Source organism: Paraburkholderia sp. 22099 (genome assembly GCF_052045835.1).
Classification (GTDB): domain Bacteria; phylum Pseudomonadota; class Gammaproteobacteria; order Burkholderiales; family Burkholderiaceae; genus Paraburkholderia; species Paraburkholderia terricola.
The window spans coordinates 225,421-280,216 of the sequence record NZ_JBQEPU010000002.1 but is presented as its reverse complement, the minus strand read 5'-3'; the positions used below and the strand labels follow the sequence as shown (position 1 = coordinate 280,216).

Here is a 54,796-nt window from a genome sequence, read left to right as displayed (position 1 = left end):
GCGCGAAAGCGCTCCACGCCAGCGACGAATTCTTCGCGCCGAAAGAACGCATGCTCGACCCGCAGCCCGCAGTGTTCATTCCCGGCAAATACGACGACCACGGCAAGTGGATGGACGGCTGGGAAACTCGTCGCAAGCGCACGACCGGTCACGACTATTGCGTGATCCGGCTCGCGCGGGCGGGCGTCGTGCACGGCGTCGATCTGGATACGAGCCACTTCACCGGCAATTTTCCGCCGGCGGCGTCGATCGACGCCTGCCATGTGGACAGCGACGTGCCGCCGGGCAACGCCGACTGGCAAACGCTCGTGCCGCCGACCACGCTGCAGGGCAACCAACACCACTACGTCGAAGTGAACGACGCGCGCGCCTTCACGCATCTGCGCGTGAATCTGTATCCGGACGGCGGCCTCGCGCGCCTGCGCGTGTACGGCCAGCCGAAGCGCGACTGGGCGCGCGTGGAGCGCGGCGCGCTGCTGGACCTCGCGGCGATCGAGAACGGCGCGTATCTGGTCGCGGCGAATAACCAGCATTTCGGTCCAGCCTCGCAGATGCTGATGCCGGGCCGCGGCGTCAACATGGGCGACGGCTGGGAGACGCGGCGGCGCCGCGAGCCGGGCACCGACTGGGCGATCGTCGCGCTGGCGCGGCCGGGCGTGATCCGCAAGATCGAGGTGGACACCGCGCACTTCAAGGGCAATTTTCCCGACCGCTGTTCGCTGCAAGCCGCTCGCGTGACGGGCGGCACGGACGAATCGCTCGTCACGCAAGCGATGTTCTGGCCCGAACTGCTCGCCGAGCAGAAGCTGCAAATGGACCACGTGCACACGTTCGCGGACGGCATCGCATCGCTCGGACCTGTCACGCACGTGCGTTTCAATATCTTTCCGGACGGTGGCGTGTCGCGCCTGTGCCTGTGGGGCGACCTCGCATAACGGAGCCGCGTCGATGAAGACATTGCAGATGGAGCGCCTGACGCGAGCCGCCTTCGCGCCATTCGGCGACGTGATCGAGCTGGACGGCGCGCGCCATTTCGCGATCAACGGCGGCACGACCGAGCGCTATCACGACCTCGCCGACGTCGATGTGACGGAGCAGGGCGGCCGGCCGCTGATCAACCTGTTTCGCGCGCAACCGCGTCCGTTGCCGGTCGACATCACGATGATGGAGCGGCACCCGCTCGGCAGCCAGGCGTTCATTCCCTTGACGGCGCGCCGCTATCTGGTGGTGGTCGCGCCGGCGGGCGAGTTCGATCCGGCGCGGATGCGCGCATTCTGGAGCGACGGCTGGCAGGGCGTGAACTACACGAAAGGCGTTTGGCACCATCCGCTGCTGGCGCTCGACGAGATGAGCGATTTCGTGGTGGTCGATCGCGGCGGCGAGCAGCCCAACTGCGACGAACTGACGTTGGAAGAGCCGTGGCGGCTGATGTTCGAAGCAGGCGCCGAACTGTCGGTATAGAGCTGCTCACCGAAGCCGGCCGCCGCGCCCCAAACGCAAAAAGACCCGCCCGATTCACACCGGGCGGGTCTTTTTTCCACCGGACCGCGCACCCCGACGCGGCCCGGATCGCATCAATGCTTGCGATGCGGGCAATTCTCCTTGGTGCACGCGCCGTACAACGCCAACGCGTGCTCCTGCAGCTTGAAGCCGCGTTCCTTCGCGATGGATTGCTGACGGTTCTCGATTTCGGAGTCGAAAAATTCCTCGACGAGCCCGCAATCGAGGCACACGAGATGGTCGTGGTGCGATCCTTCGTTCAATTCGAACACCGCCTTGCCCGATTCGAAATTGCTGCGCGACAGCAAGCCCGCCTGTTCGAATTGCGTGAGGACCCGATAGACGGTGGCAAGGCCGATATCGAGTTCCTCGTGCAACAGGTTGCGGTAGACGTCTTCGGCGGTCAGGTGGCGCACCGGGCTGTGCTGGAAAATCTCAAGGATTTTGAGGCGCGGAAGGGTCGCCTTGAGCCCGATATTCTTGAGATCGGTTGGATTGGTCATGGCAAGGGATCCCTAGAGTACAATGCTGGGCTCTCATAGTAATGTGTTTTTGCCGTTCTGGTCATCTTCGATGGAATGAAACTCGCGCGGCTCGTCAGCGGGCCCGCACGGTGAGTGAAATGATTTCAAAATCTCAATTGATCTACCGGGGGAGCCGCATGCGGGGTACCTTGATCGCTGTTGCGACTGTCGCGGTTCTTGCCGGATGTTCCACTTACGACAGTCTGACGCAGCGCATTGCGCAAAGCATTACCCCGTATCGCATCACGGTGGTGCAAGGCAATTTTGTCTCGAAAGAAGCCGCTTCGCAGATGCAGGTCGGCATGTCCCGCGCGCAGGTGCGGCAGATTCTCGGCACGCCCCTCCTGGCCGACATGTTCCACGCGGATCGTTGGGACTACGTGTTCTATTTCAAGCGCGGTTCGACGAACGTCGTGCAGCAGCGCGACTTCGTGGTCATGTTCGCGGGCGACCGCGTCGCCAGTTGGTCGGGCGGCGAGGACCTGCCGTCCAACCTCGAATTGCTGGCTGAGATCGACGGCGACAGGCGCGGCAAAAAGGCCGCTGCGCCGAACGTAGCCAGCAGTGCCGGCGGCGCGAGCGCGCCGGTGGCGGCCGCAGCGGCGCCGATCGCGGTGGACACGGTGCGTTCGCCGTCTGTCGAGGGTGCTGCGGCGGTAACCGCACCGTCCACGGACGCCAATGCGGAAGCCGCGCAAGCGGCCAATCGTGCGACCAATGCGGTGCAATCGCCGTCCGGCAATACGCGGTCTTCCGTGCGCTCCACCGCGCCGACCCCGAACGCCGGCGGCGTACCGCCACAGGGCCCGACGGCCCCGGGTCAGCCGCAGTTCCAGTTCCACCGTCCGCCGCCTCCGCAGGCGCAGGGCGCGCAGAGCAATCCGGTGGGACCGACTGGCTCGCAAACGGGCAACAGCGCGCCGCTGACTACTCCGTCGACTTCGGGAACGAGCGAGTAACCAGGCGGTCGGTGTTTTAAGATGACTACGGCGCGGGCGTGGCGAACGCGTGCCGCGTCACGGCAAGGGCGCCCTGCGTGGCGCCCGCCAGATTTTCCGCTTTCCCATGATGCGCGGCGCCGGTGCGTGCTGCCCGGCGCCGCTTTCTCCCGCACTTGCCGGGTTTTGCCTTTTCGAACCCTCGTAGCCATGAAAATTGCCATTGCTGGCGCATCGGGCCGTATGGGCCGCATGCTCATCGAAACCGTCCTTAACGATCCTGAAGTCACGCTCTCGGGCGCGCTCGACCGTGCGGGCTCCCCGCAACTCGGTCAGGACGCCGGCGCGTTGGTCGGCAAACAGACGGGCGTCGCGCTCAGCGACGACATCGAAAGCGTATTCGCCAAATCCGACTACCTGATCGACTTCACGCGTCCCGAAGGCACGCTGGTCCATCTCGAAGCGGCGCAGCGCCACAACGTGAAAATGGTGATCGGCACGACCGGGTTCGACAACGAGCAGAAAGCGCAATTGCGCGCCGCGGCGGACAAGATCGCCATCATGTTCGCGTCGAACATGAGCGTCGGCGTGAACGTCACGCTGAAGTTGCTCGAATACGCCGCCAGGCATTTCGCGACCGGCTACGACATCGAAATCATCGAGGCGCATCACCGTCACAAGGTCGACGCGCCGTCGGGCACGGCGCTGACCATGGGCGAAGTGATCGCCAACGCGCTCGGCCGCAATCTCGACGACTGCGCGGTGTACGGCCGCGAAGGCGTGACCGGCGAACGCGATCCGTCCACCATCGGCTTCTCGGCGATTCGCGGCGGCGACATTGTCGGCGACCATACGGTGTTGTTCGCGGGCATCGGCGAGCGCATCGAAATCACGCACAAATCGGCGAGCCGTTTGTCGTATGCACAAGGCGCGCTTCGTGCCGTGCGTTTTCTCGAAGGCCACAAAACCGGTTTCTTCGACATGCAGGACGTGCTCGGCCTGCGTTGAGCGTCTGTCCGGGCGCGCCGGACCGCGGCGCCCGTTCGCGTCCCTCGAATCACTTTCCACGGCGAGGTCAGATGGCAGGCAGCAGCGGCATCATTCATTACCTGCAAACCAGTGACGCGATCACGCATGGCGTCGCTTATGTGCTGCTGGCCATGTCGATTGCGAGCTGGTGTTTTCTGATCGTCAAGAGCTGGATTCTCACCCGCGCGAAACGGCAGGCGGCGCGCGCCATCGCGCAATTCTGGCAGGCGCCCACGCTCTCCGAGGGTGTCGCGGCGTTGAAGCGCGTGGACCGTGAGCGTGTCTTCACGCCGCTCGCCGAGGCGGCCCTGCATGCGTCCGAAGTGGACATTCCGGGTGCGCTGCTCGCCCGCGTCGAGCGCGGCGAACGGGTGCTGCGGGCGTTGCGCCAGGCGCTCAATGCGTCGCAGCGGCGGCTCGAATTCGGTCAGGTGCTATTGGCCTCGGTGGGCAGCACGGCGCCCTTCGTCGGCCTCCTTGGCACCGTCTGGGGTATCTATCACGCGCTCGGCAGCATTGCGGCGAGCGGCCAGGCGCAAATCGAGAACGTCGCCGGTCCGGTGGGCGAGGCGCTCATCATGACCGCGTTCGGCCTCGTGGTCGCGATTCCCGCCGTGCTTGCGTATAACGTGCTCGGGCGTCTCGTGCGGCAATTGTCGGAGGAACTCGACGGCTTCGCGCACGATCTGCACGCATACGTGTGCGCGCCCGCCGAGCAGGCCCACACCGCGCCGCGGGCCCGGCAGGCTCCGACTCACTAAGCGCGTTGCTCACACGAAAGAGGCGACATGGCATTCGGCGGACTCGAGAAAAAGCAGACGGCCGCGCCGATGGCCGAGATCAACATGACGCCGCTGATCGACGTGATGCTGGTGTTGCTGGTGATTTTTATCATTACCGCGCCTTTATTCACGCACGCAATCCGCCTCGATTTGCCGAAAGTGGCGGCGGCGCCCGCGCGGCAAACGCCGCAAACCATTTCCCTTTCCATCGACGCCGCCGGCAAGCTCTATTGGGACGGCAACGTCATCACGCTCGAGCAGATGCGCGCGCGGTTCGCGCAAGCGGGCAAACAGCCGGAGCAGCCGGAGATTCAACTGCGCGCCGAGCGCTCCACGCGTTACGAGGTGATCGCGCAGGTCATGGGCGCGGCGCAGCAGGCCGGGGTCGAGCGGATCGGCTTCGTGACGGACCCGCCGCCGCCTGGCGCGAGCCGCTAGCCAGCTAGCCATACCGCGCGGCGCACCCGTCCGCGAACGGTATAATCAGCCCTTTCCCCCGCCGAAGGGGAAACGACGCCATTTCATCCAGCAGAGCACCAAGCGGCCGGTGCGAAAGCACCGAACCCAGCGACACCATCACACCATGCACGAAAAATACGTTCCCTCCGACGTCGAATCCGCCGCGCAAGGGCAATGGCGCGCGATCGACGCGTACAAGACGACGGAAACCACCAGCAAGCCCAAGTTCTATTGCGTCTCGATGCTGCCGTACCCGTCGGGCAAGCTGCACATGGGGCACGTGCGCAACTACACGATCAACGACGTGATGTACCGCTATTTGCGGATGAACGGCTACAACGTGCTGATGCCGATGGGTTGGGACGCGTTCGGCATGCCGGCGGAAAACGCCGCGATGGCCAACAACGTGCCGCCCGCCAAGTGGACCTACGACAACATCGCTTACATGAAGAAGCAGATGCAGTCGATGGGCCTCGCAATCGACTGGTCGCGTGAAGTCGCCACGTGCAGCCCCGATTACTACAAGTGGAATCAGTGGCTGTTCCTGAAGATGCTCGAAAAGGGCATCGCGTACAAGAAAACCGGCACCGTCAACTGGGACCCGGTCGATCAGACCGTGCTCGCCAACGAGCAGGTGATCGACGGACGCGGCTGGCGTTCGGGCGCGCTGGTCGAAAAGCGCGAAATCCCGATGTACTACCTGCGCATCACCGATTACGCGGATGAACTGCTGAACGACCTCGAAGGCCTCGGCTGGCCCGAGCGCGTGAAGATCATGCAGCAGAACTGGATCGGCAAGAGCTTCGGCGTGAACTTCGGCTTCCCGTATGAAATCGACGGCGAACAGAAGCTGCTGCGTGTGTTCACCACGCGCGCCGACACGATCATGGGCGTGACTTTCGCCGCGATCGCCGCCGAGCATCCGCTCGCCACGCGTCTCGCGCAAGACAAGCCGGAACTGCAAGCCTTCATCGAGGAGTGCAAGCGTGGCGGCGTGGCTGAAGCCGACGTCGCGACGATGGAAAAGAAGGGCATGGCCACCGGCTTTTACGTCACGCATCCGCTGACGCACGAACAGGTCGAAGTGTGGATCGGCAACTACGTGCTGATGAGCTACGGCGAAGGCGCTGTGATGGGCGTGCCGGCGCACGACGAGCGCGACTTCGCGTTCGTGAAGAAATACGGTCTGCCGGTCAAGCAGGTGGTGGCTGTCGAAGGCAAGGCATTCTCGACGGACGCCTGGCAAGAATGGTACGGCGATAAAACCGGCACGCTGGTCAACAGCGGCAAGTACGACGGCCTCGACTACGAGCAGGCGGTCGATGCGATCGCCGCCGATCTGAAGCAGCTCGGCCTCGGCGACAAGCAGATCACGTGGCGCCTGCGCGATTGGGGCGTGTCGCGCCAGCGTTACTGGGGCACGCCGATTCCGATCATCCACTGCCCGACTTGCGGCGACGTGCCGGTGCCGGAACAAGACTTGCCGGTGGTGTTGCCGGAAGACCTCGTGCCGGACGGCACGGGCAACCCGCTCGCCAAGTCGGAGGCATTCGTGAATTGCACGTGCCCGACCTGCGGCGGCGCGGCGCGGCGCGAAACCGACACGATGGACACGTTCGTCGATTCGGCCTGGTACTTCTACCGTTATGCGGCGCCGGACGCGAGGACCATGGTCGACGAGCGCACCGATTACTGGGCGCCGATGGACCAGTACATCGGCGGGATCGAGCACGCGATTCTGCACCTTTTGTACTCGCGCTTCTGGGCGAAGGTGATGCGCGACATGGGCCTGGTCAAGTTCGGCGAGCCGGCCAAAAATCTGCTCACGCAGGGCATGGTGCTCAACGAAACCTACTACCGCGAAAACGAAGCGGGCAAGAAAACCTGGTACAACCCGGCCGAGGTCACCGTTTCGTTCGACGACAAGGGCCGCCCGGTCGGCGCCGTGCTGAACGCGGACGGTCAGCCGGTGGTGCTCGGCGGCGTCGAGAAGATGTCGAAGTCGAAGAACAACGGCGTCGATCCGCAATTGCTGATCGATCAGCACGGCGCGGACACCGCGCGTCTGTTCGTGATGTTCGCGGCACCGCCCGAGCAGCAGCTGGAATGGTCCGGTTCGGGCGTGGAAGGCGCGAGCCGTTTCCTGCGCCGCGTGTGGAGTTTCGGCCACGCGAACGAGGCAGCGTTGCGCGCGGGCGGCAAGTTCGACGCCGCGCAACTCGGCGAGACCGACAAGGCGCTGCGCCGCGAGATTTATAGCGTGCTGAAGCAGGCCGACTTCGACTACCAGCGCTTGCAGTACAACACGGTCGTATCGGCGGCGATGAAGATGCTCAACGCGCTCGACGGTGCGAAGAGCGCCCTGCCGGGCGTGCTGCGCGAAACCTACGGCGTGATGCTGCGCGTGCTGTATCCGGTCGTGCCGCACCTCACGTTCCAGTTGTGGCGCGAACTCGGTTACGCCGACGAATTCGGCTCGCTGCTCGACGCGCCGTGGCCGAAGGTCGACGAGAAGGCGCTGGAGCAGGCCGAGATCGAACTCGTGCTGCAGGTGAACGGCAAGGTGCGCGGCGCGCTGACGGTGGCGAAAGACGCCTCGCGTGAAGCGGTCGAACAACTCGCGGTCGCTCACGAGATGGTCGCGAAGTTCAGCGAAGGCAAGGCGCCGAAGAAAATCGTCGTGGTGCCGGGCCGCCTCGTGAACGTCGTCGTTTGAGCGCCTCCAGGGAAACTTCGCGCGGAGCGGAAAACCTTGGGGCGGCCCGGCGTTTTCTCGTGAAGATCCATCAAGACACGACAGCAGGCAGGACGCCGCCACATGCGGCGGCGCTTGTCCTCGCTGCGGAATCTACTGCGAACCAGGAGCCAATGTGACTCGCAGATCGTTATTGACGCTGGCTTGCAGCGTGTTGATGTTGTCCGCCTGCGGCTTCCAACTGCGCGGCCAGCAGGACTACGCGTTCAAACGTCTCTATATCTCCGGCGGTTCGGCCGCGGCGGGCGCGCGGCTTACGCGCATGGTGCAAGGCGGCAGCGACACGGTGGTGGTCAAGTCGTCCGCGAATGCCGACGCAACGCTGCTGATCTCGGAGAACCGCGGCATCAGCACGCTGACGCTCAACTCGCTGGGTGTCGTCGCGGAGTATCAATTGAATCTCTCGATGAATTACACGCTGACCGGCAAGGACGGCACGATCCTGATTCCGCCGAGCGTGATCGCGCTGAACCGGGCGATGACCTATAGCGACCAGTATTCGCAGGCGAAGGCGGCTGAGTCCGACATTCTTTTCGCCGACATGGAGAACGACGCGATCGACCAGCTCACGCGGCGTCTCGAGATCGTGAAGTCGCTGCATCCCGCGCCGGGTCAGGAAGCGCCGGCGGTTGCGCCGCGCGCGCCGTTGCCGCCGCCGCCGCTGTGAGCGTCGTATTCCGATTCACGTGCCGCACCTGTTCAACCTCGCCGATCGGTAGCCATGCAACTCCGACTTGACGCGCTCGAAGCGCATCTCGCCAAGGGACTCGCCGGCCTCTACGTCGTGTACGGCGACGAGCACCTGCTCGCGCAGGAAGCGTGCGACCGGATTCGCGCCACCGCGCGCGCGGCCGGCTTCACGGACCGCTCGGTGTTCACCGTCGAGCGGGGTTTCGACTGGAGTTCGCTGCTCGGCGCGAGCCAGTCGATGTCGTTGTTCGGCGACCGTCAACTGGTCGAGTTGCGCATTCCGTCGGGCAAGCCCGGCAAGGAAGGCGCCGACGCGCTGAAGGCGCTTGCCGCCGCCGTCAACGACGACGTCCTGACGATGATCACACTGCCGCGGCTCGACGCGGCCACGCAGAAATCGGCGTGGTTCACGGCGTTGGCCGAAGCCGGCGTCGCGTTGAAGATCGATCCCGTCGAGCGCGCGCAGTTGCCGAATTGGGTGGGGCAGCGGCTCGCCGCTCAAGGGCAGCGAGTGGCCGCGGGCGAGGAAGGGCGGCGCGCGCTCGCGTTCATCGCCGAGCGCGTGGAAGGCAATCTGCTTGCCGCGCATCAGGAAATCCAGAAGCTGGGCTTGCTGTATCCGGCCGGGTCGCTGAGTTTCGAGCAGGTTCAGGACGCCGTGCTGAACGTCGCGCGTTACGACGTTTTCAAATTGAACGAAGCGATGCTCGCGGGCGACGTCGGCCGCTTGACGCGCATGCTCGACGGTCTGCGCGGCGAAGGCGAGGCCGCGGTGCTGGTGTTGTGGGCGGTCGTGGAAGAAGTGCGCACGCTGCTGCGAATCAAGCGCGGTGTCGCGGCCGGCAAGCCGCTCGCGATGCTGGTGCGCGAGAACCGCGTGTGGGGCCCGCGTGAGCGGCTGATCGGGCCGGCGTTGTCGCGCGTCACCGAGAGCGCGCTGGAGAAGGCGCTCGCGTTGGCGGCGCGCCTCGACCGGCAGGTGAAGGGTTTGTCGGGCGGCACGCCGGGCAATCATCGCAACGACCCGCCGCCCGATCCGTGGAACGGACTGTTCGAACTGGCCATGACGGTGGCGTCGCCGGCAAAAGCGGTGCCTGTGCCGCCGCCGCGACCTCGCACCGCGGCTGTTGCGCCGGGGCGAAGGCCCGGCTGATTGGGCCTGGCTCGCGCGCTGACCCGGCGAGCGGTGAAGGTGAGCGGATTCCGCTGCCGATGCCGGGCACTGATCGCTTGCATCGCTCCCACGCCCAGGCGGCGCAATATGAAGTCCCCCGCATTCCCGTTCGGTGGCGCAAGCAAAGCACCGCCGCCCGACTTACAATCGTTTGATCTTTCGCTAATTCTGCCCGTCCGCCGCACGTGAACGTGCGCGGCACCACGAGAATCACCATGGATATCGACCAGTACATGACCGACCTCGGCCGCCGCGCCCGCCACGCTTCGCGGGCGATGGCGCGGGCGTCGACGGCGGCCAGGAACGCCGCGCTTGCCGCCGTCGCCGAGGCAATCGAACGTGACACCGCGTTGCTGAAGGAAGCCAATGCGCGCGACGTCGCCCGTGCAAGCGAAAAGGGTCTCGACGCCGCTTTCATCGATCGCCTCACGCTGTCGGACAAGGCGTTGAAGACGATGGTCGAAGGCTTGCGGCAAGTCGCCGCGCTCGCCGATCCGATCGGCGAAATCAGCAATCTGAAGTACCGGCCGAGCGGCATCCAGGTCGGCCAGATGCGCGTGCCGCTGGGGGTGATCGGCATCATCTACGAATCGCGTCCCAACGTGACGATCGACGCCGCCGCGCTCTGCCTGAAGTCGGGCAACGCAACGATCCTGCGTGGCGGTTCCGAGGCACTCGAATGCAACACCGCGCTGGCGAAGCTGATCGGCGAAGGCTTGGCGGCGGCCGGTTTGCCGCCGGACGCCGTGCAGGTGGTGGCCACCTCCGACCGCGCCGCGGTGGGCAAGCTCATCACGATGACCGAATACGTCGACGTGATCGTGCCGCGCGGCGGCAAGAGCCTGATCGAGCGCCTGATGAACGAAGCGCGCGTGCCGATGATCAAGCACCTCGACGGCATCTGCCACGTGTATGTCGACGATCGCGCCGATCTGGCCAAGGCGCTGACCGTCTGCGATAACGCCAAGACGCACCGCTACGGCACCTGCAACACGATGGAAACGCTGCTGGTGGCGCGCGGTATCGCGGCCGAAGTGCTGCCGCCGCTTGGCAAGCTGTACCGCGGCAAGGAAGTCGAACTGCGGGTGGATGCCGCGGCGCGCGCGGTGCTGGCGGAAGCCGGCGTCGGCCCGCTGGTCGATGCCACCGAGGAAGACTGGCGCACCGAATATCTCGCGCCGGTGCTGGCGATCAAGGTGGTCGATGGTGTCGACGCGGCGATCGAACATATCAACGAGTACAGCTCGCAGCACACCGACGCGATCGTCACGGAAGACCACGACCGCGCAATGCGCTTCCTGCGCGAAGTGGATTCGGCGAGCGTGATGGTGAACGCGTCAACGCGTTTCGCGGACGGCTTCGAATTCGGGTTGGGCGCGGAAATCGGCATTTCGAACGACAAGCTGCACGCGCGCGGACCGGTGGGGCTCGAAGGGCTGACGTCGCTCAAATACATCGTGCTGGGGCACGGCGAAGGGCGGCAATAAAAGCCGCGCCGCCGCCCCGGTTTCTCCGCACAAGCACAACCACAAGCGCGCCACCGAGCGCGCTTCTTTTCGCGCCAACGCGTTATACAAACTACAAGGACCGCCGATGCTTTGGGTAAAAACGTTTCACATCGTCCTGATTGCTTCCTGGTTTGCCGGCCTGTTCTATCTGCCGCGCATCTTCGTCAATCTGGCGATGGAAACGGAGCCCGCCGCGACGGCGCGACTGTTGACGATGGCGCGCAAGCTGTTTCGCTTCATGACGTTTATCGCGGTGCCGGCGCTCGCGTGCGGGCTGTGGTTGTGGCTCGCGGTGGGAATCGGGCGCGGGCAGGGCTGGATTCACGCGAAGGTGGGCGTGGTGCTGCTGCTCATCGTTTACCACGCCTATTGCGGCGTGCTGCTGCGCAGGTTCGAGCGCGGCGAGAATCGGCGGACGGACAAGTGGTATCGGATGTTCAATGAGCTGCCGGTACTGGGGATGCTGGCAGCGGTCGCGTTGGTGGTGATCAAGCCGTTCTGAGAACCTTCGTACCCGGTCGCTCAAACCTCCCCATCGATCCTCAATCGGGCGATCACCCCTTTCGCCTGCCCCACACGCTCCACCAGATCGGGTCCACGCTTGAGCGCGACGCCGACCGCCAGAATGTCGCCGATCGCCAGATGCGACATGCGCGAAGTCATCGGCGAGAACACGTCGGTTTCCTCCACGACATTCGAGAACAGGCAGATCGTCGCGACCCGCGCCAGCGGCGAATTGCCATGCGTGATCGCGATCACCTTCGCGCCGCGAGCGAGCGCCGAGCGCGCGGCTTCGATGATGTCGCGGGTCCGGCCGGTGTTGGAAACCGCCACCACCACGTCGCCGGGACCGAGCAGCGCCGCCGACATCGAATAAGTGTGCGGGTCGGAGTAAGCGACGCTCGGCATGCCGAGCCGGAAGAACTTGTGCTGAATGTCCTGCGCGGCAATGCCCGAGCCTCCCGCCCCGTAGAACTCGATGCGCGCCGCGTTCGCCAGCAATTCGACGGCCGCTTCGACGCTATCCGGCGACAGGCTGTTGCGCACCTGGATCAGCGTGCCGATGGTTCGGTCGAAGACCTTCGCGATGAGCCCCGGCGCGCCTTCGTCCGGCCGCACGTCCCGATAGACGGTCGGCACGCCTGACGCAATGCCCTGCGCGAGCCGGATCTTGAACTCGCGAAACCCCGAGAAGCCGAGCGCGTGACAGAAACGCGCGATGGTCGGCTGGCTCACGCCGGCACGCGCGGCGACTTCCGTCATCGACAGATCGAGCACCTCGCGGGGCGACTCGATCACGTAGTCGGCCAGCTTGCGCTCGGATGGGCGCAACTGATCGCGCATCTCTTCCACTTGGGACAGCATCATCGTAAAACTCGCACTATGCTGAAGAATGCGTGGACTATATCTGATTGCCAAACAAGGTACAAAAACTACATATTCGGGTCTAGGTGTAATCCCTAGGTTCGCAGGCGCAGCGCCCAACCCAAGCCAGTAGGCCCAGACGGGCGGTTCGGCGATGCCGCAGCGCAGCACGACTCGCGATTGCGACCGTGTAGTTTTTCTACTAACATTGGCGGCGTCGACTGATCCGACATCCCCCGCGATACCTGCCTGGCATAGTGCGCGCAACGCCCGCAAGTCGTCCGCAAGTCGTCTTTAGCCAGCGAAGAAGGAGCTCCGATGGTTTCCCCGCATTCGCAATTGTTGAAGGTCACCCAACGCGTGATCGAGCGCAGCAAGCCCACTCGCGAGGCTTATCTGTCGCGCATCGACCAGGCACAGGGCCGGTTCCCGGCGCGCGGCGCGCTCTCGTGCGCGAATCTGGCTCACGGCTTTGCCGGGCTGGAGGGCCGCGACAAACTCGCCATCAAGGCGATCCGCGAGCCGAACATCGGCATCGTGTCGTCGTATAACGAAATGCTGTCGGCGCACGCGCCGTACAAAAACTACCCGGACATCATCAAGGAAGCCGCGCGTGAAAACGGCGGCGTCGCGCAATTCGCGGGCGGCGTGCCCGCCATGTGCGACGGCGTCACGCAAGGCAACGCGGGCATGGAGCTGTCGCTGTTCTCGCGCGAGGTGATCGCGATGAGCACCGCGGTCGCGCTCACGCACAACATGTTCGACGCGGCGCTGTGCCTCGGCATCTGCGACAAGATCGTGCCCGGTCTTTTGATCGGCGCGCTGCAATTCGGCCATCTGCCGACGATTTTCGTGCCGGCCGGCCCGATGGGCAGCGGCCTCTCGAACGACGAGAAAGCCAAGACGCGTCAGCTTTTCGCCACCGGCCAGTGCGGCCGCGACGCACTGCTCGAAGCGGAAGCCGCCGCGTATCACAGCCACGGCACCTGCACGTTCTACGGCACCGCGAACAGCAACCAGATGCTGATGGAAGTGATGGGCCTGCATCTGCCGGGCTCGGCGTTCGTGCATCCGCACACGCCGCTGCGCGACGCGCTGACCGCGCAAGCCGCGCGTCGCGTGCTCGATCTGACGGTGGAGCGCGGCAACTACATGCCGATCGGGCACGTGATCGACGAGAAGGCGATCGTCAACGGCATCGTCGCGTTGCTGGCCACGGGCGGTTCGACCAATCACACGCTGCACCTGGTCGCGATTGCGCGCGCGGCGGGCATCGTGATCGACTGGGACGACTTCGACACGCTGTCGCAAGCGGTGCCGCTGCTCGCCAAGATTTATCCGAACGGCAAGGCCGACGTGAACCATTTCCACGCGGCGGGCGGCGTTGCGTTCCTCGTTCGCAATCTGCTGGAAGGCGGCTTGCTGCACGAAGACGTGAACACGGTCGCGGGCAAGGGCCTGAAGCACTACACCGAGGAGCCGAAGCTGCTCGACGGCAAGCTGCAATGGGTGCCGGGCACGGCCGAAAGCGCGGACACCGCGGTGCTGCGCAGCATCAAGGAGCCGTTCCAGCCGGACGGCGGCTTGCGTCTGATGCAGGGCAAGCTCGGTCGCGGCGTGATCAAGATTTCGGCTGTGGCCGCGCAGCATCGCAAGGTGAAGGCGCCGGCCATCGTGTTCGATTCGCAGGAAGCCGTGCAGGAAGCATTCGACAACGGCGAGCTGAAGCGCGACTTCATCGCCGTCGTGCGTTTTCAGGGCGCGCGGGCAAACGGCATGCCCGAACTGCATCGTTTGACGCCGCTGCTCGGCGTGTTGCAGGATCAAGGCTTCCATGTCGCCCTGGTCACCGACGGCCGCATGTCGGGCGCCTCGGGCAAGGTGCCCGCGGTGATTCACCTGTCGCCGGAAGCATTGCTGCAAGGCCCGATCGGCAAGGTCCGCACCGGCGACATGCTGGTGATCGACGCGGAAGCCGGCGTGCTCGACATCGAAATCGACGCGGCCGAATGGGCCGCGCGGCCGGGCGCCGTGCCGCGGCATCAGGCGGAAAACGAAGTCGGCTTCGGCCGCGAACTGTTCGGCGTGTTCCGGGCGGCGGCGGCGCCCGCGGAGCAGGGCGCGTCGGTGTTCGGCCCGATGGTGGGCGAGCGCGGCGCGCACCAGCACGGCCATGCACACACCAGCACCACTCAAGCCAGCCAAGCGCTGCAGAAACAAGGAGTCTGACCATGACCTCGAAAACAGTAAGCGATATCGTGCGCCTCGGCCCGGTGATTCCGGTGCTCGCGTTCGACTCCGTCGAACAGGGCGAGCATGTGTCGCGCGCGCTGCACGCAGGTGGCGTGAAGGTGCTCGAAATCACGCTGCGCACCGCGGCGGGCCTCGAAGCGATCGAACGCGCTAGCCAGTTGGCCGAGGACATCGTGGTCGGCGTCGGCACGATCACGAAGCCCGAGCATTGCGCGCAGGCGAAGAAAGCCGGCGCGAAGTTCGGCGTCTCGCCGGGGCTGACCAAAGACATGCACAAGGCCGCGCAGGACGCCGGCTTGCCGCTGCTGCCGGGTGTCATGACGCCGACCGACATCATCACCGCGCTCGAACTCGGCTACGAGATCGTGAAGTTTTTCCCGGCCCAACAGGCGGGCGGGGTGCCGATGCTGCAAGCGTTCCACGGCCCGTTCCCGACGCTGAAGTTCTGCCCGACCGGCGGCATCACAGCCGAAACGGCCCCGAATTTCCTGGCGCTGCCGAACGTGGTGTGCGTGGGCGGCTCATGGCTCACACCGAAGGCCGCGCTCGCCTCGCAGCACTGGGACGAAGTCACGCGTCTCGCGCGTGCGGCCAGCCAACTGGCGGCGCCTGCGCATTGAGTTCTCACTGAACCGAAGCGGCGCGCGATTCCGTGTCATCCCCGTCTTGCCTGCAAGGAGCCTCGTCGATATAGCCACCACGGCTGTCGCGGCGAGGCTTCTTTCGATATGCGTGCTGGATTCGCGCGCCTTCAGGCAGAACAGCAAGTAAAATTCAGCGTCCGCGCGGCGAGCCGGCTTTTCCGGCATCGCCGCTGGCCACCACGAGACGAGGTGCCAGCCGTGCGCACCCACAACCAATAACGAAGGAGGAGCTTCATGGAAGCTGTTCACGGCAGCATGCTGCTGGTCTACGCGGTGATCGCCATCGCCTTGCTGATCCTGCTGATCACCCGCTACAAGATTTACCCGCTACTCGTCCTGATCATCGTGTCGTTGCTGCTGGGCCTCGTGTCCGGCATGCCGATCGGCACCATCGTCAAATCGTTCGAAACCGGCAACGGCAACACGCTCGGGCACATCGCGGTGGTGGTCGGCCTCGGCACGATGCTCGGCAAGATGATGGCCGAATCCGGCGGCGCCGAACGCATCGCCACCACGCTGATCGACTGGTTCGGCGAGAAGAATATTCATTGGGCGATGATGGTCGTGGCGATCATCGTCGGCTTGCCGGTGTTCTTCGAGGTCGGCTTCGTGCTGCTGATTCCGATCGCGTTCAACGTCGCAAAGCGCACCAACAAATCGCTGCTGCTGGTCGGCTTGCCGATGGTCGCGGGGCTTTCCGTCGTGCACGGGCTGATTCCGCCGCACCCGGCCGCCATGCTCGCGGTGCAGCAGTATCACGCCGATATCGGCAAGACGATCGCCTATGGGCTAATCGTCGGCGTGCCGACCGCGATCGTCGCGGGCCCGCTGTTCGCGTTGCTGATCAACCGCTTCATCAAGCTGCCGAAGGACAATCCGCTCGCCGCGCAATTTGTCGGCCACGACGAGCTTGGCATGAACGGCGCGCAGAATGCGGCGCCGAAGCGGGAGTTGCCGGGCTTCGGCGTGACGCTCTTCACGATCCTGCTGCCGGTGATCCTGATGCTGGTCGGCAGTTGGGCCGATCTCGTATTCACGCCGAAAACGCTGGCGAACGACCTGCTGCATTTCGTCGGCAATTCGGACGTCGCGCTGCTGATCGCCGTGCTGGTCAGCTTCTGGACCTTCGGTGCGAGCCGCGGCTTCAACCGCGAGCAGATCCAGAAGTTCTGCGGCGAATGTCTCGCGCCGATCGCGGGTATTACGCTGATCGTCGGTGCGGGCGGCGGTTTCGGGCGGGTGCTGATGGATAGCGGCATTTCGAAGGAAATCGTCGGCGTGGCGACGGCGATGCATCTGTCGCCGCTGCTGTTCGGCTGGCTGGTGGCCGCGCTGATTCGCCTCGCCACGGGTTCGGCAACGGTCGCGATGACCACCGCCTGCGGTATCGTCGCGCCGATCGCGGCGGCCAGCGGCGTGCAGGTCACGCCGGAATTGATGGTGCTCGCCACCGGCTCCGGCTCGCTGATCTTTTCGCACGTGAACGACGGCGGTTTCTGGCTGATCAAGGAATACTTCGGTATGACGGTGGGGCAGACCTTCAAGACATGGTCGCTCCTCGAGACCATCATCTCGGTGATGGGTTTGGCGTTGACCTTCGCATTGTCGACGGTCGTGTAAGGAGTTTTTGATGATTTTGATCGCAATGGGCGTGTCGGGCGCCGGCAAGACGAGGATTGGCGAAATGCTGGCGGAACGCCTGCAGTGCGCGTTCACCGACGGCGACGCGTTTCACAGCGCCGCCAACAAGGAGAAAATGCACCAGGGCATTCCGCTCACCGACGAGGACCGTTGGCCCTGGCTGAAAACCATCCGCGCCGCGATCGAAGAAAAGCAGAAGGCGGGCGAGACGGCGGTGTTCACGTGTTCGTCGCTGAAGCGCTCGTATCGCGACGTGCTGCGCGACGGCGACAAGGATGTGTGCTTCGTCTACCTGAAGGGTTCGCGCGAAGTGCTGGAACAGCGTTTGACGATGCGCACCGGCCACTTCTTCGATCCGTCGCTGCTGCAAAGCCAGCTCGATACGCTCGAGGAACCGGGCCCGGATGAGGCGATCACCGTGAGCATCGAGTTGTCGCCCGAGGCGATCATCGACGATGTGTTGAAGCAGGTCCAATCGCGGTGAGCGGTTAGCTGACGTGCTGGCATGAAAAAAGGCGCTCCGTGGAGCGCCTTTTTCATGCCCGGGTTTTCATGTCATGAGCCCCGGCGGGAATCTCAAGCAATCCGCTTCGCCAGTTCGACCGCCTTGCCGATGTATGAAGCCGGCGTCATCGCGAGCAAGCGATCCTTCGCGTCTTGCGGGATCGCAAGGCCGCTGACGAACGTTTGCAGCGCCTCGCGCGTGATGCCCTTGCCGCGCGTCAATTCCTTCAACTGCTCGTAAGGATTCTCGATGCCGTAACGGCGCATCACCGTTTGCACCGGCTCGGCCAGCACTTCCCAGCAATTGTCGAGATCTTCGTTCAGGCGCTGCGCGTTCACTTCGAGCTTGTCGAGACCGCGGATCAGCGAGTCGTATGCGAGCAGCGAGTAACCGAACGCGACCCCCATATTGCGCAACACCGTCGAGTCGGTCAGGTCGCGCTGCCAGCGCGAAACCGGCAGCTTGTCGGCGAGGTGGCGCAGCGTGGCGTTTGCCAGGCCGAGATTGCCTTCCGAGTTTTCGAAGTCGATCGGATTGACCTTGTGCGGCATCGTCGACGAACCGATCTCGCCGGCCTTCGTGCGCTGCTTGAAGTAGCCGACCGAGATGTAGCCCCAGACGTCGCGGTCCAGATCCAGCAGGATCGTATTGGCGCGCGACACCGCGTCGAACAGTTCGGCCATGTAGTCGTGCGGCTCGATCTGGATCGTGTACGGATTGAACGTGAGCTTAAGACGCTGCTCGACCACTTCACGCGAGAACGCTTCCCAGTCGAACTCGGGATAGGCGGACAGATGCGCGTTGAAGTTGCCGACCGCGCCGTTCATCTTGCCGAGCAGTTCCACCTTCGCGACACGGTCGATCGCGCGTTCCAGGCGCGCGGCGACGTTGGCGATTTCCTTGCCGAGCGTGGTGGGGCTCGCCGGCTGGCCGTGCGTGCGCGAGAGCATCGGCTGTTCGGCGTGCGCGTGCGCGAGCGCGACGAGGCGCTGATGCACCGAGCGCAGCGCGGGCAAAATGACGTGCTCGCGCGCGCCGGCCAGCATCAGCCCGTGCGACGTATTGTTGATGTCTTCGGACGTGCAGGCAAAGTGGATGAACTCGCTGGCGCGCTCCAGTTCTTCCTGACCTTTCACCGATTCCTTCAGCCAGTACTCGACCGCTTTCACGTCGTGATTCGTCACGCGCTCGATTTCCTTGATGCGCGCGGCGTCGTGCGCGGTGAAGCGCTCGGCCAGTTGCAGCAGGAATTGCTCGGAGGCTTCGGAAAAGCGCGGCACTTCGGCGAAACCCGCGCGCGAGAGCGCGATCAGCCAGTGAATTTCGACCGTCACGCGATTGCGCATGAAAGCGGCTTCCGAAAGCCAGTCGCGCAGGGCTTCGGTTTTCGCGGCGTAGCGGCCGTCGAGCGGGGAGAGCGCGTTCAGCGCGAACAGGGTGTCGGGGCGGGTGTCGGACATGATGGGGGCTGACGCAAGGATGAAAAACGCGGAGGAAACTGCGGGAACCGCGAATTTTACCACCGGACGGTGCCGCTCCTGATTTCCGCTCCCGCCCGCGCCCCGCATGGCGGCACGATCTAGAATGCTGACTTCTTCTCTCCCGCCGGCGGCAGGCTACGCATGGAACTGAAATGGCTCGAAGACTTCGTTTCGCTCGCGGAAACGCGCAGTTTCAGCCGTTCGGCCGAATTACGCCACGTCACCCAGCCGGCGTTTTCCCGGCGCATTCAGGCGCTCGAAGCGTGGCTCGGCACTGAACTGATCGACCGTTCCGTTTATCCGACGCGGCTCACGGCGGCCGGTCAGGTTTTCAACGAGCAGGCGCTCGCGATGCTGTCGCAGTTCCACGAGGCCCGCGCGTTGCTGCGCGGCCATACGGCGACGCCGCAAGCGACCATCGAGTTCGCGGTGCCGCACACGCTGTCGCTCACGTACTTTCCGCGCTGGCTGCAGCGCATCGAAGCGCAGATGGGCACGATCCACACGCGACTGCGCGCGCTGAACGTGCACGACGCGGCGTTGTCGCTGGTGGAGGGCGGCTGCGATCTGATGATGGGCTATCACCACCCGAGCCATCCGGTCGCGCTCGACCCCGCCCGCTACGACATGCTGACGCTCGGCAACGAGCCGATCAGTCCGTTTTCGGCGCCGGGCCGCGCCGGCCGTCCGCGCCATACGCTGCCGGGCACCGCCGAGGCGTCCACGCCGTATCTGTCGTACACGCCGAACGCGTATCTGGGCCGCATGACCGAGGTGATCCTCGCCAACGCGCCGGAGCGCCTGTACCTCGACCGGCTCTACGAAACCGACATGGCCGAGGGACTCAAGGCGATGGCGCTGGCCGGCCACGGCGTCGCGTTCCTGCCGCATAGCGCGGTGGAGGACGCGGTCGCCGAGGGCAAGCTGATCCGTCTCGATCGCGCGACGCGCGGCACGCCGGAAGGGCAACTCACGCTGACCATGGAGATTCGCCTCTACCGCGACAAACTGGCGGCGAAGAGCGACGATGCCCGGCAGGTACTCGTGCGGCAGTTGTGGGAGGTCGTCGCCGAGGAACTGGCGCATGGCGCGGATGCCCGCTGAAAAACATGCTTTGCCACGACGTGGATTTGCGGCTTTCCGATGGTTATGCAAATAAAACATAATCGGATAAGGAAACGGCATTGGATTTCAAAATGGCGTTTTTCCACAATGCTGCTATTCGATCAACGCCGGAGCGTTCATGTCTTCCCAGCAGCAAGCCGCACAATCCGCCGCAACGTTGCAGTCCATTCCCTCCTACCTCAATAGCGAAGACCTCGGCCCCTGGGGCAACTACCTGCGCCAGGTCGACCGCGTCGCGCCGTACCTCGGCTCGCTGTCCCGCTGGCTCGAAACCCTGAAGCGCCCGAAGCGCATTCTGATCGTCGACGTGCCTATCGAACTCGATAACGGCACCGTCGCGCACTTCGAGGGCTATCGCGTGCAGCACAACGTGTCGCGCGGTCCGGGCAAGGGCGGCGTGCGCTATCACCAGGACGTGACGCTGTCGGAAGTGATGGCGCTGTCCGCGTGGATGTCGGTGAAGAACGCGGCGGTGAACGTGCCTTACGGCGGCGCCAAGGGCGGCATCCGCGTCGACCCGCGCACCTTGTCGCGTGGCGAGCTGGAGCGCATGACGCGCCGCTACACGAGTGAAATCGGCATCATCATCGGACCGAACACCGACATTCCCGCGCCGGACGTGAACACGAACGAGCAGATCATGGCGTGGATGATGGACACCTACTCGATGAACCAGGGCCAAACGGCGACCGGCGTCGTGACGGGCAAGCCGATCACGCTGGGTGGTTCGCTGGGCCGCCGCGAGGCGACGGGCCGCGGCGTGTACGTGGTCGGCTGCGAAGCGGCGCGCCGCATCGGCTTCGATATCGAAGGCGCGCGCATCGCCGTGCAAGGCTTCGGCAACGTGGGCGGCATCGCCGCGCGTCTGTTCCAGGAAGCGGGCGCGAAGGTGGTCGCGGTGCAGGATCACACCGGCTCGCTGTACAAGTCGACCGGTATCGATGCGGTCGCCTTGCTCGAACACGTGGCGAAGACGGGCGGCGTGGGTGGCTTCCCCGAAGCGGATGCCGTGACGAACGAGGAATTCTGGACCGTCGAGTCCGACATCCTGATTCCGGCCGCGCTGGAAAACCAGATCACCGAAAAGAACGCCGGCAAGATCAGGACGAAGATCATCGTGGAAGGCGCCAACGGCCCGACCACCACGGCGGCGGACGACATCCTGCACGATCGCGGCATTCTCGTGATTCCGGACGTCGTGGCCAATGCGGGCGGCGTGACGGTGTCGTACTTCGAATGGGTGCAGGATTTCTCGAGCTTCTTCTGGACCGAGGACGAAATCAACCAGCGCCTCGAGCGCGTGATGCGAGAAGCATTCGCCGCGGTGTGGCAGGTGTCGAGCGAGCAGAACGTCTCCGTGCGTACCGCGGCGTTTATCGTCGCGTGTAAGCGGATTCTGCAAGCGCGCGAAATGCGCGGCCTGTATCCCTGATCGGTTTGCGTGAACGGCGGCTCCGCCACCCGCGGACCCGCTCGAATACGCTTGCTTCAACGCGGTTCACAAGACCGCGTGTGTTACCCGGCGGGCGGCATCGTATCGATGCCGCCCGCATTCGCATGCCCGGAAAGCTTGACTGATTGGGTTAAGGCGCTGTAAACCATAGCGGCGCGCGCCCCGAAGCAAGTCCCCTTTGGGCGAGACGCAACAAACATGGTTTATAGCCATACTTTCAGAATAATTACTTTGCTAAACTGGCGCCGGTTCTTGCCAAGGAGATCACAAATGAAGGTTAAAAAAGCTGCGCTGCTGCTCGCGACTCTCGGACTGTTTACGGTTGGCGCGCATGCGCAAGACGCCGGTACGCTGAAAAAGATCAAGGACACGGGCGTCATTTCGCTGGGCCATCGCGAATCGTCGATCCCGTTCTCGTATTACGACGACAAGCAGAATGTCATCGGCTATTCGCAGGAATTCGCGCTGAAAGTGGTTGAGGCGGTCAAGCAGAAGCTGAACATGCCTGGCCTGAAGGTCAAGCTGACGCCGGTTACGTCGCAAAACCGTATTCCGCTGGTGCAGAACGGCACCGTCGACATGGAATGCGGTTCGACCACGAATAACGCCGAGCGCCAGCAACAGGTCGCATTCTCCAACACGATCTTCGTGATCGGCACACGCTTGATGACCAAGAAAGACTCGGGCATCAAGGACTGGGCCGACCTGAAGGGCAAGACGGTCGTCACGACCGCCGGCACCACCTCCGAGCGCCTGCTTCGCAAGATGAACCAGGACAAGAGCATGGGCATGAACATCATCAGCGCGAAGGATCATGGCGAGTCGTTCCTGACGCTCTCCACCGGCCGCGCCGCCGCGTTCATGATGGACGACGCGCTGCTGGCAGGCGAACGCGCGAAATCGAACAAGCCGGACGACTTCGTGATCGTCGGCGCGCCGCAATCGCACGAAGCATACGGCTGCATGATTCGCAAGAACGATCCGGAGTTCAAGAAGGTTGTCGACGACGCGATCGCGAAGGTCGAAACCTCGGGCGAAGCCAGCCAGATCTACAAGAAGTGGTTCGAATCGCCGATTCCGCCGAAGGGCCTGAACCTGAACTTCCCGGAAAGCGACGACATCAAGGCGCTCTACAAGAGCCCGAATGACAAGGCTATCGATTAAACCTTAGCTGTTTTTGAATTGCTGAACGAAACGGAAGGGGCCGCACGCTTCTTCCGTTTCTTTTTGCTGGAGTCTTGGTCATGTCATATCACTGGAACTGGGGCATTCTGCTGAGTCCGGTCTCGACCGGCGAGCCGACCACCTATCTGGGCTGGCTGATGTCCGGCTTCTGGGTGACGATTACCGTGTCGCTGTCGGCATGGGTGATCGCGCTGATCGTCGGCTCGCTGTTCGGTGTGCTGCGCACGGTGCCGAACAAATGGGCGTCGGGCATCGGCACGCTCTATGTCGCGATTTTCCGCAACATCCCGCTGATCGTGCAGTTCTTCATCTGGTATCTGGTGATACCGGAGTTGCTGCCCGTGTCGATCGGCACCTGGTACAAGCAACTGCCGCCGAGTGCGCAGTTCTTCTCATCGTCGATTATCTGTCTCGGACTTTTCACCGCGGCGCGCGTGTGCGAGCAGGTGCGCTCGGGCATCAACGCGTTGCCGCGCGGCCAGCGCGCCGCGGGCCTGGCAATGGGCTTCACGCAATGGCAGACGTATCGCTACGTGCTGTTGCCGGTCGCGTACCGCATCATCGTGCCGCCGCTTACGTCCGAGTTTCTGAACATCTTCAAGAACTCGGCGGTTGCGTCGACCATCGGTCTGCTGGATCTGTCCGCGCAGGCGCGCCAACTGGTCGACTACACGTCGCAGACGTATGAGTCGTTCATCGCGGTCACGCTGGCGTATGTGTTGATCAATCTGATCGTGATGCAACTGATGCGCTGGGTCGAAGCCAAGACCCGGTTGCCCGGCTATATCGGAGGCAAGTGATGCACCATTTCGACTGGAGCGGTATTCCGGGCGCACTGCCTACGCTGTGGACCGGCGCCATCGTCACCATCAAGATCACGCTGATCGCGATCGTGATCGGCATCATCTGGGGCACGGTGCTCGCCATGTTGCGGTTGTCGTCGTTCAAGCCTTTCGAGTGGTTCGCGAAGGGCTACGTCACGATCTTCCGTTCGATCCCGCTGGTGATGGTTCTGCTGTGGTTCTTCCTGATCGTGCCGCAGGTGTTGCAGAACGTGCTCGGGCTCTCGCCCGATATCGACATTCGCCTTGCGTCGGCAATGGTCGCTTTCTCGCTGTTCGAGGCGGCGTACTATTCGGAGATCATTCGCGCCGGCATTCAGTCGGTGCCGCGCGGGCAGGTCAATGCGTCGTTCGCGCTCGGCATGAACTACGCGCAGGCCATGCGTCTCGTGGTGCTGCCGCAGGCGTTCCGCGCAATGGTGCCGCTTCTGCTCACGCAAGGCATCGTGCTGTTTCAGGATACGTCGCTCGTCTACGTGATCAGCCTCGCCGACTTCTTCCGCACGGCCACGAATATTGGCGACCGTGACGGCACGAATGTCGAGATGGTACTGTTCGCTGGCGCGTGTTATTTCGTGATCTGTGTGGTCGCGTCGAGCCTCGTCAAAGGTCTTCAGAAAAAGGTCGCAAGATGATCTCTATCAAGAATGTTTCGAAGTGGTACGGTCAATTTCAAGTGCTGACCGACTGCACGACGGAAGTCAAAAAGGGTGAAGTGGTGGTGGTGTGCGGGCCGTCGGGCTCGGGCAAGTCCACGCTGATCAAAACCGTCAATGGCCTCGAGCCGTTCCAGAAGGGCGAGATCGTCATCAACGGCCAGTCGCTCACCGACAAGAAAACCAATCTCTCGAAGCTGCGCGCGAAAGTCGGCATGGTGTTCCAGCATTTCGAATTGTTCCCGCATCTGTCGATCGTGCAGAACCTGACGCTCGCGCAGGTCAAGGTGCTGGGCCGCTCGAACGAGGAAGCCACGACCAAGGGCTACAAGCTGCTCGATCGCGTGGGTCTGCGTGCGCACGCGGACAAGTATCCGGGGCAGTTGTCGGGCGGACAGCAGCAGCGCGTGGCGATTGCACGCGCGTTGTCGATGGACCCGATTGCGATGCTGTTCGACGAGCCGACCTCGGCGCTCGATCCTGAGATGATCAACGAAGTGCTCGACGTGATGGTCGAACTCGCGCAGGAAGGCATGACGATGATGTGCGTCACGCACGAAATGGGCTTTGCGAAGAAGGTCGCGCATCGCGTGATCTTCATGGACAAGGGCTTGATCGTCGAAGACGACCGCAAGGAAGATTTCTTCGCGAATCCGAAGTCGGATCGCGCGAAGGATTTTCTGGCGAAAATCCTGCACTGAGTCTTTTGCGGCCGCGCGGTTTATTGGGCGCGGCCCTTGCCGGGAGAAAAAGAAAAGCCGCTTCGGGGACGAAGCGGCTTTTTCATGTGCGGCGCGCGGACTGTCGACGCCTGCGAGTGCAGGCGCGTCGTGGCTCAGGATTCGAATGCGGCGGCGTCGTCGGCCGCTTCGAGATCGACTTCGGTCGCCGTCCCGGCAGGACTGGCGGGTTCGACCGAAGCCGCTATCGTGCTCACCGAGGCCGACGCATCCAGCGCCGGATTCCGCAGCTTCTCGAGTACCGAGGCCGGCACCGGCACGTTGACGCGGCCAATGACGTCGCCGTGCTGGAACATCAGCAGATCGCCCGGTTCGAACGCGGTCCACACTTCGTTGTCGGTCAGCGGCTTGGTTGCGATCACCGCGACCCGGTCTTCCGGCGTGGTGTATTTGGCGAAGTCGATCGAGACGTCCGCGTCGACCAGATGCGCGGTGGAAAACGGCCAGCGCCGCACGATGTAGTGCAGGTGCGTCGAGCAATGTGCAAACAGCGCCTGGCCGTTCGACATCAGGAAATTGAACACGCCGAATTGCGTGATCTCACGCGTGAGCGTTTCGAGCGCGGCGAACAGTTCGTCGAGCGGCGGCTGCGTGCCGGGGAAAGCCTTGCGCAAGCCTTGCAACAGCGCGCAGAACGCGAGCTCGCTATCGGTCGTGCCGACCGGCTGATAAACGCCCGTCAGCGCCGGCGAATAATCTTGCAGGTCGCCGTTATGCGCGAAGATCCAGTGGCGCCCCCACAATTCGCGCATGAACGGATGGCAGTTTTCCAGCAGGATGTGCCCTTGCGTCGCCTTGCGGATATGCGCAATGGTGTTCTTCGATTTGATCGGATAGCGCTTGACCATCTCGGCGATCGGCGAGGTGGCCGACGATTGATGGTCGATGAACAGGCGGCAGGCTTTGTCTTCGAAGAAGGCGATACCCCAGCCGTCCGCGTGGTGATCGGTGACGCCGCCGCGCGCCGCAAAGCCGGTGAACGAGAACGTGACGTCCGTTGGCGCGGCGCAGTTCATTCCGAGAAGTTGGCACATGTTGCGGGTAAGCCTGTGAACGGGGCGAGCCGTTACAATGACGATTTCCAAGCATATCACCGAGCCAGAAACGCCAAATAGCAAAATTGACGTGTGTTTAGGCTGCAATGTTGCGGTTTGAACAGGTCGATTGGCTTTTTGCCGCAGAATCTCGCCCCTTCGCCATGACCGCTCCCAACGCTCCCATCGATTCCCTCACCATCGCTCGCCCGGACGACTGGCATCTGCATGTGCGCGACGGCGCGATGCTCGCCGCCGTGCTGCCGGATACCGCACGCCAGTTCGGTCGCGCGATCATCATGCCGAACCTGAAGCCGCCGGTCACCACCACGGCGATGGCGCAGGCGTACCGCGAGCGGATCATCGCCGCGATTCCGGCCGGCGCGCGGTTCGAGCCGCTGATGACCCTCTATCTGACCGACAACACGCCGCCCGACGAAATCCGCCGCGCACGCGAAAGCGGTTTCGTGCATGGCGTGAAGCTGTATCCGGCGGGCGCGACGACCAACTCCGACGCGGGCGTCACCGACATCATGAAGTGCGCGAAAACGCTCGAAGTGATGCAGGAAACCGGCATGCCGCTGCTCGTGCATGGCGAAGTGACGGATTCGTCGATCGATTTGTTCGACCGTGAGAAAGTTTTCATCGACCGCGTGATGACGCCGCTGCGCCGCGAGTTTCCGGCGCTGAAGGTGGTGTTCGAACACATCACCACGAAAGATGCGGTCGACTACATCCGCGAAGCCGGCGTGGCGCCGGGGCTGCTGGGCGCGACCATCACCGCGCATCACCTGCTGTACAACCGCAACGCGATTTTCCAGGGCGGCATTCGTCCGCATTACTACTGCTTGCCGGTGCTCAAGCGCGAGACGCATCGCGTGGCGCTGGTCGAGGCGGCCACTTCCGGCAATCCGCGTTTCTTTCTCGGCACCGACAGCGCGCCGCATCCGAAGGGTCTGAAGGAACACGCGTGCGGCTGCGCGGGTTGCTACACGGCGCTGCACGCGCTCGAGCTCTATACGGAAGCATTCGACAAAGCCGGCGCGCTGGAGAAGTTCGAAGGCTTCGCCAGCTTTTTCGGCGCTGATTTTTACGGCCTGCCGCGCAGCGCGGAGAAGGTCACGCTGCGTCGTGAGGAATGGACGTTGCCGGCCGAGCTGCCGGTCGGCGATACACCGGTTGTGCCGCTGCGTGGCGGCGAGTCGATCGCCTGGCGCCTGGTTTGAGGTCGCCTTAGATGCAGGTGCATGACGCGGCGCGGCCGGGCTTCGCCGATATCGACTGGACGGCGCCGTGGTTCGCGCAGTTCGCCGGGCGCGGCCAGCGCTGGCAGCAGGCCGCGCTGACCAGTTACGCGGCCCTGCTCGCCGAAATGAACGCCGATGCCGGCGAGATGCGGCAGACCACCGGGCGCGGGCAGCGGCTTGCGTTCATCGCGCAAGACGATCTGCCGCCCGGCGCCGCATACGAGGCGCATATCGCGGCCACCGGCTGCGTGCCGACACGCCACAATCTGCATGACTTCTTCAACGGTTCGATGTGGTTTGCATTTCCGCGTATCAAGGCGGCGCTGAATGCGCGGCAGTCGGCGGCAATCGACGTGCTGGGCGTCGGTCCGACCCGCGGCGGCGTACGCGACACGCTGACCTTGTTCGACGAGAACGCGTTGCTGTTCGCCTGCGCCGATCCGGCATTGAGCGCCGCGTTACGCGGATTCGACTGGCGGACGCTGCTGGTTGCCCGGCGCGACGCTTGGGGTGCGAGTTGCGAAGTGCGCTGCTTCGGCCACGCGTTGCTGGAAAAGCTGATCGCGCCGTTCAAGGCCTGCACGGGGCATGCGTGGATCGTCGATGTGCCGTCCGACTACTTCCGATGGGACGCCGTGGCGCGCGACGCGTGGCTCGACGAATCCGTGAGCGCGGCGCTCCTGAACACCGACGCGTTGACGAGCCGTATGTTCGCGCCGCTTCCCGTGCTGGGCATTCCCGGCTGGTGGGCGGAGAACGAATCGCCCGCGTTTTACGACGACATTTCCGTGTTTCGGGCAGGCCGGCGCGTCGGCCAGACGCTTTAAGGGGCTGGCGCCGCTCCCCTCATGGACTTGGCCATTCGGCTATTTCAGCGGTTCAAGCGGCTTGCCGGCTACCCAAGTGTTAAAATCCTCGCCAGCAAAGCAGGCTAGGCAGTCGCGGCCTCCGCGGCTTCGGCCAAAGAGGGCGAGGAAAGTCCGGACTCCACAGGGCAGGGTGATGGCTAACGGCCATCCGTGGCGACACGCGGAACAGGGCAACAGAAAGCAAACCGCCGATGGCCCGGCGCAAGCCGGGATCAGGTAAGGGTGAAACGGTGCGGTAAGAGCGCACCGCGGCTGCTGCAAGGCAGACCGGCACGGTAACCTCCACCCGGAGCAATTCCAAGTAGGCAGGCTAGCATCTTCGAGATGCAGGACGGGGCCCCCGTCACGTCTGCGGGTAGGAAGCTCGAGCGTGTCAGTAATGGCGCGCCTAGAGGAATGGCTGCCACGCGCGTCGCGTTTTCGGACGTGGCGCGTGCACAGAATCCGGCTTATCGGCCTGCTTTGCCACCTGATATAACAAAAATGCCGGCGTCCATGCGGACGCCGGCATTTTATTTCGTGCTTATGCTGGGCGGCGGTTAGCAGCGAGCGCGCCGAACCGCGCGCCGCGCGACTCCTTAGCCCGCGACGATGTCGAATGAGTGCGTGAGCTCGGCGGTTTTCGCGATCATGATCGAGGCCGAGCAGTATTTGTCGTGCGACAGATTAATCGCACGCTCGACCGTGGCGGGGTTCAGGTTCTTGCCGGTCACGGTGAAATGAAAGTGAACCTTGGTGAACACTTTCGGGTCTTCGCTGGCGCGCTCGGCCTTCAGCGTCACCGAGCAGCCGGCGATTTCCTGGCGGCTTTTCTTCAGGATCATCACGACGTCGTAGGCGGTGCAGCCGCCCGTGCCGAGCAGAACCATTTCCATCGGACGCGGCGCGAGATTGCGGCCGCCGCCTTCCGGCGCGCCATCCATCGTGACGAGGTGGCCGCTGCCCGTCTCGGCCGCAAACGCCATCCCGTCCTGCCCCATCCAGCTAACTTTGCATTCCATGCTGTGCTCCACCGCGCTTCGCTATGAGAGACGCATTGTAGCCCGGCGTTTGGGTGTCCGCCCGAGGCGACTTTCGCCCGAAATTATGCGAACTAGCTACTTGCGTGTTGCACTGCGGCATGCACAGTCGGTTCGGGGAATGCATGGGGACTTTAGGGGTTTTACTCTAGACGGCACGTCCGCATGCGCTGGCAAAGAGGCCTTGTACCTTAATTTCAAAGGAAACTCGACGGTCCGGCCTGCAACGATAGTGTTTCTCATATTGCGGGATAGCATTTCGCAATGCAAATGTTCTTGCGTTGCACAAGGGCGTCTCATATAATCGATTTCATCGGTTGCAGCAGTTCGCAACCTCCGCTGTCTCCTCCACCTCCTCCTTTGGTGGATTAAACCCGAACCGCTCGTTCGGGTTTTTTTTCGTCCGCGCCTTTTTCCGTGCGAGGCTGATTTCAGCAGGACAGCGGGCTACATAGCGCGCCTTGCCAGCCAGATCACCGCACATCTCGCGCAAACTCCCGCGCCTTTTGACTTGGTGTAGCAAATTCCTTTATAATTCAGGGCTTTTCCGCATCCGCGCCCGCGGAGGAAGAACAGGGAGAGCCTGCACGCGCCTCGATGCGCACACTACAAGCAGGAAAAAACACATTGGGCGCAGCAATTTTTTTGGATCGATCATGAAGACGTTTTCCGCAAAAGCCCATGAGGTGACGCGCGAATGGTACGTGATTGACGCGACGGATAAGGTTCTCGGGCGTGTCGCCAGCGAAGTGGCACACCGTCTTCGCGGCAAGCACAAGCCTGAATTCACTCCCCACGTCGACACCGGTGATTTCATCATCGTTATCAACGCCGGCAAGCTGAAGGTCACGGGCAACAAGGCTACTGACAAGAAGTACTATCGCCACTCGGGTTACCCGGGCGGTATCTATGAAACGACGTTCGGCAAGATGCAGGAACGCTTCCCGGGCCGTGCGCTCGAGAAAGCGGTCAAGGGCATGCTGCCGAAGGGCCCGCTGGGCTACGCGATGATCAAGAAGCTGAAGGTCTACGCTGAAGCAACGCACCCGCATTCGGCACAACAGCCGAAAGCGCTCGAGATCTAAGGGGAGCCCACATGATCGGTAACTGGAATTACGGCACGGGCCGCCGCAAGAGCGCCGTCGCACGCGTCTTCATCAAGGCAGGCAAGGGCGATATCGTTGTGAACGGCAAGCCCATCGCCGATTACTTCTCGCGCGAAACGTCGCTCATGATCGTGCGTCAGCCGCTGGAACTCACGAACCACGCCGCTACGTTCGACATCAAGGTCAACGTCACGGGTGGCGGTGAAACGGGTCAAGCCGGTGCGGTTCGCCACGGCATCACCCGCGCACTGATGGACTACGACGCAACGCTGAAGCCGCAACTGTCGCACGCCGGCTTCGTGACGCGTGATGCCCGTGAAGTCGAACGTAAGAAGGTCGGCTTCCACAAGGCACGTCGCAGGAAGCAATTCTCGAAGCGTTAATCGCTTCGGGTGCGAACCGGCTTTCGGGCTGGAGCGCCGCAAAAGCCGCCAACGCTTTCGCGAAGGCGGCTTTTTTATTGCTCGCGCGGCGTCGCTCTGTCGCGGTGGATTCAGCGCGTGGCCGGCGATTCATCCGCTCGGGCGGGCTGCTGCCGGCAATCGCGCCGCCCGTCGATTTTCGTGGAAGAACCCATTGATTTTGTGGGCTTCGGCACGATATCGAGATCAGCCCTACAATAGCGGTTAGAAGCTTTTTGGAGAGTTCGAATGAACGCAGTCACCGACACACCCGTGACCGAGATGCCCGCCCCCTTCGTTTTTACCGACGCAGCGGCTGACAAGGTCAAGCAACTGATCGAAGAAGAAGGCAATGCGGACCTCAAACTGCGCGTTTTCGTGCAGGGCGGCGGCTGCTCGGGCTTTCAGTACGGTTTTACGTTCGACGAAGCCGTTAATGAAGACGACACCATCATGAACAAGAGCGGTGTCCAGTTGCTGATCGATTCGATGAGCTACCAGTATCTGGTCGGCGCCGAAATCGACTACAAGGACGACATCAACGGCGCGCAATTCGTCATCAAGAACCCGAACGCCACGACCACCTGCGGTTGCGGCTCGTCGTTCTCGGTTTGATGGCCGGTTAGGCGAACAAGTTGTAAATGGAAACGGGGCTTCGGCCCCGTTTCCATTTGTCAGCGAGGATAAATCGCCCCCAGCACGCGTTCCGCGGCCGCACCGGTGACCGCCGGCAGATTGCCCGGCAGGCGCGCCACGCAGCGCATCGCCAGCCAGGCGAACGCTAGCGCCTCGACCTGGCTCGGCGGCACGCCGAGCGCGTCGGTCGTCATTACCGGAACGCCGCCGACGCCGCTGTCCTCCAGCGCCTGCTGCAGCGCCTTCAGAATCTCCGGGTTGCGCGCGCCGCCCCCGCATACGTAGACCGCTCTCGCATCCGACGCATGCCGCTCGATTTCGCGTGCGACCGTCACCGCCGTGAGGGCGACCAGGGTCGCTTGCACATCCGCGGGGGCGAGCGTTGCGAACGGCTGTAGCTTTGCGTCGAGCCATTCCGCATTGAACAGGTCGCGGCCGGTACTTTTCGGCGGCTGCTGCGCGAAAAACGACTCATCGAGCAAAGCGTTGAGCAGCGTGCGGTCCACCTGGCCGCCCGCCGCGAAATGACCGTTTTCGTCGAACGGTTTGCCGAGATGGCGTTCGGCCCACTCGTCGAGCAGCGCGTTCGCCGGCCCGCAGTCGAAGCCGCGCACGCTGCCGGTCGCGTTCAGAACCGTGATGTTGCTGATGCCGCCGAGATTGCAGACCACCCGCGTCTCGTCCTTCATGCCGAACACCGTGGCATGAAACGCCGGCACGAGCGGCGCGCCTTGCCCGCCCGCCGCGACGTCGCGGCTGCGGAAATCGGCGATGACGTCGATATGCATCATTTCCGCGAGCAACGCGGGGTTGTTGATCTGCCGCGTGTAGCCTTTTTCCGGCCGATGCCGCACCGTCTGCCCGTGCACGCCGATCGCGCGCACCTCCGGGGCGGATAGGCGTCCGCCGCGCAGCAGTTCGTGGCAGCACACCGTGTAACGGGTCGCGAGCGCGTTGGCGGCCAGCGCCTCGCGTTCGATTTCGTTGTCTCCCGGCTGTTGCAAGGCGAACAGCGCTTCGCGCAGGCCCGCCGCGAAGCCGACAAACGCCTCGGCCAGCACCTCCGGCGGTTTCCCTTGGGCAAATCTGACGGCTACACCGTCCACGCCGTCCATGCTCGTGCCTGACATCAATCCGAAGTAGATGCCGTCTGCGGGGTCTTGCGCCACGTTGCTGCTCCTGTCGATGGTTCGTTGCGTTGGTTGTAGCAGATTCTTGGCGCAAGCGCGGCTGAAGAAAAAGCGCGACCGCGCTCACCGCCATGCCCGCACGCGGAAATCGTGCGCCGCCGCACCCGTTGTGGCCGACTCAGTGGGCGCGGCGGCGTGCATCTATGGGACAATCACCCTTTTTCGCGACTTCAAGTTTCCAGCATGAGCACCGAGTCCACCAAGCCCAGTCCCGCTTTTCCGATCACCGACGAAGTCCGTCATGCGCTCGCCGTCACCAAGCGCGGCGTGGACGAATTGCTGATCGAAGAGGAATTCGCGCAAAAGCTCGCGAAGAGCGCGGCGACCGGCACGCCACTGCGCATCAAGCTCGGGCTCGATCCCACCGCGCCAGATATTCACATCGGCCATACGGTCGTGCTGAACAAGATGCGTCAGTTGCAGGACCTCGGTCACACAGTGATCTTTCTGATCGGCGATTTCACGTCGCTGATCGGCGATCCGTCGGGCCGTAACGCCACGCGGCCGCCGCTCACGCGCGAGCAGATCGAATCGAACGCGAAAACCTATTTCGAGCAGGCCGCGCTCGTGCTCGACCGCGACAAGACCGAGATCCGCTACAACAGCGAGTGGTCGATGCCGCTCGGCGCGGACGGCATGATCAAGCTCGCGTCGCGCTACACGGTCGCGCGGATTCTCGAGCGTGAAGATTTCACCAAGCGTTTCCAGAGCGGCGTGCCGATCTCGATCCACGAGTTCCTGTACCCGTTGATGCAAGGCTACGACTCCGTCGCGCTGAACGCCGACCTCGAACTCGGCGGCACGGATCAAAAATTCAATCTGCTGGTCGGCCGTGAGTTGCAGAAGCAGTACGGCCAGGAACAGCAGTGCATCTTGACGATGCCGCTGCTCGAAGGGCTCGACGGCGTCGAGAAGATGTCGAAGTCGAAGAACAACTACATCGGCATCAGCGAAAAGCCGAACGACATGTTCGGCAAGCTGATGAGCATTTCCGACGTGCTGATGTGGCGTTACTTCGAGCTGCTCTCGTTCCGCCCGATGGAAGAGATCGCCGGCTTCAGGAAAGAGATCGAAGCGGGCCGCAATCCGCGTGATTTCAAGGTGATGCTCGGGCAGGAAATCGTCGCGCGCTTTCACTCGCAAGCCGACGCCGAGCGCGCGCTCGAAGACTTCAACCATCGCGCGAAGGGCGGGGTGCCGGACGATATTCCGTCGCTCACGCTGGCCGGCGCGCCGCTCGCGATCGGCCAGTTGCTCAAGCAGGCCAACCTCGTGCCGTCGACGAGCGAAGCGCTGCGCAACATCGAGCAAGGCGGCGTGAAGATCGACGGCGCGACCGTGTCCGACAAGGGTCTGAAGGTTGAGGCCGGCGAGTACGTCGTGCAGGTCGGCAAGCGCCGTTTTGCGCGCGTCACGCTGACGGCCTGATGAGCCGTGCATTGCATTCGGAGCGGCGCCGATGATCGCGCTGATCCAGCGTGTGCGGCACGCGGAAGTGCGCGTGAACGATCGCGTGACCGGCGCGATCGAAGCGGGGCTGCTGGCGCTCGTCTGCGCGGAGCGCGGCGACACAGAAGCCGCAGCCGACCGGCTGCTCGCCAAGGTGCTCGGCTACCGCGTGTTCAGCGACGCGGCCGGCAAGATGAATCTCTCCGTGCAGAATCTCGACGGCGCGGGCCGCGCAGGCGGTTTGCTGCTCGTTTCGCAGTTCACGCTGGCCGCGGATACGAACAGCGGCTTGCGCCCCAGCTTCACGCCAGCCGCGCCACCGGATGAAGGCAAGCGGCTCTTCGATTACTTCGTTGCGGCGGCCCGCGTGAAGCATCCGATTGTGGAGACAGGCGAATTCGGCGCTGACATGCAGGTGTCGCTCGTCAATGACGGGCCGGTCACCTTCTGGCTCCAGGCGAACGCCTAAGCGCGCGCCAACATGAGGCGCGCAACGGCGCGCGCGTCTACTCTCCGGCCGCATTTGCGACAATACCGGCTCGGCATAACCGGCGAATGGCGCCCACTTCATCCCATGACCACGCAGATTCTGTTCATCCGCCACGGCGAGACCGACTGGAACCGCATCAAGCGCATTCAAGGTCACATCGACATTCCGCTTGCGACGACCGGGCTCGAGCAGGCGCAACGCCTTGCGCGCCGCATCGCGAATGAAGCGAAGCAGGGCGCGCGGCTCGATGCGATTTATTCCAGCGACCTGCAGCGCGCGCAGCAAACCGCGCAGCCGATTGCCGAGATGCTCGGCTTGCCGCTGCAACTGCGCGAGGGTTTGCGCGAGCGCTCCTATGGCGCGTTCCAGGGGCATGACAGCGACGAGATCGCCGCGCGTTTCCCCGATGAACACGCGCACTGGCAAACCCGTGATCCGGGTTTCGCACCGCCGGAAGGCGAGTCGCAACGCGTCTTCTACCATCGCGTGCTGCATGCGGTCGAGCCGCTAGTGGCCGCGCATCCTGGCGGACGAATCGCGTGTGTCGCGCATGGCGGCGTGCTCGATTGCGTGCGCCGGTTCGCATGCGCCTTGCCGCTCGATGCGCCGCGTGATTACGCGTTGCTGAATACGAGCGTGAACGTGGTGGATTTTGACGACGGCAAGGCGTCCATCGTGTCGTGGGCGGACGTGTCGCATCTCGATGCGCCCAGCGCGGACGATAGTTTCAAGAAGGTGCTGTAACCGCGAAGTCGATCGGGCGGGGCGCTGGGGCGCGCCGCTTCGAACTGCATGCGCCCGGCTCAGGTCGCGGCCGAATCCCACAAGCCCGGCAGTCCGCTCGACGAGTCCGGCGCGGCGAGACCGAAATGCCGGTAGGTCAGCAGCGTGGCGACCCGCCCACGCGGCGTGCGCTGCAGGAAGCCTTGCTGGATCAGATACGGTTCGAGCACGTCTTCGATCGTGTCACGCTCTTCGCCGATGGCAGCCGCGAGATTATCGACGCCGACCGGGCCGCCGTCGAACTTGTGCAGAATCGCTTCGAGCAGCTTGCGGTCCATCAGGTCGAAGCCGACCGCGTCCACGTCGAGCATTTTGAGCGCCGCGTCGGCCACTTGCGCGGTGATGTTGCCGTCGGCTTTCACCTCGGCGAAATCGCGCACGCGCCGCAGCAGCCGGTTGGCGATCCGCGGCGTGCCGCGCGCGCGCTTGGCGATTTCAAACGCGCCGTCCGGATGGATCTGTGCATTCAGCAGCGACGCCGAACGCGTGACGATGCGCGAAAGTTCCTCGGCGTTATAAAACTCCAGCCGCGCCACGATGCCGAAGCGGTCACGCAGCGGATTGGTCAGCATGCCCGCGCGCGTGGTCGCGCCGACCAGCGTGAACGGCTGCAGGTCCAGCTTCACGCTGCGCGCGGCCGGCCCTTCGCCGATCATGATGTCGATCTGATAGTCCTCCAACGCCGGATACAGAATTTCCTCGACGACCGGAGAGAGCCGGTGGATTTCGTCGATGAACAGCACGTCGTTGGCTTCGAGATTGGTGAGCAGCGCGGCGAGATCGCCGGCGCGTTCGAGCACTGGGCCGGACGTTTGCCGCAGATTCACGCCCATTTCCCGCGCGATGATGTGCGCGAGCGTGGTCTTGCCCAAACCAGGCGGCCCGAACAGCAGGACGTGGTCGAGCGATTCCGAACGGCGCCTGGCGGCCTCGATGAAAATTTCCAGCTGGCCGCGCACTTTTTCCTGCCCGACGTATTCCTCGAGCTGGCGCGGGCGCAACGCGCGCTCGAACGCTTCTTCGTTCGGCGAGACGGGCGTGGCCGCGATGATGCGTTCGGCGGCGAGTTTGTCGGTTTCGATCATGGGTTCATTGTACCGCGCGCGCCTGGCTTCAACCCTTGGACAGCGCCTTCAACGCCAGCTTGATGCCCTCGGAAACGCCGGTGCCGGCCGGCACGTTTTTGACGGCCGCCAACGCTTCTTTCTCGGAGTAGCCCAAGGCAAGCAGCGCGTTGAGGATATCGGGGGCGTGGCCGGATGCCGACGCCGCGCCGGCCATCGCGCCGAGATCCGCGCCGAGCTTGCCCTTCAGTTCGAGCAGCAGCCGTTCCGCCGTTTTCTTGCCGATGCCCGGCACGCGCGTGAGACGCGCCGCATCCTGCAGCGTCACGGTCTGCGCGAGTTCGTGCACGCTCATGCCCGAGAGCACCGCCAGCGCCATGCGCGCGCCGATGCCGGAAATTTTCAGCAGTTCGCGGAAGGTCGAGCGTTCCTCGGCTGTACCGAAGCCATACAGCAGATGCGCGTCCTCGCGCACGATCATTTGCGTGAGCAGCACGACACGCTCGCCGGTCGACGGCAGGTTGTAGAACGTGCTCATCGGCACGTCGACTTCATAACCGACGCCGTTGCAGTCGACGAGCAAATGCGGCGGATTTTTTTCCAGCAGAACGCCGGCAATGCGACCGATCATGGGGAGTTCATTCTTGAGAGAAAGGGCGAGTGTAGCGCAGCGAGCGGGCAGCGCGTCGTGCGCTTTTTCGCTTAACCGACGAGGCGTCCGCGCCTGACCCGCAGCCCCTTCTTCGCCAGCGAGGGTGCGATGCCGCCGAGCGTGCTCAGCGTCGATCCGCCGTGAGCGTGGCAGATCGCCATGCCGAGCGCGTCGGCGGCGTCGGTACTGGGTACGCCGGAAAGACTGAGCAGCCGCACCACCATCTGCTGCATCTGCTCCTTGGTTGCGCGCCCGTAGCCCACCACGGCCTGCTTCAACTGCAACGCGGTGTATTCGGCGACCGGCACGCCGCCCGCCACCAGTCCGCAGATTGCCGCGCCGCGTGCCTGGCCGAGCAGCAAAGTGGATTGCGGATTGACGTTGACGAACACTTTTTCAATCGCCGACTGATCCGGCGAATGCTGGCGAATCAGCGTGGAGATGCCTTCGAAAATGGTGCCGAGACGCGACGGCAGATCCGCGTCGGCGGTCTTGATGACGCCGCTCGCGACATAGCTGAGCGTGTGACCGCTTTGATCGATCACGCCGAAGCCGGTCACGCGCAAGCCGGGGTCGATGCCGAGAATTCTCATGGAGTGCCGCACGCGCGGTAAAAAGCTGGTGCCTGCGATACTACAACGAACGTGCCGCGCGGCGGCCGGCATGCGGCGATGTCGGCGGAATAAAAACTGCTGCTGCATGCGTACAGGGAGGTCATCGCGGATGGAGCGCTATCGTAATGTCAGTGGCGATTCGGGCGTCGCGGCGTATGAGATTGGCGACGACTATGTCGCGGTCCGTTTCAAGACCGGCGTCGCGTATTGGTACACGGAGGCGAGCGTCGGTGTGAAGCACGTTGCTGCGCTCAAGCGTCTCGCGCGACGAGGGCAGGGGCTCAGCACTTACATCAGTCAGCATCCCGATGTCAGCGGAGGTTACGAGAGAAAGGACCCGGACGATTGAACGGTGCAGCGCAGAGGGAAGGCAACAAAAAAACGGCCTGATGGAAGTCTCCACCAAGCCGTCTCATTCAAGCCAACTGGGTGACCGATGCGTCAATCGAACCGCGCGCCGTGCCCCAAAAAGCCGGAATCAATGCCGGAAGTGCCGCACCCCGGTCAACACCATCGCGATGTTGTGCTCATCAGCCGCGCCGACCACTTCGTCGTCGCGCATCGAGCCGCCCGGCTGGATCACGCAGGTCGCGCCCGCGGCCACCACCACATCGAGACCGTCGCGGAACGGGAAGAACGCGTCCGACGCCACGGCCGAACCGGTCAGCGTCAAACCGGCGTTCTGCGCCTTGATGCTCGCGATGCGCGCGGAATCGACGCGGCTCATCTGGCCCGCGCCGACGCCGAGCGTCATGCCGTTGCCGCAGAACACGATGGCGTTCGACTTCACATACTTCGCGACGCGCCACGCGAACAGCAGATCGTCCATTTCCTTCGGCGTCGGGTGACGCTTCGTGACCACGCGCAATTCACGCGGCTGCACGTTCTTCGAATCGAGCGACTGCACCAGCAGACCGCCGCCGACGCGCTTCAGATCGAACGCGTTATGGCCTTCGCCCAAGGCGATTTCCAGCAGACGCACGTTCTGCTTGGCCGCGAACACCTGGCGAGCCTCGACGCTGAACGACGGCGCGATCAGCACTTCGACGAACTGCTTGGCCACGGCTTGCGCCGCCGCTTCGTCCACTTCGCGGTTGAACGCGATGATGCCGCCGAACGCCGAGGTCGGATCGGTCTGGAACGCCTTGGCATACGCTTCGCTCGCGTCCGCGCCCACCGCCACGCCGCACGGATTGGCGTGCTTGACGATCACGCAGGCCGGCACGTCGAAGGTCTTCACGCATTCCCACGCCGCGTCGGAATCCGCGATGTTGTTGTACGACAGTTCCTTGCCTTGCAGCTGGTTGTAGTTCGCGAGCGCGCCGGCCGGCACGGACAGGTCGCGATAGAACGCGGCGCTCTGGTGCGGGTTTTCGCCGTAGCGCAGGTCCTGCACCTTGTCGAACGCGAGATTGAAGGTAGCCGGATACGTGTTGCGCGACGCGTGTTGCAATTCGTCGGTCAGGCTCGTCAGGTAGTTCGTGATCGCGCCGTCGTATTGCGCGGTGTGCGCGAATACCTTGGTGGCGAGGCGGAAGTTCGTCTTGTACGACACCGCGTTGCCGTTCGCGCGCATCTCCTCGAGCACGACCGCGTAGTCCGCCGGGTCGACCACCACCGTCACGTCGCGATGATTCTTCGCAGCGGAGCGCAGCATGGTCGGGCCGCCGATGTCGATGTTCTCGATCGCGTCTTCCAGCGAGCACGCTTCCTTCGACACCGTCTGCACGAACGGGTACAGGTTCACGACCAGCAGGTCGATCGTCGGAATGTCGTGCTTTTCGAGCGCAGCCATGTGCTCCGGCAGATCGCGGCGCGCGAGAATGCCGCCGTGCACCTTCGGATGCAGCGTTTTCACGCGCCCGTCCAGCATTTCCGGGAAGCCGGTGTAATCCGCGACTTCGGTGACGGAGAGGCCCGCGTCCGCGAGCAGTTTCGCGGTGCCGCCGGTCGACAGGATCTTGACGCCGAGGTCCGACAGCGACTTGGCGAAGTCGACGATGCCGGACTTGTCGGAAACGGAGATGAGCGCTTGCTTGATCATGATGAAGACGAAAAGCCGAAGGGAAACGTGGCAGGGCGCGAAGAAATGACGACGCGCTACAACAAACCGTGCTGTTGCAGCTTCTTGCGCAGCGTATTGCGGTTGATGCCGAGATACTCGGCGGCCAGCGACTGATTGCCGCCGGCCTGCTCGAGCACCACTTCGAGCAAAGGTTTTTCCACGCATGAAATGACCATGTCGTAGACGTCGTGCGGATTGGAGCCGTCGAGATCCTGGAAATAGATGCCCAGGCTGTCGCGGACAGATTGTTCGATGTTGTTCTTGCTCATGCTGCTAGTCGGTCGGTATGGTCCGGCTCGCCGTCGTTGTTGTCGAGCGTTTCGTCGACGTAGACGAGGCGCTCGGAGATCGCCTTCTGTGCGTCGAAGAATTCGTTGACGGCGAGGAGTTGTTCGCGCGTGGTGTCCAGCGTATTCATGCGATGCCGGAACACGTTGGCGCCAGAAAGGCCGCGAGTGTACCAGCCGATGTGCTTGCGCGCAGTGCGCACACCGGTAAATTCGCCGTAGAACGCGTAGTGATCCTCGAGATGCTCGTTCATCACCTGCTGGATTTCGTCGATGCGCGGCGGCGGCAGCAACTCGCCCGTTTGCAGGAAATGCTCGATCTCGCGGAACAGCCACGGGCGCCCTTGCGCGGCGCGGCCGATCATGATCGCGTCGGCGCCGGTGGCGGCGAGCACCTCGCGCGCTTTTTGCGGCGACGTGATGTCGCCGTTGGCGACCACCGGAATGCGCACCGCCGCCTTCACCGCGGCGATGGTGTCGTACTCGGCCTCGCCGTGATACAGGTCGGCGCGCGTGCGGCCGTGCACGGTCAGCATCGAAATGCCGGCGGCTTCGGCGAGGCGCGCGATGGTGAGCGCGTTCCGGTTGTCGCGATCCCAGCCGGTGCGGATCTTCAGCGTGACGGGCACCGCGTCGGGGCCGACGCCCACCGCGCCCACCACCGCCTCGACGATGCGCTGCACCAGCGGTTCGTTCTGCAACAGCGCCGAACCCGCCGCCACGTTGCACACTTTCTTGGCCGGACAGCCCATGTTGATGTCGATGATCTGCGCGCCGTTCGCCACGTTGTAGCGGGCCGCCTCGGCCATCATGGCCGGATCGGCGCCGGCGATCTGCACGGCGATCGGCTCGACCTCGCCCGCGTGGTTGGCGCGGCGCATGGTCTTTTCGCTTTTCCACAACTGCGCGTTCGAGGCGACCATTTCCGACACCGCATAGCCCGCGCCCAGCCGCTTGCAGAGCTGCCGGAACGGCCGGTCGGTCACGCCGGCCATCGGGGCGACGAACAGGTTGTTACGCAGATTGTGGGAGCCGAGAGTGGGCATGACGTGGACGCGCGCGCAACCGATTGTTCAATTTCGTCAATCGGAGCGTTCGCGAAATGCAAGGGAAAACCGCTATTTTAGCGTTAACGGGTAACCGGGACTCGACATGTGTCGACCGTAACCCATTAAATCTTCTATGAAAGCGGGCCGGTTCATAGAGCCGCCGCCGTTTGCGCCGCTTGCTCCAAGCGCCCGGAAAACCGCGCAAAAAAACCGCGCGGCGCAAGCGGGCGGTGCGCTCAGCGGCGCTGTCCGAACATCATCTGACGCGCCAGCGCGGTTTTCACCGGCGGCACGAATTCGAGCGCGGTGAGCGCGAGGCCGCGCATGATCGCGAGCGGCGCAAAGTCGATGGTGAACAGACGCGCGAGCGTGTCGGTGGCGCCGATCGTCATGCGCCGGTCGAGCGCGCGGCGTTGCGCGAAAGTCGCGAGGGCGAGCGGCGTCGGGCCTTCCGCGGATAGCGCGTCGGCGAGCGCGTGCGCGTCGCGCAGGCCGAGATTCAAACCCTGGCCCGCCACCGGATGCAGCGTCTGCGCCGCGTTGCCGATCGCGACGACGCGGCCCTTCACGAGCGTATCCACCGCGTTCAGTCCGAGCGGAAACGACGCGCGTCCCCGGATCTGCGTGAAGCGGCCCATCCGGTCGCCGAAGGCGGCGCCGAGTTCGCGCAGGAATTCGTCGTCGGAAAGCTGCGTGCGGCGCGCGGCTTCCTCGGGTGCGCAACACCACACCAGCGCGTAATCCGCGCCGCGCACGCCGCCCATCGGCAGGAGCGCGATCGGCCCTTGGGACGTGAAGCGCTCCCACGCCACGTGCGGCTGCGGCGCCGATGCGCTGACCGTGCCGACCAGCGCGGTTTGCCCGTAGTCGCGCGTGTCGCCCGCCGCCGCGCTCTTGCCGGCTTTCTTCTGATCGCCGAACAGGCCGCCTTCGGCGTTCACCAGAATGCGGGTGCGCAAATGCCGCGTGACGCCCGCGGTTTCGATCGGCAGCGTGACGCCGTCGTGTTCCTGCGTGGGCGCGGCGGCGGAGGTGGAGCGGAACCAGTGCACGGGCGTGGCATGCACCGCTTGCGCGAGACCGTGGACGATCGAGCCGTAGCGCAGCACGTAGCCGAGCGCCGGCAAGCCGTGCTCGCGCTGGTCGATCAGCGTGCGGCCGAAGTGTCCGCGCTGCGACACGTGAATGCGCTCGATCGCGGTGGCGTCGGCGGGCCAGTTCAGCGGCTCCAGAATCATCCGGCTGCCGTGCGACACGGCGATCGCGCGCGGATCGGCGATCGAATCCTCCGGCTCGCGCGCGTCGACGAGCGCGATCTTGAGCGCATGCGTCGCGCTGCGGCGCGACAGCCAGCCGGCGAGCGCCAGCCCGACCGGACCGGCGCCGACGATCGTCACGTCGAAATCGAATGACTGAGCGGAGGCGGCGGGCTTCAGAATCACCGCCGACTGGGAAACGTCGTTCATCGCGGATTACGTCCTCGTTTCATGGGCCGCGCGGGCTTCCTGCATGAGCGCCTCGATCTCGTCGGCGGCCACCGGCACGTCGCGCGTCATCAGCTCGCAGCCGGTCGGCGTGACGATCGCGTCGTCCTCGATGCGGATGCCGATATTCCAGTAGCGCTCCGGCACGCCTTCGGCCGCACGGATGTACAGGCCCGGCTCGACGGTCAGCGTCATCGACGCCTGCAGCGTGCGCCACGGCAGCGTGCCCGCTTCGTCGCGCGGCGCGCCGCGCTCGCGGTAGTCGCCGACATCGTGCACGTCCATGCCGAGCCAGTGGCCGGTGCGGTGCATGTAGAAGGGCGCGTAGGCGCGCTCGGCGATCACGTCGTCGACCGAGGCGAACTTCGTGCGCTCGACGATGCCGGTGTCGAGCAAGCCTTGCGACAGCACGCGCACCGCGGCCTGGTGCGGCTCGTCGAAGCTGGCGCCGGGACGCGTGGCGTCGACGGCGGCCTGCTGCGCGGCCAGCACGATGTCGTAGAGTTCGCGCTGCGCCGGCGTGAAGCGGCCGCTCGCCGGAAAGGTGCGGGTGATGTCGGACGCGTAGCCGTCGAGTTCGCACGCCGCGTCGATCAGGATCAGGTCGCCGTCCCGGGCAATCGCGTTGCCTGCCGGGTAATGCAGCACGCAAGCGTTGGCGCCCGCCGCGACGATCGACGTGTAAGCCGGCGCCTGCGCGCCGAATTTACGGAACGTGTAGAGCAACTCGGCTTCGAGTTCGTACTCGCGCACGCCGGGGCGGCACGCGGCCATCGCGCGACGATGCGCTTGCGCGGAAATCCGCCCCGCGCGGCGCATGACGGCGAGTTCGTGGTCGTCCTTGAAGAGCCGCATGTCGTCGAGCAGCGGCATCAGGTCGCGCGCGGCGCCGGGCGCCGCGACGCCGCTGCGGCCTTGCGCGCGCACCGCCGCAAGCCAGCCGCGCACTTGCTCATCCAGTTGCGCCGACGTGCCGAGCGCGTAATGCACCGACGGCTTGTCGGCGAGAAGCCGAGGCAGTTGCGCATCGATTTCGCCGACGGCGAATGCGGCGTCGAAGCCGAACGCCGCGCGCGCGCCTTCCGGGCCGAAGCGGAAGCCTTCCCACGTCTCGCGCTCGACGTTTTTCTCGCGGCAGAACAGGATCGACGCCGGCTCGCCGGTCGCGGCGCTGGCGTCGAGCACCAGCAATGCCTCGGGTTCGGTGAAGCCGGTCAGGTAATAGAAGTAGCTGTCGTGCCGGTACGGATAGTCGGCGTCACGGTTGCGCACCGTTTCGGGCGCGGTGGGGACGATGGCGACGCCGCCGCCCGCGGCGCGCAGCGCGGCGAGTACGCGCTCGCGGCGCGTGCGGTAGACGTCGATGGCGATGGTGGGTTCGGTCGGCTGGTTCATCGTGCGATTGTAGCGCCCAATGCCGCGACCTATTTGACGGGGCTACTGGCGCGCAGGCCCGTGACGGCGGCCGAGCCCACGAAGTGCTGGAGGCCGCCGCCCGGCCCCCGTGGCCGCTACACCGCGCCAACGTAAGACAGCGCGATGGCCGCCCGTGCATGCCGTCCGCGCGCCCCTTGCCGCCGCGTTGGCCGTTCGGCCGGCTAGACGCAGAACGAGCGACGGGGCAATGTTGCAATCCATCCACAACGAGTCTGCATGCGGCTCGCGAACGTGCGGCGTGCTGCTCGGGAATGCCGCCAAGCCCTTATACTTTCGCCGAATTCAAGAAAAGGCAGATGGTCATGATGAAACTCATCGGTTCGCTCGCCAGCCCCTTCGTGCGTAAAGCGCGGATCGTGCTGGCCGACAAGAAGATCGACTACGAACTGGTGCCCGAGAACGTCTGGGCGCCGGACACGAAGATTCACACCTTCAATCCGCTCGGCAAGGTGCCCTGCCTCGTGATGGAAGATGGCGAAGCGGTGTTCGACTCGCGGGTGATCTGTGAATACGTGGACACGCTGTCGCCGGTCGGCAAGCTGATTCCCCAGTCGGGGCGCGAGCGTGTCGAGGTGCGTTGCTGGGAGGCGCTCGCCGACGGCATGCTGGACGCGGCAGTGCTGATTCGCCTCGAAGGCACGCAGCGCGCGCCCGAGCAGCGCGTGGAAGCCTGGGTCGCGCGGCAGCAGCGCAAGATCGACGAAAGCCTGATCGCGATGTCGCAGGGTTTGGGCAGCAAGCCGTGGTGCGCGGGCAATCACTACACGCTCGCGGACATCGCGGTGGGCTGCGCGCTAGGCTACCTCGACTTCCGCATGCCCGAGTTGAACTGGCGTGAACCGTATCCGAATCTGGACAAGCATTTTCAGAAGCTTTCGCTGCGCCAGTCGTTTATCGACACCGTGCCGGCGAATTGAACGGGCGGTTATCGGCGTGCACAGGGAATAAGAAGCGAATAAGAACCGCATAAGCAGCGAGTAAGCACCGCGCCGGCGATGCGGCCGTCGTGAACGAATGCTTGCCCGAATTCGCGGCAACTTTGAAAATTGAGGTCATTCAAGCTTGCAAAAGCATGAATAAAACCTTGCATCGTGGTAAAAAACGCCTGCTCGTCAGGCGTTTTTTTTGTCTGCGCGCGTGGCGCAATGGCTGATGCAATCGACATACACTGATTTTATTTGTCGGCAGTAGGCGGCCATTGCGAATGGGGCGGCGCATTAAAAGCGCGTCGCCGAAATCAATAACATCGCAAAGAGACTTCCACGATGAAACAGTATCGCCTCGTCATCGCCGCTTCGGCGTTCGCGTTGCTTGCCGCATGCTCCAGTGTCGGCAATGTCGATCCGTCCGCCTTGATCCAGTCCGGCCACTTGGCCACCCAGGCCGCCACCTTGAGCGACACCGACGTGCGCGCGCTGAGCGACAAGTCCTGCGCGCAACTGGACAGCGAAAACAAGATCGCCGCGCCGAACAGCAAGTACCAGAAGCGCCTCGACAAGATCGCCGCGCAACTGGGCGACAACATCAACGGCACGCCGGTGAACTACAAGGTGTATCTCACGAAGGACGTCAACGCCTGGGCAATGGCCAACGGCTGTGTGCGCGTCTACAGCGGCCTGATGGACATGATGAACGACAGCGAAGTGCGCGGCGTGGTCGGCCACGAAATGGGCCACGTGGCATTGGGCCATACGAAGAAGGCGATGCAGGTCGCATACGCGACCTCGGCGGTGCGCTCGGTGGCGTCTTCAACGGGCGGCGTGGCGGCGGCGCTGTCCGGTTCGCAGCTCGGCGAGTTTTCCGAGAAGCTGATTAACGCGCAATTCTCGCAAGCCCAGGAAAGCGCGGCCGACGATTATTCGTTCGATTTGCAGAAAAAGAAGAAGCTCGATCCGTCGGGATTGGTGACGGCATTTAACAAACTCGCGCAGGCGGACGGCGGCAAATCGAGCATATTGAGTTCGCATCCCGCTTCACCGGCGCGTGCGCAGCATATTCAGCAGCGGATCGCTTCGAATCAGTAACGCCTGATTTATGGAAAACGCGCTGGCGGAATCCCGTCAGCGCGCGTTTTTCTATTGAGGGTTGATGTTCGGCGATGAATTCACCGCGCCGCTTTCACGCATGAACGGACGGCGCGGTGACGCAGGATTTACTGCGGCTTATTGTTTCCATTCCGGCGCCGCGTTATCCCCGGCCCGAATGCAAACCCAAACGCCAGCAGCAGCAACGAAACCGCCAGCACCGTATTGTTGCCGCTCGTCACATAGGGCGTGCTGCCCGAAGTGCCTTGCACCGTCAGATCGAGCGAGCCGATCGTGTACGGCGTCAGCCGTCCGAGCACCTTGCCGTTGGCGTCGATCGCGGCGGTCATGCCGGTGTTGGTGGCACGCAGCATGGGCCGGCCCGTCTCCAGCGAACGCATGCGCGCGATCTGCAGATGCTGGTCGAGCGCGATGGTGTCGCCGAACCAGGCGAGGTTGGTGGAGTTGATCAGCACGCCGGCTGGCGTGTCGCTCTCGCGAATGGTGCGCGCGATCTCCTCGCCGAAAATGTCCTCGTAGCAGATGTCGACCGCGACCGGCTGGTTATGCACGATGAACGGCTTCTGCACCGGCGCGCCGCGCGCGAAATCGCCAAGCGGAATGCTCATCAGATTGACGAACCAGCGAAAGCCCCACGGCACGAATTCGCCGAACGGCACGAGGTGATGTTTGTCGTAGCGATACACGTCGCGGGTGCCGGGCGTGACGCCGAACAGACTGTTCGTATAGTCGACCACCCGGCCTTCCGGCGTGATGGTGCCGCCGATCGCGCCGAACAGGATCGCGCTGCCGGTCGAATCCGAGAAATCGCGCACCGCCGACGCGAACCGCGGCGGCAACTGCTGCGCGAGCACGGGAATGGCGGTTTCCGGCGTGATGATGAGGTCGGCGGGCTTTGACGTAATCATCTGCTGATACTGCTCGATCGCGGCGCGCATACCGGATTCCTCGAACTTCATTTCCTGTTTCACGTCGCCTTGCAGGAGGCGCACCGTCAGTGGCGCGTTGGCGGGCACCGTCCATTGCACGAGCGGCAGCAGCAGGCCGGCCGCGATCAGCGCCAACGCGATGCCGCCGGGAACCGCGATGCGCGCAATGCTGCGTTCAGAGCCGGTGGGTTGACTGCCGCCGCTGTCGGCCAACACGCGCGCGGGCAGCAGCGGCAGCAGCGCCTGCACGATCAGCGCCGCCGTCAGCGCCAATATCCAGCCGACGCCATACACGCCCGCCACCGGCGCGAAACCGGCGAACGGTCCATCCACCTGTGCATAACCGCTCGCGAGCCACGGAAAACCGGTGAATATCAGGCCGCGCAGCCATTCGCTAATCGCCCAGGCGCTCGCGAAGGCGAGCGCGCCGTGCCACGTCGGGGAAAACGGTTTGTCGGTGTTGGACGCGCCGTTGCGCGCGTGGCCGGCGCAAAACGACCACACGCCGGCGGCCAGCGCGGGATAGAGCGCCAGATACAAGGAGAACAGCACCACCGCCGCGCCCGCGAGCGGCGCGGCCATGCCGCCGTAGTCGTGCATGCTGACGTACAGCCACCAGACGCCCGAGACGAAGTTGCCGAAGCCGAAGGCGCCGCCCGTCAGCGCGGCGCTTTTCCAGCCGGTGCTGCGCGTGAGCCACGCGAAAAAGAACGTGAAGATGACGAGTTCGAGCCAGCCGCCATGCGGCGTGGGCGCGAACGACAGCGTGTTCGCCGCACCGGCGGCCAGTGCGACGAGGTAATGCCAGCGGGGCAGCGCGCGGCCGCGGGTGTCGGCGGCAGCGGCGCTCACGCCGCTGCGCGAACGGGTGGTAATCGGGTCGGCCATTATTGCGCGGTCGGCGTGAGGAGTTGGGAAGCGAAGAAACGAAGCCGGTCAGGTTTGAACGTGCTGTGCTTCGCGCTCGCGCTGGCCGGCGAGCGGATCGCGGCGCACCAGCAGCATGTGGATCTGGCGGGCATCACCGCGCAGAATTTCGAAGATCAGGTCGTCGAGGCGGACCTTTTCGCCGCGATGCGGCACTCGCCCGAAGTGATGCGTGACGAGGCCGCCGATCGTATCGACTTCCTCGTCCGAGTAATGGGTGCCGAAGGCCTCGTTGAACTGCTCGATCTCGGTGAGCGCGCGAACGCGGAAACGCCCGTCCGGCGACGCGATGATGTTGCCGCTTTCCTCGTCGAAATCGTATTCGTCCTCGATGTCGCCGACGATCTGCTCCAGCACGTCCTCGATCGTGATCAGGCCGGCCACGCCGCCGTATTCGTCGACCACCACCGCGAGGTGATTGCGATTCACGCGAAAGTCGTGCAGCAGCACGTTCAGGCGCTTGGATTCGGGAATGAAGACGGCGGGGCGCAGCATGCCGCGCACGTCGAATTCCTCTTCGGCGTAATAGCGCAGCAGGTCCTTGGCGAGCAGCACGCCGATGATGTTGTCGCGATTGCCTTCGTAGACCGGATAGCGCGAGTGCGCTTTTTCCAGCACGTAGGGAATGAATTCCGCGGGGCTTTCCGCGATGTTGATCGCGTCCATTTGCGCGCGCGGCACCATGATGTCGCGGGCGCTGAGTTCGGAGACCTGGAATACGCCTTCGATCATCGACAGCGAGTCGGCGTCGATCAGGTTGCGCTCGTGCGCGTCCTGCAGGATTTCCAGAAGTTCGGCGCGCGAGTCGGGCTCGGGCGAAATGAAGTCGGTCAGACGCTCGAGAAGTGAGCGTTTTTCGTGCGGTTTGTCGAGTTGGCGTCGACTGGGATACGTGTCGTTCATGGTAGTGCGCCCGGCAAGACTGGGCGCGCTGTTGCAGAGCATTAAGGATACACCACGCACATGGCAGGACCGTGTCCCGCCTGGCTGGCGATGAGTGAAGCAACGGTGAAACCGCCCCGTCGCGCAGGCGAAGCGTAGGTCAATCCTAACTGATTACGCGGGGAAAAGCGTTCCGAAGCAAAAAAGCGCGGCTGGTTACGCGATGAGCATGCTTGCGGCGGGCGCGTTCCGTTCGGCAGGCGGGCGGCGCATCGACCGTTACCGCGTTCGACGACCGCGCAGGGGTTTCACACAGGCCTCACCGGCGGCGCGCCGGTGAGCGTGCAAACAACTCACTGGTTCGAGCGGCGGCCGTCCGCTTGCCCGGCCGCCTGACACCGTTCTAGCAGCGCTTCGAGCGCACGGTCGGGCATGCCGCTTTCGCGCAGCGCGTGGACCGTGCGGCTGACATAGTCGAGCGTCGTGCCGTAGCGTCCGCACGCGCAGCCGAATACCGTTTTGACGACCTCGTCGCGCAGCTTGCCGGTGTAACTCGGCACGTCGCGGCGCATCACGAAGGCGAGCGCGTCGACGCGCCGGCCGTCGGCGAGCACGCACGGCAGCCATGCCGGGCGGTACGAACCCATCGCCATTTCGCGGCGCCAAAGCGCTTCCAGATGCGGCATCGCGCCCTCCGCGGCGAGGCGGAACGCGATGCCGGTGCACGAGCCGCCGCGATCGAGCGCGAGCACGAGGCCAGGCTGCTCGGGCGTGCCGCGATTCACGCGCGACCACAAATACAGCCCGCGGTGATAGCCGTGCACCTTGGAGCGGGTGGCTTCGAGCGTCGGCAGGCCGGGGTTCCAGATCAGCGAGCCGTAGCCGAACAGCCACAGATCGCTTGCGCGGTCCCAATCGCGCAACGTGCATTCGAGCGACGCGCGCAGTTCCTCGTCCGTCAGGAGCCGCGATTCGCCGAGCGCCGGCGGATAGTCGGGGCAGGGCGTTCGCGTGTCGGCTTCGGGGGAAGAGGTGCTCACGGTCGGTTTGAACGGGGTTGGCGGCGGCTATTGGTACGGATCGGGAAAACCCAGCTTGCCGAGGATTTCCGTTTCGAGCGCTTCCATTTCCTCGGCTTCTTCCTCGACTTCGTGGTCGTAGCCCTGGGCATGGAGCGTGCCGTGCACCAGCAGATGCGCGTAGTGCGCGATCAGCGGCTTGTTCTGCTCGGCGGCTTCCTGTTCGACCACCGGGCAGCACAGGATCAGGTCGCCCGTCACCGGATCGTCTTCCGATTCGGCGTAGGCGAAGGTCAGCACGTTGGTCGGATAGTCCTTGCCGCGATAGGTGCGATTCAGCGTGCGGCCTTCTTCGGCATCGACGAAACGCACGGTCAGCTCGCCGTCCGCGAAAAGCGCCGCCTTGATCCAGCCGGCCACGGCGGCGCGCGGCAGCAGCGCCTTGTGTTCCGGCCAGGCTTTGGCGGCGGGGAATTGCAGATTCAACGTCAGTTTCGGGGCGCGGCTCATGCGTGATGGATTTTGTTGCTCTTGTTGCTTTGTTTTCCGCGGCCTATGCCGTGGCATTCGGCGCGGCTCGACGCAAATGGGCGCGGCTCAGCGCGAATCCGCCGGATTGGCCGTTTTCTGCGAATGCGCATCGTACGCCTCCACAATTCGCGCGACCAGCGGATGCCGCACCACGTCCGCACTGGTGAAGCGCGTGAGCGCAATGCCGCGCACATCCGACAGCACCTGCTGCGCTTCGATCAGCCCGCTCTTCGCGCCGCGCGGCAAGTCGACCTGGGTCGTGTCGCCCGTGACCACCGCCTTCGAGCCGAAGCCGATGCGCGTGAGGAACATCTTCATCTGTTCGGGCGTGGTGTTCTGCGCCTCGTCGAGAATGATGAACGCATGATTCAGCGTGCGCCCGCGCATGTATGCGAGCGGCGCGATTTCGATCATCTGCCGCTCGAACATCTTGGCGGTTTTGTCGAAACCGAGCAGGTCGTACAGCGCGTCGTAGAGCGGGCGCAGATACGGATCGACCTTCTGCGCCAGATCGCCCGGCAGGAAGCCGAGACGCTCGCCGGCTTCGACGGCCGGCCGCGTCAGCACGATGCGCTTGACCTGATCGCGCTCCAGCGCGTCCACTGCGCAAGCCACCGCCAGATAGGTCTTGCCCGTGCCCGCCGGACCGACGCCGAAGGTCACGTCGTGCGAGATGATCTGCTTCAGATAGTCGCGTTGCGCCGGCGTGCGGCCGCGCAGATCGGCGCGCCGCGTGTACAGCTTCGGACCCAACTCTTCGAGGTCGTCCTCGCCGTTGTCGGCGGGTTCGTCGAACGGATGATCGGGATTGCCGGGAAAGCGCGGATCGACCGCCGCATCGCCATGGCCGTTGCCATTGCCGTTCGTGCGATGCCGCGCCGGGTGGCGCACTTCGACGAGCGCGAGCTGGATGTCGTCGACCGACAGCGGCTCGCGCGCGTTGTTGTAGAAGTTTTCGAGCGCCGTGAGCGCGAGTTTCGCGCCGCGCCCGCGGATCGTGATGCGGTGGCCACGGCGTTGCAGCGTCACGTCGAGCGCCTGCTCGATCTGCCGCAGATTTTCGTCGAGCGGGCCGCAGAGGTTGGCGAGCCGCGCGTTGTCGTCGCGCGGTGCGGTGAATTCCAGATGCTGCTGAGTGGTCTTCAAGGCGGAGGATCGATCCTGTCGGTTCGTGACGCTGGCGCGCGTCGCTCAGTGAGTGGTGGCCGCTGCCGCAAGGGCGCTTGCTTCGGGACGAACGTCGTCGTGCACCAGCACGAGTTCGCCGCGCAGCGAATGCGGGTACGCGTGGACGATCTTCACGTCGACCATCTGGCCGATCAGCCGCGCGTGCGAAGCCAGCGGCGCCGGGAAGTTCACCACACGGTTGTTCTCCGTGCGGCCCGCGAGTTCGTTCGGGTCCTTGCGCGCCGGGCGCTCGACCAGAATGCGCTCGATCTTGCCGACCATCGAATCGCTGATGCGCTGCACGTTCTCTTCGATCGTAGCCTGCAAATGTTGCAGGCGCTTGAGCTTCACCTCGCGCGGCGTGTCGTCGTGCAGATTCGCGGCGGGCGTGCCCGGACGCGGGCTGTAGATGAACGAGAAACTGGTGTCGTACTTCATCTCGTGCACCAGCGCCATCATCTTGTCGAAGTCTTCTTCCGTCTCGCCGGGAAAGCCGACGATCATGTCCGTGGACAGCGACAGGTCGGGGCGGATCGCGCGCAGCTTGCGGATCACCGACTTGTATTCGAGCACCGTGTAGCCGCGCTTCATCGCCATCAGAATGCGATCGGAGCCGTGCTGCACCGGCAGATGCAGGTGGCTGACGAGCTTCGGCACCTTTGCGTAGGCGTCGATCAGGCGCTGCGTGAATTCCTTCGGATGCGACGTGGTGTAGCGAATCCGTTCGATGCCCGGAATCTCCGCGACGTATTCGATCAGCGTCGCGAAGTCGGCGATTTCGGCGGCGCCCAACGTGAGCGCGCCGCGATAAGCGTTCACGTTCTGGCCGAGCAGCGTGACTTCGCGCACGCCCTGATCGGCGAGACCGGCGATCTCGGTCAGCACGTCGTCGAGCGGGCGCGACACTTCCTCGCCGCGCGTGTACGGCACGACGCAGTAGCTGCAATACTTGCTGCAGCCTTCCATGATCGACACGAATGCGCTCGGACCTTCCACGCGCGCGGGCGGCAGATGGTCGAACTTTTCGATTTCGGGGAACGAGATGTCGACTTGCGCGCGGCCGGTTTCGCGGCGCTTGTCGATCATTTGCGGCAGACGGTGCAGCGTTTGCGGACCGAACACCAGATCGACATATGGCGCGCGCGACACGATCGACGCGCCTTCCTGGCTCGCCACGCAGCCGCCCACGCCGATGATCAGGTTGGGATTCGCTTCTTTCAGTTCGCGCACGCGGCCCAGGTCGGAGAACACTTTTTCCTGGGCTTTTTCGCGCACCGAGCAGGTGTTGAACAGAATGACGTCCGCGTCTTCCGGCGTGTCGGTCTTGACGAGCCCTTCAGCCGCGCCGAGTACGTCGACCATCTTGTCGGAGTCGTACTCGTTCATCTGGCAGCCAAAGGTCTTTACATAAACTTTCTTGGTCATCGAATTTCGCCGGTCGCAGTGGTTAACCTGGGGGCGTCAATTAAAAGGTGAAGAGGGGCGAAACATGCGGGCGGGCCGCGGAGCGGCGCTGTCGCCTTTTCAATGCAGGTTTGCCGCGTAGCTCAATATTATAGCCCTTCATCGGATGGGGTTTCGGCCGCTCCGTTCGCGCGCGGCCGCTCCGGCGGCAGGCCCAGCAAGCCTTCCAGTTCGTCCGACACCTGCGCGAAGCGCTCGCTCAAGAAATCCAGCAGCGCGCGCACGCGCGGCGCCATGAAGCGGTTGCGATGGTAGAGCGCGTGCAGCGGCGCATCGGGATAGCGCCACTCCGGCAGCAGGGTTTTCAGGCCGTCGGTGCGCAGATCCGCTTCCACGTCCCACATCGACTTGATCGCGATGCCGTAGCCGCGCAGCGCCCATTCGCGGGCGACCGCGCCGTCGTTCGTCTCGCGGGCCGTTTCGAGCGGCACCGTGTAGCTCTGTACTTCATCGCCGCGGGTGAAGCGCCATTCGTTGACCGGGCCGGACGCGGTGCCGAGCACGATGCAGTCGAAATTCGCGAGGTCGTGCGGGTCCCTGGGTTCGCCCTTGCGCGCGATGTAGTCGGGCGATGCGCACAGCACGCGCCGGTTCGGCGCCAGCTTGCGCGCGACGAGCGAACTGTCCTGCGGCACGCCGAAGCGGATCGCCAGATCGATGTCCTCCTGCACCAGATTCGACAGCGAATCCGACAGCGTGAGCGCGAAGGTCACTTCCGGGTAGAGCGCGTTGAACTCGTCCAGCCAATGCATCAGCAGATTGCGGCCGAAGTCGGACGTCGCGGAGATGCGCACCTTGCCGCGCACCACGCCCTGGCCCGCTTGCAGCGCGGCTTCGGCGTCGTCGAGCGATTGCAGCGCCTGGCGGCAGCAGTTCAGGTACAGGCGGCCTTCGTCGGTGAGCCTGAGTTGCCGGGTGGTGCGCTCGAAGAGCCGGGCTTTCAGGCCGGCTTCGAGCTTCGCGAGGCGTGCGCTCGCCGCGGCGGGCGTCAAACCCAGCTTGCGGCCCGCCGCCGACAGACTGCCCTGCTGCGCGGCTTCCACGAAGAGGCGGATATCACCGAGGTTATCCATCGTCGTCCGACTTTCAATTTGGATTTGATAATGCTTCAAATGCTACGCCAATTATCAAAACCACGTGTGGCGGCGACAATCCAGTCCTCGAAAACCCTGGTGCGGCCAGCCGCTCACGCCATGCAACTCGATCACGCGACGATCGTCACCGCCGAACCCGACACCGTCCGACGTTTTTTTGTCGGCGTCGTCGGGCTGGCGGACGGCGCGCGTCCGCCGTTTTCGATCGATGGCCATTGGCTGTACGCGAACGGTCGCCCGGTCATCCATCTGATCGAGGCGACGGCGCCCGGGCAAGCGGGACGTTCGACGCCGCGCATCGACCACATCGCATTCCGGCTGGAGGGCGCCGCCGAATGGCAGGCGCTGCTCGACCGTTTGCATGCGGCCGGCGTGGACTATCGGCTCGCGCGAGTGCCTCGGATGCGCGCGCAACCCGCCGAACTGCAACTGTTCGTCGCGCTCGCGCCGGGCGTCGTCATCGAATTCGTGACCGCGCTGCGCCACGGCGATCACGCTCAACTTGAGAACCTGGAGTAGAAGCATGCCCATTCCATTGCTCGCGCTGGCCATCAGCGCATTCGCGATCGGTACGACCGAATTCGTGATCATGGGTCTGTTGCCCGAGGTCGCG

At 64.1% G+C, this 54,796-nt stretch carries 56 protein-coding genes and 1 other RNA gene (2 of these 57 running past the window's edge); 35 read left to right on the top strand and 22 right to left on the bottom strand.

From position 1 onward, the window contains the following. Both alc and ACTJLC_RS03550 read left to right on the top strand, forming a co-directional pair. Positions 1–935, top strand: the 3' portion of a protein-coding gene (alc, locus tag ACTJLC_RS03555) for an allantoicase (protein ID WP_310131691.1). Its footprint begins 76 nt before the window's first position; only the last 935 of its 1,011 coding nucleotides appear in the window; its start codon lies off the left edge, out of view; it ends in the stop codon at positions 933–935. Between the two features lie 13 nt (positions 936–948). Next, positions 949–1,461: an ureidoglycolate lyase gene (locus ACTJLC_RS03550; RefSeq protein ID WP_310131694.1), complete on the top strand. Its 513-nt coding sequence runs from the start codon at positions 949–951 to the stop codon at positions 1,459–1,461. 113 nt (positions 1,462–1,574) lie between these two features. Here the strand turns inward: ACTJLC_RS03550 and fur are convergent, their stop codons facing one another. Further along, positions 1,575–2,003 carry a ferric iron uptake transcriptional regulator gene (fur, locus tag ACTJLC_RS03545; protein ID WP_006051897.1) on the bottom strand — a complete coding sequence of 143 codons (429 nt, stop codon included), beginning with the start codon at positions 2,001–2,003 and terminating at the stop codon, positions 1,575–1,577. Positions 2,004–2,161: 158 nt separating this feature from the next. Between fur and bamE the strand changes: the two genes are divergently transcribed. From bamE to ACTJLC_RS03500, 9 genes are all read left to right on the top strand, one after another. Then, positions 2,162–2,983, top strand: a complete 822-nt coding sequence (bamE, locus tag ACTJLC_RS03540) for an outer membrane protein assembly factor BamE (protein ID WP_073429123.1) — start codon at positions 2,162–2,164, stop codon at positions 2,981–2,983. Between the two features lie 189 nt (positions 2,984–3,172). Further along, positions 3,173–3,970 carry a 4-hydroxy-tetrahydrodipicolinate reductase gene (dapB, locus tag ACTJLC_RS03535; RefSeq protein WP_310131698.1) on the top strand — a complete coding sequence of 266 codons (798 nt, stop codon included), beginning with the start codon at positions 3,173–3,175 and terminating at the stop codon, positions 3,968–3,970. A gap of 71 nt (positions 3,971–4,041) precedes the next feature. Further along, complete coding sequence (locus ACTJLC_RS03530; RefSeq protein WP_310131701.1) at positions 4,042–4,752, top strand: MotA/TolQ/ExbB proton channel family protein; 711 nt, start codon at positions 4,042–4,044, stop codon at positions 4,750–4,752. 27 nt (positions 4,753–4,779) lie between these two features. After that, complete coding sequence (locus tag ACTJLC_RS03525; RefSeq protein WP_310131704.1) at positions 4,780–5,211, top strand: ExbD/TolR family protein; 432 nt, start codon at positions 4,780–4,782, stop codon at positions 5,209–5,211. Positions 5,212–5,356: 145 nt separating this feature from the next. After that, positions 5,357–7,948, top strand: a complete 2,592-nt coding sequence (gene leuS, locus ACTJLC_RS03520; RefSeq protein WP_310131706.1) for a leucine--tRNA ligase — start codon at positions 5,357–5,359, stop codon at positions 7,946–7,948. 154 nt (positions 7,949–8,102) lie between these two features. Then, positions 8,103–8,654 (top strand): LPS-assembly lipoprotein LptE, encoded by a 552-nt coding sequence (locus tag ACTJLC_RS03515; RefSeq protein WP_310131709.1) that lies wholly within the window; start codon positions 8,103–8,105, stop codon positions 8,652–8,654. A 54-nt stretch (positions 8,655–8,708) separates the two neighbouring features. Then, a complete protein-coding gene (holA, locus tag ACTJLC_RS03510; protein WP_310131711.1) occupies positions 8,709–9,830 on the top strand; it encodes a DNA polymerase III subunit delta in 1,122 nt (373 codons plus the stop codon). A 236-nt stretch (positions 9,831–10,066) separates the two neighbouring features. Continuing rightward, positions 10,067–11,338, top strand: a complete 1,272-nt coding sequence (locus ACTJLC_RS03505) for a glutamate-5-semialdehyde dehydrogenase (protein WP_310131714.1) — start codon at positions 10,067–10,069, stop codon at positions 11,336–11,338. Positions 11,339–11,444: 106 nt separating this feature from the next. Beyond that, positions 11,445–11,861 carry a CopD family protein gene (locus ACTJLC_RS03500; protein ID WP_083083147.1) on the top strand — a complete coding sequence of 139 codons (417 nt, stop codon included), beginning with the start codon at positions 11,445–11,447 and terminating at the stop codon, positions 11,859–11,861. Between the two features lie 20 nt (positions 11,862–11,881). Here the strand turns inward: ACTJLC_RS03500 and ACTJLC_RS03495 are convergent, their stop codons facing one another. After that, positions 11,882–12,727, bottom strand: a complete 846-nt coding sequence (locus ACTJLC_RS03495) for a MurR/RpiR family transcriptional regulator (protein ID WP_073429114.1) — start codon at positions 12,725–12,727, stop codon at positions 11,882–11,884. A 315-nt stretch (positions 12,728–13,042) separates the two neighbouring features. Here ACTJLC_RS03495 and edd point away from each other — a divergent pair, with 315 nt between their 5' ends. From edd to ACTJLC_RS03475, 4 genes are all read left to right on the top strand, one after another. Continuing rightward, complete coding sequence (gene edd / locus ACTJLC_RS03490; protein WP_310131718.1) at positions 13,043–14,953, top strand: phosphogluconate dehydratase; 1,911 nt, start codon at positions 13,043–13,045, stop codon at positions 14,951–14,953. A 2-nt stretch (positions 14,954–14,955) separates the two neighbouring features. After that, positions 14,956–15,597, top strand: a complete 642-nt coding sequence (gene eda / locus ACTJLC_RS03485) for a bifunctional 4-hydroxy-2-oxoglutarate aldolase/2-dehydro-3-deoxy-phosphogluconate aldolase (protein ID WP_073429112.1) — start codon at positions 14,956–14,958, stop codon at positions 15,595–15,597. Positions 15,598–15,855: 258 nt separating this feature from the next. Next, positions 15,856–17,241: a GntP family permease gene (locus ACTJLC_RS03480; RefSeq protein ID WP_073429111.1), complete on the top strand. Its 1,386-nt coding sequence runs from the start codon at positions 15,856–15,858 to the stop codon at positions 17,239–17,241. 10 nt (positions 17,242–17,251) lie between these two features. Further along, positions 17,252–17,746 carry a gluconokinase gene (locus ACTJLC_RS03475; protein ID WP_073429110.1) on the top strand — a complete coding sequence of 165 codons (495 nt, stop codon included), beginning with the start codon at positions 17,252–17,254 and terminating at the stop codon, positions 17,744–17,746. A gap of 92 nt (positions 17,747–17,838) precedes the next feature. On the opposite strand, the gene purB is transcribed toward ACTJLC_RS03475, so the two are convergent. Continuing rightward, positions 17,839–19,227 carry an adenylosuccinate lyase gene (gene purB, locus ACTJLC_RS03470; RefSeq protein ID WP_073429109.1) on the bottom strand — a complete coding sequence of 463 codons (1,389 nt, stop codon included), beginning with the start codon at positions 19,225–19,227 and terminating at the stop codon, positions 17,839–17,841. Positions 19,228–19,389: 162 nt separating this feature from the next. On the opposite strand from purB, the gene ACTJLC_RS03465 reads away from it, so the two are divergent. The 6 genes from ACTJLC_RS03465 (at position 19,390) to ACTJLC_RS03440 (ending at position 25,210) form a co-directional block, all read left to right on the top strand. Further along, positions 19,390–20,352, top strand: coding sequence for a LysR family transcriptional regulator (locus ACTJLC_RS03465; protein WP_073429108.1), 963 nt, complete (start codon positions 19,390–19,392; stop codon positions 20,350–20,352). A 139-nt stretch (positions 20,353–20,491) separates the two neighbouring features. Beyond that, positions 20,492–21,805, top strand: a complete 1,314-nt coding sequence (locus ACTJLC_RS03460; RefSeq protein ID WP_083083153.1) for a Glu/Leu/Phe/Val family dehydrogenase — start codon at positions 20,492–20,494, stop codon at positions 21,803–21,805. A 291-nt stretch (positions 21,806–22,096) separates the two neighbouring features. Next, positions 22,097–22,990 carry a glutamate/aspartate ABC transporter substrate-binding protein gene (locus ACTJLC_RS03455; RefSeq protein ID WP_073429106.1) on the top strand — a complete coding sequence of 298 codons (894 nt, stop codon included), beginning with the start codon at positions 22,097–22,099 and terminating at the stop codon, positions 22,988–22,990. Between the two features lie 80 nt (positions 22,991–23,070). Further along, the gene (locus ACTJLC_RS03450; RefSeq protein ID WP_073429105.1) at positions 23,071–23,811 is read left to right on the top strand and encodes an amino acid ABC transporter permease; all 741 of its coding nucleotides are present in this window, start codon (positions 23,071–23,073) and stop codon (positions 23,809–23,811) included. Continuing rightward, positions 23,811–24,488 carry a glutamate/aspartate ABC transporter permease GltK gene (gene gltK, locus ACTJLC_RS03445; protein ID WP_073429104.1) on the top strand — a complete coding sequence of 226 codons (678 nt, stop codon included), beginning with the start codon at positions 23,811–23,813 and terminating at the stop codon, positions 24,486–24,488. Before ACTJLC_RS03450 ends, gltK begins: the two co-directional genes overlap by 1 nt. Beyond that, on the top strand, positions 24,485–25,210 hold the full coding sequence (locus ACTJLC_RS03440) for an amino acid ABC transporter ATP-binding protein (RefSeq protein WP_440843254.1): 726 nt from the start codon (positions 24,485–24,487) through the stop codon (positions 25,208–25,210). Before gltK ends, ACTJLC_RS03440 begins: the two co-directional genes overlap by 4 nt. Positions 25,211–25,344: 134 nt before the next feature. Here ACTJLC_RS03440 and ACTJLC_RS03435 read toward each other — a convergent pair whose 3' ends face one another. Next, complete coding sequence (locus ACTJLC_RS03435) at positions 25,345–26,283, bottom strand: class II glutamine amidotransferase (RefSeq protein WP_440843253.1); 939 nt, start codon at positions 26,281–26,283, stop codon at positions 25,345–25,347. A gap of 164 nt (positions 26,284–26,447) precedes the next feature. Here ACTJLC_RS03435 and pyrC point away from each other — a divergent pair, with 164 nt between their 5' ends. The 3 genes from pyrC (at position 26,448) to rnpB (ending at position 28,867) form a co-directional block, all read left to right on the top strand. Next, positions 26,448–27,509 carry a dihydroorotase gene (gene pyrC, locus ACTJLC_RS03430; protein WP_310131728.1) on the top strand — a complete coding sequence of 354 codons (1,062 nt, stop codon included), beginning with the start codon at positions 26,448–26,450 and terminating at the stop codon, positions 27,507–27,509. Between the two features lie 11 nt (positions 27,510–27,520). Beyond that, a complete protein-coding gene (locus ACTJLC_RS03425) occupies positions 27,521–28,357 on the top strand; it encodes a DUF3025 domain-containing protein (protein ID WP_440843252.1) in 837 nt (278 codons plus the stop codon). Positions 28,358–28,453: 96 nt separating this feature from the next. Next, an RNA gene (rnpB, locus tag ACTJLC_RS03420) (RNase P RNA component class A) lies at positions 28,454–28,867 on the top strand. Positions 28,868–28,977: 110 nt separating this feature from the next. Here rnpB and ACTJLC_RS03415 read toward each other — a convergent pair. Next, entirely contained in the window at positions 28,978–29,400 is a 423-nt protein-coding gene (locus tag ACTJLC_RS03415; RefSeq protein WP_073429099.1) for an OsmC family protein, read from the bottom strand. A gap of 674 nt (positions 29,401–30,074) precedes the next feature. On the opposite strand from ACTJLC_RS03415, the gene rplM reads away from it, so the two are divergent. From rplM to erpA, 3 genes are all read left to right on the top strand, one after another. After that, positions 30,075–30,503 carry a 50S ribosomal protein L13 gene (rplM, locus tag ACTJLC_RS03410; RefSeq protein ID WP_020069304.1) on the top strand — a complete coding sequence of 143 codons (429 nt, stop codon included), beginning with the start codon at positions 30,075–30,077 and terminating at the stop codon, positions 30,501–30,503. Between the two features lie 11 nt (positions 30,504–30,514). Continuing rightward, on the top strand, positions 30,515–30,907 hold the full coding sequence (gene rpsI / locus ACTJLC_RS03405) for a 30S ribosomal protein S9 (RefSeq protein ID WP_073429098.1): 393 nt from the start codon (positions 30,515–30,517) through the stop codon (positions 30,905–30,907). Positions 30,908–31,174: 267 nt separating this feature from the next. Continuing rightward, complete coding sequence (gene erpA, locus ACTJLC_RS03400; RefSeq protein ID WP_073429097.1) at positions 31,175–31,540, top strand: iron-sulfur cluster insertion protein ErpA; 366 nt, start codon at positions 31,175–31,177, stop codon at positions 31,538–31,540. Positions 31,541–31,599: 59 nt separating this feature from the next. Here erpA and ACTJLC_RS03395 read toward each other — a convergent pair whose 3' ends face one another. Beyond that, positions 31,600–32,730 carry an anhydro-N-acetylmuramic acid kinase gene (locus ACTJLC_RS03395; RefSeq protein ID WP_440843251.1) on the bottom strand — a complete coding sequence of 377 codons (1,131 nt, stop codon included), beginning with the start codon at positions 32,728–32,730 and terminating at the stop codon, positions 31,600–31,602. A gap of 204 nt (positions 32,731–32,934) precedes the next feature. On the opposite strand from ACTJLC_RS03395, the gene tyrS reads away from it, so the two are divergent. The 3 genes from tyrS (at position 32,935) to ACTJLC_RS03380 (ending at position 35,434) form a co-directional block, all read left to right on the top strand. After that, complete coding sequence (gene tyrS, locus ACTJLC_RS03390; RefSeq protein WP_073429095.1) at positions 32,935–34,179, top strand: tyrosine--tRNA ligase; 1,245 nt, start codon at positions 32,935–32,937, stop codon at positions 34,177–34,179. 31 nt (positions 34,180–34,210) lie between these two features. After that, complete coding sequence (gene dtd / locus ACTJLC_RS03385) at positions 34,211–34,669, top strand: D-aminoacyl-tRNA deacylase (RefSeq protein WP_083083161.1); 459 nt, start codon at positions 34,211–34,213, stop codon at positions 34,667–34,669. A 105-nt stretch (positions 34,670–34,774) separates the two neighbouring features. After that, positions 34,775–35,434 (top strand): histidine phosphatase family protein, encoded by a 660-nt coding sequence (locus ACTJLC_RS03380; protein ID WP_083083163.1) that lies wholly within the window; start codon positions 34,775–34,777, stop codon positions 35,432–35,434. A gap of 59 nt (positions 35,435–35,493) precedes the next feature. On the opposite strand, the gene ruvB is transcribed toward ACTJLC_RS03380, so the two are convergent. The 3 genes from ruvB to ruvC all read right to left on the bottom strand — a co-directional run bounded on the left by ruvB (position 35,494) and on the right by ruvC (position 37,782). Further along, positions 35,494–36,558, bottom strand: a complete 1,065-nt coding sequence (ruvB, locus tag ACTJLC_RS03375) for a Holliday junction branch migration DNA helicase RuvB (RefSeq protein WP_073429092.1) — start codon at positions 36,556–36,558, stop codon at positions 35,494–35,496. 28 nt (positions 36,559–36,586) lie between these two features. After that, entirely contained in the window at positions 36,587–37,168 is a 582-nt protein-coding gene (ruvA, locus tag ACTJLC_RS03370) for a Holliday junction branch migration protein RuvA (RefSeq protein WP_073429091.1), read from the bottom strand. A 71-nt stretch (positions 37,169–37,239) separates the two neighbouring features. Further along, a complete protein-coding gene (ruvC, locus tag ACTJLC_RS03365; protein WP_073429090.1) occupies positions 37,240–37,782 on the bottom strand; it encodes a crossover junction endodeoxyribonuclease RuvC in 543 nt (180 codons plus the stop codon). A 130-nt stretch (positions 37,783–37,912) separates the two neighbouring features. Here ruvC and ACTJLC_RS03360 point away from each other — a divergent pair, with 130 nt between their 5' ends. Beyond that, the gene (locus ACTJLC_RS03360; RefSeq protein WP_073429089.1) at positions 37,913–38,152 is read left to right on the top strand and encodes a hypothetical protein; all 240 of its coding nucleotides are present in this window, start codon (positions 37,913–37,915) and stop codon (positions 38,150–38,152) included. A 129-nt stretch (positions 38,153–38,281) separates the two neighbouring features. Here the strand turns inward: ACTJLC_RS03360 and purH are convergent, their stop codons facing one another. From purH to ACTJLC_RS03335, 5 genes are all read right to left on the bottom strand, one after another. Further along, positions 38,282–39,847 (bottom strand): bifunctional phosphoribosylaminoimidazolecarboxamide formyltransferase/IMP cyclohydrolase, encoded by a 1,566-nt coding sequence (purH, locus tag ACTJLC_RS03355; RefSeq protein WP_310131741.1) that lies wholly within the window; start codon positions 39,845–39,847, stop codon positions 38,282–38,284. Positions 39,848–39,903: 56 nt separating this feature from the next. Beyond that, a complete protein-coding gene (locus ACTJLC_RS03350) occupies positions 39,904–40,137 on the bottom strand; it encodes a Fis family transcriptional regulator (RefSeq protein WP_006049915.1) in 234 nt (77 codons plus the stop codon). Continuing rightward, complete coding sequence (gene dusB / locus ACTJLC_RS03345; RefSeq protein ID WP_073429087.1) at positions 40,134–41,201, bottom strand: tRNA dihydrouridine synthase DusB; 1,068 nt, start codon at positions 41,199–41,201, stop codon at positions 40,134–40,136. Before dusB ends, ACTJLC_RS03350 begins: the two co-directional genes overlap by 4 nt. Positions 41,202–41,440: 239 nt before the next feature. Beyond that, positions 41,441–42,670 carry a UbiH/UbiF/VisC/COQ6 family ubiquinone biosynthesis hydroxylase gene (locus tag ACTJLC_RS03340; protein ID WP_083083171.1) on the bottom strand — a complete coding sequence of 410 codons (1,230 nt, stop codon included), beginning with the start codon at positions 42,668–42,670 and terminating at the stop codon, positions 41,441–41,443. 6 nt (positions 42,671–42,676) lie between these two features. Continuing rightward, positions 42,677–44,083 carry an aminopeptidase P N-terminal domain-containing protein gene (locus tag ACTJLC_RS03335; RefSeq protein ID WP_310131745.1) on the bottom strand — a complete coding sequence of 469 codons (1,407 nt, stop codon included), beginning with the start codon at positions 44,081–44,083 and terminating at the stop codon, positions 42,677–42,679. Between the two features lie 344 nt (positions 44,084–44,427). On the opposite strand from ACTJLC_RS03335, the gene ACTJLC_RS03330 reads away from it, so the two are divergent. Beyond that, entirely contained in the window at positions 44,428–45,042 is a 615-nt protein-coding gene (locus ACTJLC_RS03330) for a glutathione S-transferase C-terminal domain-containing protein (RefSeq protein ID WP_176035726.1), read from the top strand. Positions 45,043–45,050: 8 nt separating this feature from the next. Here the strand turns inward: ACTJLC_RS03330 and ACTJLC_RS03325 are convergent, their stop codons facing one another. After that, positions 45,051–45,290: a hypothetical protein gene (locus ACTJLC_RS03325; protein WP_310131747.1), complete on the bottom strand. Its 240-nt coding sequence runs from the start codon at positions 45,288–45,290 to the stop codon at positions 45,051–45,053. 100 nt (positions 45,291–45,390) lie between these two features. On the opposite strand from ACTJLC_RS03325, the gene ACTJLC_RS03320 reads away from it, so the two are divergent. Then, positions 45,391–46,149 (top strand): M48 family metallopeptidase, encoded by a 759-nt coding sequence (locus tag ACTJLC_RS03320; protein ID WP_310131749.1) that lies wholly within the window; start codon positions 45,391–45,393, stop codon positions 46,147–46,149. 128 nt (positions 46,150–46,277) lie between these two features. On the opposite strand, the gene lnt is transcribed toward ACTJLC_RS03320, so the two are convergent. From lnt to ACTJLC_RS03285, 7 genes are all read right to left on the bottom strand, one after another. Further along, the gene (lnt, locus tag ACTJLC_RS03315) at positions 46,278–47,987 is read right to left on the bottom strand and encodes an apolipoprotein N-acyltransferase (protein WP_310131750.1); all 1,710 of its coding nucleotides are present in this window, start codon (positions 47,985–47,987) and stop codon (positions 46,278–46,280) included. Positions 47,988–48,035: 48 nt separating this feature from the next. After that, positions 48,036–48,929 (bottom strand): HlyC/CorC family transporter, encoded by an 894-nt coding sequence (locus ACTJLC_RS03310; protein WP_073429082.1) that lies wholly within the window; start codon positions 48,927–48,929, stop codon positions 48,036–48,038. A 332-nt stretch (positions 48,930–49,261) separates the two neighbouring features. Beyond that, positions 49,262–49,948: a gamma-glutamylcyclotransferase gene (locus tag ACTJLC_RS03305; protein ID WP_310131753.1), complete on the bottom strand. Its 687-nt coding sequence runs from the start codon at positions 49,946–49,948 to the stop codon at positions 49,262–49,264. 27 nt (positions 49,949–49,975) lie between these two features. Continuing rightward, the gene (gene ybeY, locus ACTJLC_RS03300; protein WP_073429080.1) at positions 49,976–50,437 is read right to left on the bottom strand and encodes an rRNA maturation RNase YbeY; all 462 of its coding nucleotides are present in this window, start codon (positions 50,435–50,437) and stop codon (positions 49,976–49,978) included. Positions 50,438–50,524: 87 nt separating this feature from the next. Beyond that, positions 50,525–51,604, bottom strand: coding sequence for a PhoH family protein (locus ACTJLC_RS03295; protein ID WP_073429079.1), 1,080 nt, complete (start codon positions 51,602–51,604; stop codon positions 50,525–50,527). 45 nt (positions 51,605–51,649) lie between these two features. Next, positions 51,650–53,050, bottom strand: a complete 1,401-nt coding sequence (miaB, locus tag ACTJLC_RS03290) for a tRNA (N6-isopentenyl adenosine(37)-C2)-methylthiotransferase MiaB (protein WP_310131757.1) — start codon at positions 53,048–53,050, stop codon at positions 51,650–51,652. Between the two features lie 128 nt (positions 53,051–53,178). Further along, positions 53,179–54,162: a LysR family transcriptional regulator gene (locus tag ACTJLC_RS03285; protein WP_310131760.1), complete on the bottom strand. Its 984-nt coding sequence runs from the start codon at positions 54,160–54,162 to the stop codon at positions 53,179–53,181. A 120-nt stretch (positions 54,163–54,282) separates the two neighbouring features. On the opposite strand from ACTJLC_RS03285, the gene ACTJLC_RS03280 reads away from it, so the two are divergent. After that, the gene (locus tag ACTJLC_RS03280; RefSeq protein WP_310131762.1) at positions 54,283–54,702 is read left to right on the top strand and encodes a VOC family protein; all 420 of its coding nucleotides are present in this window, start codon (positions 54,283–54,285) and stop codon (positions 54,700–54,702) included. A gap of 4 nt (positions 54,703–54,706) precedes the next feature. After that, positions 54,707–54,796, top strand: partial view of an MFS transporter gene (locus ACTJLC_RS03275; protein WP_073429075.1) — the beginning only. The gene runs 1,077 nt beyond the window's last position; the window shows 90 of its 1,167 coding nt (coding positions 1–90); its start codon is at positions 54,707–54,709; its stop codon lies beyond the right edge, outside the window.

Bases quoted from the DNA above. Each gene is read 5' to 3' on its own strand.
- ACTJLC_RS03550 (WP_310131694.1), top strand. From the start codon at position 949: ATGAAGACATTGCAGATGGAGCGCCTGACGCGAGCCGCCTTCGCGCCA.
- fur (WP_006051897.1), bottom strand. From the start codon at position 2,003: ATGACCAATCCAACCGATCTCAAGAATATCGGGCTCAAGGCGACCCTT.
- bamE (WP_073429123.1), top strand. From the start codon at position 2,162: ATGCGGGGTACCTTGATCGCTGTTGCGACTGTCGCGGTTCTTGCCGGA.
- dapB (WP_310131698.1), top strand. From the start codon at position 3,173: ATGAAAATTGCCATTGCTGGCGCATCGGGCCGTATGGGCCGCATGCTC.
- ACTJLC_RS03530 (WP_310131701.1), top strand. From the start codon at position 4,042: ATGGCAGGCAGCAGCGGCATCATTCATTACCTGCAAACCAGTGACGCG.
- ACTJLC_RS03525 (WP_310131704.1), top strand. From the start codon at position 4,780: ATGGCATTCGGCGGACTCGAGAAAAAGCAGACGGCCGCGCCGATGGCC.
- leuS (WP_310131706.1), top strand. From the start codon at position 5,357: ATGCACGAAAAATACGTTCCCTCCGACGTCGAATCCGCCGCGCAAGGG.
- holA (WP_310131711.1), top strand. From the start codon at position 8,709: ATGCAACTCCGACTTGACGCGCTCGAAGCGCATCTCGCCAAGGGACTC.
- ACTJLC_RS03505 (WP_310131714.1), top strand. From the start codon at position 10,067: ATGGATATCGACCAGTACATGACCGACCTCGGCCGCCGCGCCCGCCAC.
- ACTJLC_RS03500 (WP_083083147.1), top strand. From the start codon at position 11,445: ATGCTTTGGGTAAAAACGTTTCACATCGTCCTGATTGCTTCCTGGTTT.
- ACTJLC_RS03495 (WP_073429114.1), bottom strand. From the start codon at position 12,727: ATGATGCTGTCCCAAGTGGAAGAGATGCGCGATCAGTTGCGCCCATCC.
- edd (WP_310131718.1), top strand. From the start codon at position 13,043: ATGGTTTCCCCGCATTCGCAATTGTTGAAGGTCACCCAACGCGTGATC.
- eda (WP_073429112.1), top strand. From the start codon at position 14,956: ATGACCTCGAAAACAGTAAGCGATATCGTGCGCCTCGGCCCGGTGATT.
- ACTJLC_RS03480 (WP_073429111.1), top strand. From the start codon at position 15,856: ATGGAAGCTGTTCACGGCAGCATGCTGCTGGTCTACGCGGTGATCGCC.
- ACTJLC_RS03475 (WP_073429110.1), top strand. From the start codon at position 17,252: ATGATTTTGATCGCAATGGGCGTGTCGGGCGCCGGCAAGACGAGGATT.
- purB (WP_073429109.1), bottom strand. From the start codon at position 19,227: ATGTCCGACACCCGCCCCGACACCCTGTTCGCGCTGAACGCGCTCTCC.
- ACTJLC_RS03465 (WP_073429108.1), top strand. From the start codon at position 19,390: ATGGAACTGAAATGGCTCGAAGACTTCGTTTCGCTCGCGGAAACGCGC.
- ACTJLC_RS03460 (WP_083083153.1), top strand. From the start codon at position 20,492: ATGTCTTCCCAGCAGCAAGCCGCACAATCCGCCGCAACGTTGCAGTCC.
- ACTJLC_RS03455 (WP_073429106.1), top strand. From the start codon at position 22,097: ATGAAGGTTAAAAAAGCTGCGCTGCTGCTCGCGACTCTCGGACTGTTT.
- ACTJLC_RS03450 (WP_073429105.1), top strand. From the start codon at position 23,071: ATGTCATATCACTGGAACTGGGGCATTCTGCTGAGTCCGGTCTCGACC.
- gltK (WP_073429104.1), top strand. From the start codon at position 23,811: ATGCACCATTTCGACTGGAGCGGTATTCCGGGCGCACTGCCTACGCTG.
- ACTJLC_RS03440 (WP_440843254.1), top strand. From the start codon at position 24,485: ATGATCTCTATCAAGAATGTTTCGAAGTGGTACGGTCAATTTCAAGTG.
- ACTJLC_RS03435 (WP_440843253.1), bottom strand. From the start codon at position 26,283: ATGTGCCAACTTCTCGGAATGAACTGCGCCGCGCCAACGGACGTCACG.
- pyrC (WP_310131728.1), top strand. From the start codon at position 26,448: ATGACCGCTCCCAACGCTCCCATCGATTCCCTCACCATCGCTCGCCCG.
- ACTJLC_RS03425 (WP_440843252.1), top strand. From the start codon at position 27,521: ATGCAGGTGCATGACGCGGCGCGGCCGGGCTTCGCCGATATCGACTGG.
- ACTJLC_RS03415 (WP_073429099.1), bottom strand. From the start codon at position 29,400: ATGGAATGCAAAGTTAGCTGGATGGGGCAGGACGGGATGGCGTTTGCG.
- rplM (WP_020069304.1), top strand. From the start codon at position 30,075: ATGAAGACGTTTTCCGCAAAAGCCCATGAGGTGACGCGCGAATGGTAC.
- rpsI (WP_073429098.1), top strand. From the start codon at position 30,515: ATGATCGGTAACTGGAATTACGGCACGGGCCGCCGCAAGAGCGCCGTC.
- erpA (WP_073429097.1), top strand. From the start codon at position 31,175: ATGAACGCAGTCACCGACACACCCGTGACCGAGATGCCCGCCCCCTTC.
- tyrS (WP_073429095.1), top strand. From the start codon at position 32,935: ATGAGCACCGAGTCCACCAAGCCCAGTCCCGCTTTTCCGATCACCGAC.
- dtd (WP_083083161.1), top strand. From the start codon at position 34,211: ATGATCGCGCTGATCCAGCGTGTGCGGCACGCGGAAGTGCGCGTGAAC.
- ACTJLC_RS03380 (WP_083083163.1), top strand. From the start codon at position 34,775: ATGACCACGCAGATTCTGTTCATCCGCCACGGCGAGACCGACTGGAAC.
- ruvB (WP_073429092.1), bottom strand. From the start codon at position 36,558: ATGATCGAAACCGACAAACTCGCCGCCGAACGCATCATCGCGGCCACG.
- ruvA (WP_073429091.1), bottom strand. From the start codon at position 37,168: ATGATCGGTCGCATTGCCGGCGTTCTGCTGGAAAAAAATCCGCCGCAT.
- ruvC (WP_073429090.1), bottom strand. From the start codon at position 37,782: ATGAGAATTCTCGGCATCGACCCCGGCTTGCGCGTGACCGGCTTCGGC.
- ACTJLC_RS03360 (WP_073429089.1), top strand. From the start codon at position 37,913: ATGGAGCGCTATCGTAATGTCAGTGGCGATTCGGGCGTCGCGGCGTAT.
- purH (WP_310131741.1), bottom strand. From the start codon at position 39,847: ATGATCAAGCAAGCGCTCATCTCCGTTTCCGACAAGTCCGGCATCGTC.
- ACTJLC_RS03350 (WP_006049915.1), bottom strand. From the start codon at position 40,137: ATGAGCAAGAACAACATCGAACAATCTGTCCGCGACAGCCTGGGCATC.
- dusB (WP_073429087.1), bottom strand. From the start codon at position 41,201: ATGCCCACTCTCGGCTCCCACAATCTGCGTAACAACCTGTTCGTCGCC.
- ACTJLC_RS03340 (WP_083083171.1), bottom strand. From the start codon at position 42,670: ATGAACGACGTTTCCCAGTCGGCGGTGATTCTGAAGCCCGCCGCCTCC.
- ACTJLC_RS03335 (WP_310131745.1), bottom strand. From the start codon at position 44,083: ATGAACCAGCCGACCGAACCCACCATCGCCATCGACGTCTACCGCACG.
- ACTJLC_RS03330 (WP_176035726.1), top strand. From the start codon at position 44,428: ATGATGAAACTCATCGGTTCGCTCGCCAGCCCCTTCGTGCGTAAAGCG.
- ACTJLC_RS03325 (WP_310131747.1), bottom strand. From the start codon at position 45,290: ATGTCGATTGCATCAGCCATTGCGCCACGCGCGCAGACAAAAAAAACG.
- ACTJLC_RS03320 (WP_310131749.1), top strand. From the start codon at position 45,391: ATGAAACAGTATCGCCTCGTCATCGCCGCTTCGGCGTTCGCGTTGCTT.
- lnt (WP_310131750.1), bottom strand. From the start codon at position 47,987: ATGGCCGACCCGATTACCACCCGTTCGCGCAGCGGCGTGAGCGCCGCT.
- ACTJLC_RS03310 (WP_073429082.1), bottom strand. From the start codon at position 48,929: ATGAACGACACGTATCCCAGTCGACGCCAACTCGACAAACCGCACGAA.
- ybeY (WP_073429080.1), bottom strand. From the start codon at position 50,437: ATGAGCCGCGCCCCGAAACTGACGTTGAATCTGCAATTCCCCGCCGCC.
- miaB (WP_310131757.1), bottom strand. From the start codon at position 53,050: ATGACCAAGAAAGTTTATGTAAAGACCTTTGGCTGCCAGATGAACGAG.
- ACTJLC_RS03285 (WP_310131760.1), bottom strand. From the start codon at position 54,162: ATGGATAACCTCGGTGATATCCGCCTCTTCGTGGAAGCCGCGCAGCAG.
- ACTJLC_RS03280 (WP_310131762.1), top strand. From the start codon at position 54,283: ATGCAACTCGATCACGCGACGATCGTCACCGCCGAACCCGACACCGTC.